The 57,671-nt window shown below is 41.8% G+C and carries 50 protein-coding genes, 3 tRNA genes and 2 pseudogenes (1 of these 55 running past the window's edge); 16 read left to right on the top strand and 39 right to left on the bottom strand.

Going from position 1 to position 57,671, the window contains the following annotated elements; all coding sequences use genetic code 11:
- Positions 1-85, bottom strand: partial view of a multicopper oxidase domain-containing protein gene (locus ACQY3F_RS02780; RefSeq protein WP_428353369.1) — the start only. The gene continues 497 nt to the left of window position 1, outside the view; only the first 85 of its 582 coding nucleotides appear in the window; its start codon is at positions 83-85; its stop codon lies beyond the left edge, outside the window.
- A gap of 844 nt (positions 86-929) precedes the next feature.
- On the opposite strand from ACQY3F_RS02780, the gene ACQY3F_RS02775 reads away from it, so the two are divergent.
- On the top strand, positions 930-3,005 hold the full coding sequence (locus ACQY3F_RS02775; protein ID WP_428353368.1) for an ATP-binding protein: 2,076 nt from the start codon (positions 930-932) through the stop codon (positions 3,003-3,005).
- A 72-nt stretch (positions 3,006-3,077) separates the two neighbouring features.
- Here the strand turns inward: ACQY3F_RS02775 and ACQY3F_RS02770 are convergent, their stop codons facing one another.
- The gene (locus ACQY3F_RS02770; RefSeq protein WP_428353367.1) at positions 3,078-3,731 is read right to left on the bottom strand and encodes a response regulator; all 654 of its coding nucleotides are present in this window, start codon (positions 3,729-3,731) and stop codon (positions 3,078-3,080) included.
- Positions 3,732-4,045: 314 nt separating this feature from the next.
- Between ACQY3F_RS02770 and ACQY3F_RS02765 the strand changes: the two genes are divergently transcribed.
- Together ACQY3F_RS02765 and ACQY3F_RS02760 are read left to right on the top strand one after the other, a co-directional pair.
- The gene (locus ACQY3F_RS02765) at positions 4,046-5,005 is read left to right on the top strand and encodes an IS1634 family transposase (protein ID WP_428353366.1); all 960 of its coding nucleotides are present in this window, start codon (positions 4,046-4,048) and stop codon (positions 5,003-5,005) included.
- Positions 4,977-5,849, top strand: a complete 873-nt coding sequence (locus ACQY3F_RS02760) for an IS1634 family transposase (protein ID WP_428353365.1) — start codon at positions 4,977-4,979, stop codon at positions 5,847-5,849. Before ACQY3F_RS02765 ends, ACQY3F_RS02760 begins: the two co-directional genes overlap by 29 nt.
- A 415-nt stretch (positions 5,850-6,264) precedes the next feature.
- Here the strand turns inward: ACQY3F_RS02760 and ACQY3F_RS02755 are convergent, their stop codons facing one another.
- Positions 6,265-6,831: a Druantia anti-phage system protein DruA gene (locus ACQY3F_RS02755; protein WP_428353364.1), complete on the bottom strand. Its 567-nt coding sequence runs from the start codon at positions 6,829-6,831 to the stop codon at positions 6,265-6,267.
- 164 nt (positions 6,832-6,995) lie between these two features.
- On the opposite strand from ACQY3F_RS02755, the gene ACQY3F_RS02750 reads away from it, so the two are divergent.
- Entirely contained in the window at positions 6,996-7,460 is a 465-nt protein-coding gene (locus ACQY3F_RS02750; protein WP_428353027.1) for a hypothetical protein, read from the top strand.
- Between the two features lie 59 nt (positions 7,461-7,519).
- Positions 7,520-9,253, top strand: a complete 1,734-nt coding sequence (locus ACQY3F_RS02745) for a putative transposase (protein ID WP_428353363.1) — start codon at positions 7,520-7,522, stop codon at positions 9,251-9,253.
- Positions 9,254-9,282: 29 nt separating this feature from the next.
- On the opposite strand, the gene ACQY3F_RS02740 is transcribed toward ACQY3F_RS02745, so the two are convergent.
- The 14 genes from ACQY3F_RS02740 to ACQY3F_RS02675 all read right to left on the bottom strand — a co-directional run bounded on the left by ACQY3F_RS02740 (position 9,283) and on the right by ACQY3F_RS02675 (position 20,376).
- On the bottom strand, positions 9,283-9,597 hold the full coding sequence (locus tag ACQY3F_RS02740; RefSeq protein ID WP_428353362.1) for a hypothetical protein: 315 nt from the start codon (positions 9,595-9,597) through the stop codon (positions 9,283-9,285).
- Complete coding sequence (tnpC, locus tag ACQY3F_RS02735) at positions 9,594-11,315, bottom strand: IS66 family transposase (protein WP_428353361.1); 1,722 nt, start codon at positions 11,313-11,315, stop codon at positions 9,594-9,596. The genes ACQY3F_RS02740 and tnpC overlap by 4 nt, the downstream gene beginning before the upstream one ends.
- A gap of 154 nt (positions 11,316-11,469) precedes the next feature.
- Positions 11,470-12,096, bottom strand: a complete 627-nt coding sequence (locus tag ACQY3F_RS02730) for a sigma 54-interacting transcriptional regulator (protein WP_428353360.1) — start codon at positions 12,094-12,096, stop codon at positions 11,470-11,472.
- Positions 12,093-13,289, bottom strand: coding sequence for an ISAzo13 family transposase (locus ACQY3F_RS02725; protein ID WP_428352931.1), 1,197 nt, complete (start codon positions 13,287-13,289; stop codon positions 12,093-12,095). Before ACQY3F_RS02725 ends, ACQY3F_RS02730 begins: the two co-directional genes overlap by 4 nt.
- Before the next feature lie 83 nt (positions 13,290-13,372).
- Positions 13,373-14,230: a sigma 54-interacting transcriptional regulator gene (locus ACQY3F_RS02720; protein WP_428353359.1), complete on the bottom strand. Its 858-nt coding sequence runs from the start codon at positions 14,228-14,230 to the stop codon at positions 13,373-13,375.
- A gap of 605 nt (positions 14,231-14,835) precedes the next feature.
- The gene (locus ACQY3F_RS02715) at positions 14,836-15,186 is read right to left on the bottom strand and encodes a DUF2956 domain-containing protein (protein WP_428353358.1); all 351 of its coding nucleotides are present in this window, start codon (positions 15,184-15,186) and stop codon (positions 14,836-14,838) included.
- Between the two features lie 134 nt (positions 15,187-15,320).
- A tRNA-Gly gene (locus ACQY3F_RS02710) sits at positions 15,321-15,396 on the bottom strand.
- A gap of 27 nt (positions 15,397-15,423) precedes the next feature.
- A tRNA-Cys gene (locus tag ACQY3F_RS02705) sits at positions 15,424-15,497 on the bottom strand.
- A gap of 48 nt (positions 15,498-15,545) precedes the next feature.
- A tRNA-Gly gene (locus ACQY3F_RS02700) sits at positions 15,546-15,621 on the bottom strand.
- A 58-nt stretch (positions 15,622-15,679) separates the two neighbouring features.
- A complete protein-coding gene (locus ACQY3F_RS02695) occupies positions 15,680-16,288 on the bottom strand; it encodes a hypothetical protein (RefSeq protein WP_428353357.1) in 609 nt (202 codons plus the stop codon).
- A 118-nt stretch (positions 16,289-16,406) separates the two neighbouring features.
- A complete protein-coding gene (locus ACQY3F_RS02690) occupies positions 16,407-17,207 on the bottom strand; it encodes an ABC transporter permease (RefSeq protein WP_428353356.1) in 801 nt (266 codons plus the stop codon).
- On the bottom strand, positions 17,207-17,944 hold the full coding sequence (locus tag ACQY3F_RS02685; protein WP_428353355.1) for an ABC transporter ATP-binding protein: 738 nt from the start codon (positions 17,942-17,944) through the stop codon (positions 17,207-17,209). The genes ACQY3F_RS02690 and ACQY3F_RS02685 overlap by 1 nt, the downstream gene beginning before the upstream one ends.
- 291 nt (positions 17,945-18,235) lie before the next feature.
- Positions 18,236-19,198, bottom strand: coding sequence for a PQQ-dependent catabolism-associated beta-propeller protein (locus tag ACQY3F_RS02680; RefSeq protein WP_428353354.1), 963 nt, complete (start codon positions 19,196-19,198; stop codon positions 18,236-18,238).
- Positions 19,199-19,206: 8 nt separating this feature from the next.
- The gene (locus ACQY3F_RS02675; RefSeq protein WP_428353353.1) at positions 19,207-20,376 is read right to left on the bottom strand and encodes an ABC transporter substrate-binding protein; all 1,170 of its coding nucleotides are present in this window, start codon (positions 20,374-20,376) and stop codon (positions 19,207-19,209) included.
- A gap of 100 nt (positions 20,377-20,476) precedes the next feature.
- Here ACQY3F_RS02675 and ACQY3F_RS02670 point away from each other — a divergent pair, with 100 nt between their 5' ends.
- Positions 20,477-21,310: an MOSC domain-containing protein gene (locus tag ACQY3F_RS02670; RefSeq protein ID WP_428353352.1), complete on the top strand. Its 834-nt coding sequence runs from the start codon at positions 20,477-20,479 to the stop codon at positions 21,308-21,310.
- A 116-nt stretch (positions 21,311-21,426) separates the two neighbouring features.
- On the opposite strand, the gene ACQY3F_RS02665 is transcribed toward ACQY3F_RS02670, so the two are convergent.
- The 6 genes from ACQY3F_RS02665 to ACQY3F_RS02640 all read right to left on the bottom strand — a co-directional run bounded on the left by ACQY3F_RS02665 (position 21,427) and on the right by ACQY3F_RS02640 (position 27,798).
- Positions 21,427-22,536 carry a hypothetical protein gene (locus tag ACQY3F_RS02665; protein WP_428353351.1) on the bottom strand — a complete coding sequence of 370 codons (1,110 nt, stop codon included), beginning with the start codon at positions 22,534-22,536 and terminating at the stop codon, positions 21,427-21,429.
- Between the two features lie 377 nt (positions 22,537-22,913).
- Complete coding sequence (locus ACQY3F_RS02660; protein ID WP_428353350.1) at positions 22,914-23,744, bottom strand: outer membrane lipoprotein-sorting protein; 831 nt, start codon at positions 23,742-23,744, stop codon at positions 22,914-22,916.
- Between the two features lie 64 nt (positions 23,745-23,808).
- On the bottom strand, positions 23,809-25,410 hold the full coding sequence (locus ACQY3F_RS02655) for an efflux RND transporter permease subunit (protein WP_428353349.1): 1,602 nt from the start codon (positions 25,408-25,410) through the stop codon (positions 23,809-23,811).
- 15 nt (positions 25,411-25,425) lie between these two features.
- A complete protein-coding gene (locus ACQY3F_RS02650) occupies positions 25,426-26,430 on the bottom strand; it encodes an IS630 family transposase (protein WP_428353111.1) in 1,005 nt (334 codons plus the stop codon).
- A gap of 43 nt (positions 26,431-26,473) precedes the next feature.
- The gene (locus tag ACQY3F_RS02645; protein WP_428353348.1) at positions 26,474-27,208 is read right to left on the bottom strand and encodes a hypothetical protein; all 735 of its coding nucleotides are present in this window, start codon (positions 27,206-27,208) and stop codon (positions 26,474-26,476) included.
- On the bottom strand, positions 27,208-27,798 hold the full coding sequence (locus tag ACQY3F_RS02640) for a TetR/AcrR family transcriptional regulator (RefSeq protein WP_428353347.1): 591 nt from the start codon (positions 27,796-27,798) through the stop codon (positions 27,208-27,210). Before ACQY3F_RS02640 ends, ACQY3F_RS02645 begins: the two co-directional genes overlap by 1 nt.
- Before the next feature lie 925 nt (positions 27,799-28,723).
- On the opposite strand from ACQY3F_RS02640, the gene pdxA reads away from it, so the two are divergent.
- The 5 genes from pdxA to ACQY3F_RS02615 all read left to right on the top strand — a co-directional run bounded on the left by pdxA (position 28,724) and on the right by ACQY3F_RS02615 (position 33,941).
- Positions 28,724-29,731 (top strand): 4-hydroxythreonine-4-phosphate dehydrogenase PdxA, encoded by a 1,008-nt coding sequence (pdxA, locus tag ACQY3F_RS02635; protein ID WP_428353346.1) that lies wholly within the window; start codon positions 28,724-28,726, stop codon positions 29,729-29,731.
- Positions 29,732-30,080: 349 nt separating this feature from the next.
- Entirely contained in the window at positions 30,081-30,905 is an 825-nt protein-coding gene (gene rsmA / locus ACQY3F_RS02630; RefSeq protein ID WP_428353345.1) for a 16S rRNA (adenine(1518)-N(6)/adenine(1519)-N(6))-dimethyltransferase RsmA, read from the top strand.
- Between the two features lie 242 nt (positions 30,906-31,147).
- Complete coding sequence (locus ACQY3F_RS02625; protein ID WP_428353344.1) at positions 31,148-31,909, top strand: hydroxypyruvate isomerase family protein; 762 nt, start codon at positions 31,148-31,150, stop codon at positions 31,907-31,909.
- Between the two features lie 12 nt (positions 31,910-31,921).
- On the top strand, positions 31,922-33,184 hold the full coding sequence (locus tag ACQY3F_RS02620; protein ID WP_428353343.1) for a hypothetical protein: 1,263 nt from the start codon (positions 31,922-31,924) through the stop codon (positions 33,182-33,184).
- 61 nt (positions 33,185-33,245) lie between these two features.
- Entirely contained in the window at positions 33,246-33,941 is a 696-nt protein-coding gene (locus tag ACQY3F_RS02615; protein WP_428353342.1) for a Crp/Fnr family transcriptional regulator, read from the top strand.
- A 296-nt stretch (positions 33,942-34,237) separates the two neighbouring features.
- On the opposite strand, the gene ACQY3F_RS02610 is transcribed toward ACQY3F_RS02615, so the two are convergent.
- Positions 34,238-35,692 (bottom strand): hypothetical protein, encoded by a 1,455-nt coding sequence (locus tag ACQY3F_RS02610; protein ID WP_428353341.1) that lies wholly within the window; start codon positions 35,690-35,692, stop codon positions 34,238-34,240.
- A gap of 563 nt (positions 35,693-36,255) precedes the next feature.
- On the opposite strand from ACQY3F_RS02610, the gene ACQY3F_RS02605 reads away from it, so the two are divergent.
- Entirely contained in the window at positions 36,256-37,911 is a 1,656-nt protein-coding gene (locus ACQY3F_RS02605; RefSeq protein WP_428353340.1) for a hypothetical protein, read from the top strand.
- A 90-nt stretch (positions 37,912-38,001) separates the two neighbouring features.
- Here ACQY3F_RS02605 and ACQY3F_RS02600 read toward each other — a convergent pair whose 3' ends face one another.
- Positions 38,002-40,104, bottom strand: coding sequence for a TonB-dependent receptor (locus ACQY3F_RS02600; RefSeq protein ID WP_428353339.1), 2,103 nt, complete (start codon positions 40,102-40,104; stop codon positions 38,002-38,004).
- Between the two features lie 561 nt (positions 40,105-40,665).
- On the opposite strand from ACQY3F_RS02600, the gene ACQY3F_RS02595 reads away from it, so the two are divergent.
- Complete coding sequence (locus ACQY3F_RS02595) at positions 40,666-40,908, top strand: hypothetical protein (protein WP_428353338.1); 243 nt, start codon at positions 40,666-40,668, stop codon at positions 40,906-40,908.
- A gap of 445 nt (positions 40,909-41,353) precedes the next feature.
- Here the strand turns inward: ACQY3F_RS02595 and ACQY3F_RS02590 are convergent, their stop codons facing one another.
- The 4 genes and pseudogenes from ACQY3F_RS02590 to ACQY3F_RS02575 all read right to left on the bottom strand — a co-directional run bounded on the left by ACQY3F_RS02590 (position 41,354) and on the right by ACQY3F_RS02575 (position 45,772).
- The gene (locus tag ACQY3F_RS02590) at positions 41,354-42,430 is read right to left on the bottom strand and encodes an IS91 family transposase (RefSeq protein WP_428352924.1); all 1,077 of its coding nucleotides are present in this window, start codon (positions 42,428-42,430) and stop codon (positions 41,354-41,356) included.
- Positions 42,427-43,334 (bottom strand): annotated as a pseudogene (locus ACQY3F_RS02585) (tyrosine-type recombinase/integrase). Before ACQY3F_RS02585 ends, ACQY3F_RS02590 begins: the two are co-directional and overlap by 4 nt.
- A 457-nt stretch (positions 43,335-43,791) precedes the next feature.
- On the bottom strand, positions 43,792-44,868 hold the full coding sequence (locus tag ACQY3F_RS02580; protein ID WP_428352924.1) for an IS91 family transposase: 1,077 nt from the start codon (positions 44,866-44,868) through the stop codon (positions 43,792-43,794).
- Positions 44,865-45,772, bottom strand: a pseudogene (locus ACQY3F_RS02575) (tyrosine-type recombinase/integrase). The gene ACQY3F_RS02580 and the pseudogene ACQY3F_RS02575 overlap by 4 nt, the downstream one beginning before the upstream one ends.
- A 67-nt stretch (positions 45,773-45,839) precedes the next feature.
- On the opposite strand from ACQY3F_RS02575, the gene ACQY3F_RS02570 reads away from it, so the two are divergent.
- Positions 45,840-46,235: a hypothetical protein gene (locus ACQY3F_RS02570; protein ID WP_428353337.1), complete on the top strand. Its 396-nt coding sequence runs from the start codon at positions 45,840-45,842 to the stop codon at positions 46,233-46,235.
- A gap of 38 nt (positions 46,236-46,273) precedes the next feature.
- Here ACQY3F_RS02570 and panD read toward each other — a convergent pair whose 3' ends face one another.
- The 6 genes from panD to ACQY3F_RS02540 all read right to left on the bottom strand — a co-directional run bounded on the left by panD (position 46,274) and on the right by ACQY3F_RS02540 (position 51,983).
- Positions 46,274-46,654, bottom strand: a complete 381-nt coding sequence (panD, locus tag ACQY3F_RS02565; RefSeq protein ID WP_428353336.1) for an aspartate 1-decarboxylase — start codon at positions 46,652-46,654, stop codon at positions 46,274-46,276.
- Between the two features lie 260 nt (positions 46,655-46,914).
- Positions 46,915-47,763, bottom strand: coding sequence for a pantoate--beta-alanine ligase (panC, locus tag ACQY3F_RS02560; RefSeq protein ID WP_428353335.1), 849 nt, complete (start codon positions 47,761-47,763; stop codon positions 46,915-46,917).
- Position 47,764: 1 nt separating this feature from the next.
- Positions 47,765-48,580, bottom strand: coding sequence for a 3-methyl-2-oxobutanoate hydroxymethyltransferase (gene panB, locus ACQY3F_RS02555; protein WP_428353334.1), 816 nt, complete (start codon positions 48,578-48,580; stop codon positions 47,765-47,767).
- Entirely contained in the window at positions 48,577-49,068 is a 492-nt protein-coding gene (folK, locus tag ACQY3F_RS02550; RefSeq protein ID WP_428353333.1) for a 2-amino-4-hydroxy-6-hydroxymethyldihydropteridine diphosphokinase, read from the bottom strand. Before folK ends, panB begins: the two co-directional genes overlap by 4 nt.
- Positions 49,058-50,449 (bottom strand): polynucleotide adenylyltransferase PcnB, encoded by a 1,392-nt coding sequence (pcnB, locus tag ACQY3F_RS02545; protein ID WP_428357587.1) that lies wholly within the window; start codon positions 50,447-50,449, stop codon positions 49,058-49,060. The genes folK and pcnB overlap by 11 nt, the downstream gene beginning before the upstream one ends.
- Before the next feature lie 337 nt (positions 50,450-50,786).
- Positions 50,787-51,983, bottom strand: a complete 1,197-nt coding sequence (locus ACQY3F_RS02540) for an ISAzo13 family transposase (RefSeq protein WP_428352931.1) — start codon at positions 51,981-51,983, stop codon at positions 50,787-50,789.
- 249 nt (positions 51,984-52,232) lie between these two features.
- Between ACQY3F_RS02540 and ACQY3F_RS02535 the strand changes: the two genes are divergently transcribed.
- Positions 52,233-52,442 (top strand): hypothetical protein, encoded by a 210-nt coding sequence (locus tag ACQY3F_RS02535; RefSeq protein ID WP_428353332.1) that lies wholly within the window; start codon positions 52,233-52,235, stop codon positions 52,440-52,442.
- On the top strand, positions 52,443-52,937 hold the full coding sequence (locus ACQY3F_RS02530; protein ID WP_428353331.1) for an RDD family protein: 495 nt from the start codon (positions 52,443-52,445) through the stop codon (positions 52,935-52,937).
- Here ACQY3F_RS02530 and lptG read toward each other — a convergent pair.
- The 4 genes from lptG to ACQY3F_RS02510 all read right to left on the bottom strand — a co-directional run bounded on the left by lptG (position 52,894) and on the right by ACQY3F_RS02510 (position 57,621).
- A complete protein-coding gene (gene lptG / locus ACQY3F_RS02525; protein ID WP_428353330.1) occupies positions 52,894-53,961 on the bottom strand; it encodes an LPS export ABC transporter permease LptG in 1,068 nt (355 codons plus the stop codon). The genes ACQY3F_RS02530 and lptG overlap by 44 nt on opposite strands.
- A complete protein-coding gene (gene lptF, locus ACQY3F_RS02520) occupies positions 53,958-55,034 on the bottom strand; it encodes an LPS export ABC transporter permease LptF (RefSeq protein WP_428353329.1) in 1,077 nt (358 codons plus the stop codon). The genes lptG and lptF overlap by 4 nt, the downstream gene beginning before the upstream one ends.
- A gap of 512 nt (positions 55,035-55,546) precedes the next feature.
- Complete coding sequence (gene sucD / locus ACQY3F_RS02515; protein WP_428353328.1) at positions 55,547-56,434, bottom strand: succinate--CoA ligase subunit alpha; 888 nt, start codon at positions 56,432-56,434, stop codon at positions 55,547-55,549.
- Complete coding sequence (locus ACQY3F_RS02510; RefSeq protein WP_428357586.1) at positions 56,434-57,621, bottom strand: malate--CoA ligase subunit beta; 1,188 nt, start codon at positions 57,619-57,621, stop codon at positions 56,434-56,436. The genes sucD and ACQY3F_RS02510 overlap by 1 nt, the downstream gene beginning before the upstream one ends.
- Between the last annotated feature and the right edge of the window lie 50 nt (positions 57,622-57,671).

Below are 57,671 nucleotides of genomic sequence, written 5' to 3'. Positions count from 1 at the left end.
TAATAGGTGTTTCTGCTGATAGTGTGGTTTGAGAAAAGATACCCATTCCCAAAAGAACACCTAGTATAAAAGTTAACTTATTCATGTCTGCTTTCCAGTAAGTGTTTAAAATATAGGTAAAATCAACAAAAAACTACTCTACAATATTGTTGAATTATCTATTCCGCCCTTTATCCTGAAATGCTGCCTAATAATAAATGAAACAACGGTTAAACTAAATATATACTGTACTCTTTAGTCATCACCATTCACCATTTTTCTTTAGGTTCCTTTAATCCATCTTATCAGCCAGCTTAAATAAAACTATGTTATTTGTCAAAGGTTTTGATTTTAAGTAAAAACCAATATCAAATTTATTACGCGATTACAGCAGCCCTTACCACGACTAACAAGGTAATGACATATACTTCCCGCGGTCACACGAAGTATATGTTTAGGGAAAGAGCATAATTTAGCCCTGTCAGTCCTGAATTTGTGTCCTGCTCCCGAAAATTTGTGTTCGCTATATTACTAACATTAGCTACTGGGTGCTGATAAGCACCTTATCTTAATCCTAAAACAAGAAAATAATATTTACATTAAATTCGGTACTGATTATGCTGCATTTGATTATTTTTAGCTATATGCCAAGCGCCATACGCCTTTATATATAGGTAATCGTTTTATTATGGCTGTTTAGCTTATTTGACAAGTAGAGTTAGTATCTCGTTTGATCTATTTTGGCTAAGTAACTATAACGATAAGCCCCATAAGAAACGTAATAGAACGAGGTCCTATATAAAAAGATATAGGTCATTAACCTGATTGTCAATTGATGATCAAATTCTTAATATAAAGCTGTCAGTATTCTAATATTAATTCTATCGACCGAATCCAGATTACGAGCTTAGGGTACTTAATCAGATGTGAATTGATAAGAGGATCATAAGATGAACGCCATTGAGAAAACATATCATAAAGAAATTGAAGTAGAGCGGCTATGGTCAGCAACCAAGCAAGGCGAATACATGTTTTTTTCCATTCTGCCAATCTCAATTATTCTGGTTTTCATGCTTTGGGACGATGCATCACATCGCTTGCTTTTAATCTGGTTTTCGATGGTAACAGCTATCAATTTTCTACGCTGGATGTCCATGCAGTTTTATTACACGCATAAAGCGATCCTGAGCGAGAATGTTGCTAAATTTAAGTGGATCTTGATGATAGGTTCTCTCTGTGCCGGCTTATCTTGGGGGATCGCTGAAATTTGGTTTTTGCAGCCAGCACAACCGGTTAATGTGCTCATAATGACCCTTTATGCCGTGGTCGTATCAATGGGGGCCATATTGTCATGGTTTTGTTATTTACCAGCCGTACTCGCTATAATAATTCCCATTGCTGGCACTTCAATTACCCTGCTATTAATCCATGCGAGTAGTTTCAATATCGCTATTAGCCTACTCTTCAGCCTCTTGGTTATTATCGGTTCAAATGGAAGTATCAAACTGACACGCATACTCAACCATGCATTAATGCTAAATTTTGAAAATGTCGATCTACGCCGGGAGAGCGAGGAAAAATCGTTAATGCTAGAAACGGCTCTGGAAAACATGGCACAGGGTATTAGCATGTCTGACAGTGATGACAAACTACGCATGTGGAATAAGAAATTTACCAACCTGCTCGGCGCTGTAGGTAGTAAAGTTGCAAGCAATATTGACCTGAAATTCATCCTGAACGCTGCAGATCCTCCGCTAAAAGCTAAGGCTAATACCGGTACAGAGTATCGTACACAGGATGGTCGAGTTTTTGAAATACGACAAACCAAATTACAACACAATGGCAGGGTAATAACTTATACAGACATCAGCGATCTAATAAAACGCGAGCGCGCACTGGAAGAGGCGCGCAAAACCGCCGAACAAGCTAACGCCGCAAAGACTCGCTTTCTCGCTGCAGCTAGCCATGATTTACGCCAGCCTATTCATGCCTTAGGTCTATTTTTTGCCGAACTTTCAGATCGCGTTCAGAGCCCAGAAACGGGTGCATTAATCATACAGGTAAATGACTCGATCACTGCAATCAATTCCATGCTAAATGCATTACTTGATGTCTCTAAGCTGGATGCTGGAGTTGTTAAACCCAATATCGAGTGCTTTTCTTTAAAAGAACTTTTATCTCGCCTTGAATCTGACTTTATTTCAATTGCACGTGAAAACCACAACCAATTACGCATTCGTCCACCCAGCGCAATCGTAAGTAGCGACCCTGCCATGCTAGAACGAATGTTGCGTAATCTGATTGGCAACGCCCTGCGCTATACGCAGAACGGCCGAGTTTTGGTTGCAGCTCGCCCACGCGGTGAAACTGTGCAGATCCAGGTATTCGACAATGGGATTGGTATTCCCAAAGATCAACTGGAAGATATTTTTATAGAATTTCACCAATTAGGTAATCCTGCACGGGATCGACGCCAGGGCCTAGGATTAGGGTTAGCAATAGTAAAACGCTTAACCAGACTATTAGGCCATCAAATCACGGTAAGCTCAGAGCCTGGTAAGGGCAGTTGTTTCTCTATCACACTGCCTGTTGCCTCTATCATACTCGTTGAATCAGTTAAAAAAACGAGAGATTACTCCACTACTCATTTGATGAAAGGATCTCAGGTAATGGTGCTAGACGATGATAGCGCGGTACTGGAAGGGATGTATGGGCTGTTAACTCACTGGGGGTTTGAAGTTATCACCGCTAATTCACCCGCAGATGCTTTCTATAAACTTAAAAATACTGCACACAAGTTGAAATTATTAATTATTGACTATCGCTTACCCGATAGTGTATCCGGTATCGAGGTTGCTAAAAAAATTCAAAGTAGTATTGGATCGCCCTTACCTGTATTGATCATTACTGGAGATACGGGGCCCGAACGGCTACAGGAAGCCGATGCCAGTGGTTACCCGCTATTGCACAAACCTGTACAACCGGCAAAATTGCGCAGTATCGTACATTATCTGCTCAGTAAGTAATATACCTAGGTAAATCAGCTGCTCACGTTTTCTAGGATTAAGCAGACAATCACTCAAACTATTTTCACTGGGTTACGTGCTTGCAGGCACTAAACCTAGTCGTGTTGCTTCTGTTACCGCATGGGTGCGGTTACGAGCGCCCAACGCCCGCATGATAGCAGCGACATGCAGTTTCACAGTCCCTTCAGCCAAATTCAATGTCTTGGCAATGGATTTATTGGGGAGCCCTTGAGCCATCAATACTAGCACATCAATTTGCCGAGCGGTTAAAGGGCTTTGTGGCGCATTTTTTTCATCTTGTTCCTGAACGAGCAATGTTTCCTTCTCAATTTTAATCAACAATTTTGGTGGCACGAATATGTCACCCTGTAATATGATATTTAAGGCCGTCAACATTTCATGGCTCGTACACGACTTAGGAATATAACCAACAGAACCCTGCTCTAAGGCACGCTTTACATCTAAAGCATTTTCCGAACCTGATAGTACAACGATAGGCACTGTTGGCGCCAGTTCTCGTAGGCCTGGCAAGGCAGTCAACCCGTCTACGCCTGGCAAGTCAATATCCAGTAACACCAAGTCTAGATTGCGGGAGTGAGCAATAAATTGTGTCGCTTCCAGAACATTAGCTGCTTCCAGCACAACAACCTGATCATCTAATTGATTTAGAACGTGGAGTAATGCTTCTCTAAATAAAGTGTGGTCGTCAACAAGTAGAATATGCATTTTTCTTTAACTTCGGTAAGATTTTTTATCAATTATAAATGCTTAAAAATTTGAACTTATTTTAACCTCAAATTCCGAACAATACCTGGTAATATTGATTGACGATTTAATGAGCTAGATAGGAAAACGAAAGATAGAAGTCATTAGCCCATGTTCAGTCGTTTTTCGCTCAAAAACCACTAACAGGTCTATTTTCATAGGATAAAAAAATAAAAACCTAATCATTACAAACATTTGCATTTCCAAGCAAAGCGTAGTGCCATAACATAACAAAAGTAGTTGCATTCACTTGATTTTTATGGAAAAATTCAAGTATGTATATCCGATGCACAACGACCCGAACCAAGGCAACTGGCGAGACCTACAAAACGTTTCGGCTAGTTGAGTCCGAGCGAATTGATGGCAAGGTCAAGCAACGTACCCTGCTTAATCTGGGTCGTTTCTTCGATGTGCCCAAGTCCCAGTGGAAGTCATTATCAAGTCGTATTGATCAATTACTGACAGCACAGACTGACTGGCTCACTATTGACCTAGAGGAATCACTCGAAACACGGGCACAATATTACGCCACTCAAATCATCACATCCCGAAGTACAACCCTTGACGATAGCGTTCACTTTGAGACCGTTGATATCGGCAGTTTAGAGCTTGTACGACCGCGCCGTGTGGGAGTCGAGCAAATAGCGTTGCACGCTGTAAGGCAGTTAACCCTGGATGATAAATTGAAATCTCTGGGATTTAACCAGCACCAGCTTGCCGCCTCCCTCGGTACTATCATTGCTCGCATGGCCTGTCCTGCAAGTGAATTAGCCACACACGGCTGGCTGCAGACAACCAGCGGCCTCGGTGAGTTAATCGACTATGACTTCGAAGACATGGGGCTGGATCGTCTGTATCAGGTATCCGACCAATTATGGAAACACCGGGAAGCCATTGAAACCCATTTATATCAGCAAGAACGGGATCTGTTCAGCTTCAGTGAAACTATCACGCTTTATGATCTGACAAATACCTTCTTTGAAGGCGAAGCCAAAACAAACCCAGCTGCCCAAAGAGGCCGCTCCAAGGAAAAGCGCAGTGACTGTCCCCTGGTTACATTAGGGCTGGTGCTTGATGGCAGTGGCTTTCCACGTAAAAGCCAGATCTTCCCAGGTAATGCAAGTGAACCACAAACCCTGCAAACCATACTTGAAGGACTGGAAGGGCGAACAGGATCCACTGTGATACTTGATGCAGGCATTGCCAGTGAAGAAAACATCCAGTATCTTCATTGAGCATGGCTTTCACTATATTGTTGTCTCACGCAAACGCAAGCGGGATTTCGATGAAGAAAAGGCAACTCTGATCAAAGATATTCCGGGGCAACGCGTAAAAGTTCAAAAAGTGACTGTAGAAGAGACCGGAGAAATTGAACTGTACTGTCACTCGCAACTCAGGGAAAAGAAAGAACAAGCCATGCAGGATAGTTTTTCAGAAAAATATGAAACCGCACTCAACAGCCTGCATGCTGGATTGAGCAAAAAAGGAACCACAAAAAATTATACAAAAGTGTTAGAACGGCTGGGACGCATAAAGGAAAAATACGCGCGTGCAGCACAGCACTATGAAGTAACGGTCGTACCTGATGATGAAGGAGACAAGGCCAACTCAATCAGCTGGAAGCGTGTGGAAAAAGCCAACTCGCAGGCAACCCACCCCGGTGTCTATTGCTTACGCACCAACCTGACCGACTGGAATGAAGAAACGCTCTGGCGCACCTACACCCTGCTAACCGATCTAGAAAGTGTTTTTCGCAGTCTGAAAAGTGAACTCGGGCTACGCCCTATCTACCATCGAAAAGAAGAACGGGTTAATGGGCATATCTTTATCACTCTCATTGCCTATCATCTCGTCCAGACGCTTCGTTATCAACTCAAAGCTGAACATATTAATGATAGCTGGCAGACGATTCGGCGGACAATGGAAAACCAGCAACGCATTACCGTTATTTTACGGCGGGAAGATGGAAAAACCATTCATCTAAGGAAAGCGACGAATGCAGAGCCGCGACAATCCGTTATTTATAAAGCACTGGAAATTTCAGCGCAGCCAGGAGGTGTTAAAAAAACATTGATTTAGCTTTAATTCAAAATAAAAAAATCTGTAGTGCCAACACCAAGGCCAGATTGTGCGTATCTAATTGTTTTTAAATGAGTTGTTGTCACTGAAATCGAAAGATGGGTTAGGAAAAATAAGTTGTCAGGGCAATATAAAATCAACTTGCTATTACAACGCATCCGTGACCGGACGAAGTATAAAATATCCTTTAGCCTAAAAAATCGGCTACGCACTTAAGATGGGACATTTGGAGGGGAGTTGGCTTTAGCCTACCGGTGTCATTCGAATGTTACACCTGTAGGCTAAAGCCTACTCCCCCTTCAAAAAAACACCCACTTAACCTATGGGTGAAGCTAAGTTTTTTTGAAAGTATTAAGTACTCAATAACTTGCATTATAAATCCGGTAAATATTCGACCAACACATACTACCTAGAATCAGCGAGTTAGGTGGCTTCTAAACTGACGACACAGCGGATAAAGCCATAAGTCTTTGATGGGTACGCTTTGTTTACCAGCAGGTCCCAACTTGCCGCGCCCTTTGGTTTTACCTACGTAGATCCAGTTGGCGGCTTTGTAACAAGTCCCTGCAAATCGCTCGGTATCAACAAAAGTTTCCAGTAACACCGGACGGATGCCATAACGCTCTTCCCATTGTGTAGGAAGGCGACGAGCTATCATGGATAAAATAGTGGAAGCAAGATTTTTGGATTTCACCCAGGGCATAATCAGAAAACGGGCATTGTTCACGACTAACGGCAGGTTTTTTTGCCGCTGTTCGTGGCTCCAGCCAATAAACTGATCACGTGGTGCCGTTTGCCAGGCGGCCGCACTAAAACCGAGCGCTGCAATAATTTGCTCGTCGAGGATGACGAAGTAGCGAAGCTGTGCGCCGGGTAGCGGCTTGTGCCCCAGGTAGTGGTAGCGATGTATGTACTCATTCCATAGTCGTGAATGATCACGGGTGATGACTGGACAAAGCTGGATGGCCGCAAGTTCAGACATCTTGATTCGCTATCCTGAAAGAAATCCATTAAAACTTAAACTAGGCAATATAATTAAAGGGTTAGGGAATTATTGTCAAATGATTGATATTTTCAGCTAAAGAAATGAAAATGGTACTCATTTAGGTTAAACTAAGCCCTCATATCATACGAGGTATTCAATTAATGCAGCAACTCATGCTCCCAATAATTCCTCAGGGTACGACTATTATAAATGGTCAGGTCAGTGTTGATAACCGAAATGATGAGTGGTTTTATTTCCTCGGCGGTATCCCGATCTATTCTCACCAGGCTGACAATAAGAGATTATTTAGACTTCACACCTCTCAACTCATCAATACCGGTTCCTGTCGTTCAATCGATATTATTACAACCTTTGGTGTCTCTAAAAGTAGTGTTATGCGCTCATTAAGGCAACTACGAGAAAAAGGGGCTGATTCGTTTTTTGAACCTCGCCCGACTCGCAAGGGAGGACCACTCTTTACGCTTGAGGTTTTGCAGCAAGCTCAGGAATATCTGGATCAAGGTATGACGCCTAACGAAGCCGCTAAAGAATTAGGCATCCGGGCAGATACCTTTCGCAAGGCGATCAGTGATGGACGTTTAAAAAAAAGTCTGCCGCATCAATAGACCCCAATGATGGCAGTACCAAATCAGCCCGTGATATTATAGATGCCAATGCAGCCGATGTGCTTGGTACGGCCTGCACTCGAGTAGAAGAGCGAATCCAGGCTGCTTTGGGTGAGCAGGAAAAGGGAGCCTCAATCGAATTCGAATCCTGTTTAGATGTTCCTAAAGGCGGTGTGTTATGTGCATTGCCCGCGTTACTTGGCAATGGCTTATTAAATGACATTGAGCGCCACCTGGGCAAACTGACAGGTTACTATCAAACCTTTCATATTCTATTGCTACTCGCCTTTATGGGGCTATGTCGCATCAAAAATGCCGAACAACTTCGCGAGCATGCACCGGGTGAATTCGGAAAACTACTTGGCCTGGATCGGGCTCCCGAAGTGCGTTGTTTAAGATCCAAAGTAAAAGGACTGGCTGAACCAAAATCAGTCGAAAGCTGGGCGGCCGACCTCAGTCGACAATGGATGGAAAATGAACCAGAGGCAGCAGGAACACTCTACATAGATGGTCATGTCCGTGTCTATCATGGACACTTGACTAAACTTCCCAAACGGCATGTTTCACGCGAAAAACTCTGCTTACGGGGTATCACCGACTACTGGGTTAATGATGGTACGGGGCGTCCCTTCTTTGTCGTTGAAAAAACGGTGGATCCGGGCTTACTAAAAACGCTGGAAGAAGATATCGTCCCCCGATTACTCAAAGACATTCCGAATCAACCGAGTGCACAAGCATTACAGCAAAACAAACAAGCCTGTCGTTTTATCCTGGTGTTTGATAGAGAAGGCTATAGCCCCGCATTCTTTAGAAAGATGTGGGACAAGCATCGTGTCGCTTGCATGACCTATCATAAATTTCCCACCGAAAATTGGCCACTGGACAATTTTTCCAGTCAGGAGATCACCCTACCGAGTGGTGAAAAAGTCATCATGAAACTCGCCGAACGAGGCAGTCTGGTTGGAACTGGAAAACAGGCGATGTGGATGAGAGAAGTGCGCAAGTTGACTGATTCTGGTCACCAAACCAGTATTATTACCACAGCCTATGAACTAGAATTGACGGCTGTTTCTGGGCGAATGTTTAGCCGGTGGTGCCAAGAGAACTTTTTTAGATATATGAAGCACCACTATGGGCTAGATATGCTACAGGAGTATGGAATAGAGCCACTATCCGATACCCAAAAGGTGATCAACCCTGATAGGCGCCAACAGGAAGGACAGCGTAATTCGATACAATCCAAACTCAATTACCGTCTATCTCGATTTGCAGCGATGGAACTTCATCCGGTGATTAAAAAAGATGAAACGGAAGATGTGAAATACAAGAAATGGGAAAGAAAACGAGCAGAATTACTCGAAGAAATAGAGCATTATGAAAATGAACTAAAAACCATCAAGGAACAACTAAGCCAAACGCCCAAACACATTACCTGGCAAGAGTTGAGAGACGAAGATAAGTTCGAACAGCTTCTGCCAGGGAAAAAGCGGCTGATAGATACTGTCAACATGATCGCTTATCGGGCAGAAACAGCAATGGCCGCTCTGCTAACCTCACCGACAATCGACTTTCCGATGGCAAGGCAACTATTACAAACGCTGTTTGTGACAGAAGCAGATATATTACCCGATGAAGTAAAAAAACAACTTCGGATACGTGTGCATAGTACTTCCCGACCTGCAAGTAATAAAGCAATAGAAAAGTTATTTGAACAACTCAATCAAACGGAACTCAATTATCCAGGAACCGATCTGCGCTTAATTTATGAGCTGACTTCATCCGCAAAAAATTAGGAAATGGTCTCAAATTAGTTTCGTCTGAATCAAGATGTCTGAAGTTCATGAACAGGCAGGAGGATCGCTGGTTGCGGGTCCGTCTGTTCAGTAAAGTTGAGTTTCTGTCGCGGGGGTGGTTTGCGCCGTGGTGGCGGCAGAGCGATAAGTCCATCTTCTGCCATGCGCAGCATGGCAACACGGCATGACATATCCTTGAGCCCCCCATCAGGCTTGTACCAATCAAGCATCCTGCAGGTCAGGCGCGAAAGTTCGGCACGCGTGCACCCAGCATCCTCGGCAATCAATTTCCGCATCTGTTCCAGTTCCTGCTCGCTAAAGTTTCGTCCACAATACCGTGTCATGGTGATTGGGGTTGTTCTGACTCGAGTGGAGTCGCAGTCAGTTCAGGCAAGGGTTTGCTCAACTGCTGTTTGCGCGACTCGCTCATCATCCAGGGAATAAACGGGCGGATGTCTGAGGGAGGCTGCCCACCATTATTCGCACAGGCATCTAGATAGTCGTGAAGCCAGTGATGTGGGTTCAATCCCCATAACAGGATTGTCTGAAACAGTGAAAACATCATGGCTGCCAGTCTGGCACTCCATTGACTCCCTGAACCATAATAGTTTTTACGCCCCATACCGGGATTACGCATACGCCGCTCAGCAGTATTGTTGTCCATGGGTACCTGGGGATTGAGTACGAATACCATCAATCCTTTCCAGTGGTTATTCAGGCTGTTTAGGATCTTGCATTGAATGCGCTCTAGGTTTTTGTTCTCTTTCTCCGCTTCCAGTAAATGCGCGTAGCGCTCTTTCATCTTTTGGCTTGCCTGTGCAAGGGCTTGATGGTGTTGCTTGAAGTCTTGATTCTGGGTTTCCAGGCTTTTTGTTTCGTCCCACTCTTTCAGGCGTTGCTTGTTAAGATGATAGAGTTCGGCAATGAGTTCGACCCAATCAAGCATCCATGCTTCAAGTTTCGGATAGCTTCTGGCGGCATCCAGAAAGTCACGGCGGACATGTGCCCAGCAGAAAGCCAGTATGATCTGTGGAATTTCCCGTGCCAGCCGAATGTAACCTTTATAACGATCACAGACCACAATGACCTGTTCCAGGTGTTTATCCAGTCCGGAAAAATACTTGATGGGTATATCACCACTACGGCTAGGTGCCAGTATGTAATAGACTACCGAACGGGACTGAGTGACCCACAACCACCAGCGGTAGCCCGTTTTTCCCTCTATGATTTCAAACACTTTCCAGCCGGTTTCATCATTATGGAATAGATCTTCGGTGAGTTGTTTTTTAACCAGTTCATTGACGAGCGGTTCGAATAGCGGAGCTATCTTCTGTAATCCACCCGTGAGTGTGCCAGGGGCAATGCATAGACCTCGATGTGTGTAATCTGTACACAAATTATTGAGTGCTCGTGAGAACAGAAACTTGTTAAGCAGAACTTCTCTCCATACCGAGATGCCAATACCACTTTTGGGGATAAGACGTGGTGCAGGAGGAGCCGTAATCAATCCGGTGACTCCCTCGCATTGACAGCCCTGAACAGTCACCTTTCGTTTGACACGACGAATATAGCTGTTAACCTTTATTTCAACAATATTTGAATCCTCTGTCTGTGACAGAAGCTTGTAGGGTTTTGTACAAACTAGGCACAACGTGTTTTCAGCAGCAATGTCATGCTCTTCTTCAATAATCGGCAAATCAGGACGGGGAGTGCGCCCGTGTCCCTTGCTACCTTTTTGCTGGCCACGAGGCCGAGGTGTATCAGTATGATTATGTCTTCCAGAACTATTTCTCTTGGCAACGCCTTTTTCAGTTTTTTTGCCAAATAGGCGTTGTTTCAAGTCTCGAATGCGTGCCTGTGCAGATTCAAGCTCTAGCTTAAGATCTTCATTTTTCTGTTTGGCCTGGTGATACTGTCCTTTCCAATAGTTTGCATCCCATTTAAGCTGTATATACTCTGCTTGTGTCAGTTCAATGACAATTTGAGCAAAGGGAGACTTTGTGATTTCTCCTGTCTCTATGCGTTGCGGACACGCTGCTGAATGTTGGGAGGCACTTTCCATGAACACCTTTATACAGGGTTTTGGATGATGTGTCCCGTACTCTTTTTATTTATTGCTGTATAGATGGGTTAGTCGAATATTTACAGAAAAAAAGTAGTTTTAATCAATATAAAAGTAAATATTCTACGAAATATAGTGAATTAACCTTATTTCGTTAATCCGAAGTGCTGGCTCTGCGAATACCTAATTTACTCATTCGAGAGCGTAAAGTATTAGGGTGCATTTCAAGAATAGAAGCGGCCCCTTGTTCGCCAGAAATTTGCCAACCGGTAGCTTCAAGAATTTTTATAATATATGCTTTTTCCATCTCCGCCAAAGTAAGCACAGGCAGGTCGTCGCCTTTCATATTCTCTGCTCTTTTCTTAAGCACTGGAATTTGCAAAATATGTGAAGATGACAGAATGACAGCACGTTCTATCACATTCTCCAGCTCTCGGATATTACCTGGCCAGTTATAGTTTAATAGATTATCGATGACTGCTTGCGGAATTTGAGTTATGGGTTTACCCATTTTTTGCGCATATTTATTGGTAAACCATTGAGCGAGAACTGAAATATCTTGCTGACGCTCACGTAGGGGCGGCAAAGTTAAAGGAAAAACACTGAACCGGTAATAAAGATCTTCACGAAAATTCCCTTCGGATACCATTTTCTTCAAATCGCGGTGAGTAGCAGCAATGATTCTGACGTTTATTTTAATAGTTTTTGAGTCGCCTAGGCGTTCAATTTCACCTTCCTGTAGCACTCGCAACAACTTAGGGAGATGGAAAGAAATAATCATCCAGAACAACCAGGAGAAATGGTCAAAAACCATTTCTCCAACGATGGCATTCGGTCAACAAACTGATAATACGTCTTCATTGCTTTTTTACCTACCTTTACTCCTGTTTCATATATTTTTTCTGTTAATTTAACAATAGGTGCTTTGCCATTGTAGGTCATACTTTTGGCAAATTTTAAAGTTGTTTCAACTGTATCCATTATGTCGCCACTAATATGATTTTCATAGGCTCCCCATACTCGTTCAATTGGGTTATATTTACTATGATAAGGAGGGTAGTAGGCCAGTTTTATCTTTATGTTGCTTTTTTCAGCAAACTCCACAAGCCTTTTTATAAACTGAGTTCTGGAGCTACTGTTCTCCATACCATTGTCAGCGTTAATTGTCAGAATATCTACTCCATATTTTTCTTGAATTTCTGGCCAAATTTCTTCCAATCGGTCAACGATGAAATCACTGCTGGCATAGCCTGCTGTAAAGAAAAGGAAAAAATCATCATGTTCAGGCAGATAAAAACCAAAAGGAGTTAACTTTTCCTTAACATCTAAATCATGATCCTCTGCTTTTGTTAAAACCCGATTTCGTCCTCCCCGTGAAAAATTTCCTATATTCATTCTTGCTTTGGCATCAATTGATATACGAATCTCTTTTGGGTTGATATCTGCCATTCCATTGACTGAATGAACTTGTTCAAAAATTGCATCCGTTTCCTTGATTTTCTTATGAGGCTTTGTTTTTTGTACCTTTTTTGGATGGTAACTCAGGTCATTTAATTTTGTATTGATAGTTTTTGAGCAAGGTAATGTTTTTTCATCGTAATAATCAATCTCCAGTAAACGTTTTCTAACTTCTTTAGCCGTTAGCCGGGTATATAATCGACAGGAATTAAAAGAGGGATCCGTTTGACACTCCGGTTCAGCAATTTTTTTTATGTCATCAAGTAGATGAGGAAAATGCTCTTCACTTTTATTACGCCCTCTCGCTGAAAAATTATCTTCTATGGGCTGAGTTTCAAGTTCATATTGTCCTTTTCGGATAGTGCCTCTATTCCATCCTAGTTTTTCTTCAGCAATACTTGCACCACCTGAGCCTAGTAGCTCCACCGTTTCAGCCATGAATATACGACGTACCGAGCCTTTTAAACGATGGGCTGTATTTATAATCCAACCTATAATGCTATCTGTTAATATCAACAAGCTTATCTGCCTAGTGTGAGAATAAATTCAGAATTCATTATTATAAATTATTGAGACACAAGCTTACTTCGTTTGGATGATTATTTCTTTCCATCTCCCTTAGCTTGTAACTCCAGGGGTAACTCAGCAATTTCATCGAGAAAAATTGTGCCTTTATCGGCAAGCTCAAACCGGCCAATTCGCCGCGTTGTGGCTCCCGTAAAGCTGCCTTTTTCATGACCAAACAATTCACTCTCAATCAAGTTACTGGGCAAAGTTGCACAGTTAACTATCACCAGGGGTCTATTGTTACGAGTACTAAGGCTATGTAACGCACGAGAAAACAACTCCTTGCCGGTCCCCGTTTCACCAAGAATTAACACAGTGGTATCAGTTGGCGCAACTTGCTCAAGTTGATGTAGCACTGCTTTTAATGATTCACTATCACCTAAAATATCTTCAAATTTATGGTTTAGACTAATTTGTTCTTGTAGGTAGGTATTTTCCGCCTGAATACGCTCTTTAAGCTGATGAATTTCATTCAATGCCTGTTTAAGATTGGCTTCAGCTTTTTTTATCTCGGTGACATCCTGAAAAACGATCACCGCTCCAATGATTTCTCCGTCATCCAGAATGGGTGTACTGGTGTAATAAACTGGAAAATAGCTACCATCTTTACGCCAAAATATTTCATCATGAATCTTATGCACTTCACCATCTTTAAGCGCTGCATAAATTGGACACTCATGGCGCGGATAAGGACTGCCGTCCAGCTTGGTATGATGGTGTTGTTCATGTAAACTTTCACCGATGACATCTTCAACTAACCATCCAGTCATTTCTGCGGCGGCAGGATTAACAAAAGTTGCTTTACCTTCTTTATCTAATCCGTAGATACCTTCACCGGCTGAATTTAATATCGATTCGTAGCGTTTTTTTATCTGATCAATACTGTTCATAGTGCTCGCTTAATGATTCGTTGATTGGCAACCGATTTTTCTAGGATAAACCAACACTGTTACACTCAAGTAACAATAAATCAAATAATATTTCTTCCTGCTACAATTTTCTTAAATTGCAGTTCGAATCACATTTGCACTTGATAGGCACAAGAGTTTATCAGTATTAGTACTGTCATCATCGGTGCTTTTATACGCGGGAAAATATTAATTTAAACTTCATCTAAAGTCACTAAGCAAAGGGCTTCTTGGCTATTCACCACTTTACGCAAACCCAACCGAACTCGTGAAATTAACCTGGCAATGGAACGACAAAAAAGAGGCATCTATTTTAGTATGGAAAATAGATATAAGAATACCTGATTACGTATGACTCTCAGCTATAGTAAAATAAACGTGAATAATCAGCATGTTAACAAACTCGTCATTCCCGAAGTTTTTTATCGGGAATCTATGCTTAACCAACTAGATTCCTGCTAGAAGCATGCAGGAATGACGAATTATAGCTGAGAGTTATAGGTAATCAGGTAAGAATATGTAGTGAGCAACATCAAACGATTACCAATATAACCGTTATAGATCAGTGTCTTAATTATTTTTCAGGATTATAGATTAAAACTGCTCAACAGAAAATAAGCTCCGAACCCAGCCCAGCTGAGTACTAATAAAACCCAAGGTAAAGTGCTCTGGTGATAAATAATCTCGGTATTTAATTCATGTTCTGTCTCTTCATCCAGCTGATTTAATTTTCCGGTTACTTTTTTGAGTTTTTTATTTAGCTCACGCGACCTTTCTTTCTGCTGCTTTTTATATAACTCTATGCCCTTCTGGATGCCTTGAGCAATTAGCTTGGTCTGCTCTTTAGTTTGCCCTGCTCGCTGAGTTGCTTTAGCAACTTTAAGTGCTTCTTCTTGCGTTTCAGGAGATGTCGGTTGTTTTTTTGAATATCTGCTCATATTGCCCACATAGTAAAAAAATCACGATTAGCCATAGCTTTCACTATGCTACATTTTACGTGAAGCAATTGAACAAGATTGATTTTTTTGCTTACCCTGAGGAGCAGGGTTTAAATAAGATAAAAACATGAACATGGAGCGGAAAACGAGATTCGAACTCGCGACCCCAACCTTGGCAAGGTTGTGCTCTACCAGCTGAGCTATTCCCGCTTTATGAATGACTGAATGGTACTTTTATGGAGGCTGCGAGCGGAATCGAACCGCTGTAGATGGCTTTGCAGGCCACTGCATAACCACTTTGCTACGCAGCCTTATAAACTAAATAAAAAAGCCGCGAATGTCGCGGCTTTAAAATCTTTTGGAGCGGAAAACGAGATTCGAACTCGCGACCCCAACCTTGGCAAGGTTGTGCTCTACCAGCTGAGCTATTCCCGCTCTGATTGAATTGCTTATTATAGCGACATTACGGATTCTGTCAATAAGCTCTAATAAATTATTTCAAATTAGTTGTTAATGTCCAGCCTTTAACGCCTTTACGACAATCAGCAACTTCTTCGAGTATTTCTATATGAGCAAAAAGATTTTTCCTGCCAAAAGCTTCTTGAAAACTTTTGAGAGTCGCCCGAGTACCAGAAGGCGCGTTACAAACTACATCTTCACTTTCATTATCGAATGAAGCCATTTGACCGGGTATTTTCAAAATCTTCAGTGTTGAACCTGAACCAGGTAATGAATTAGGTGCTTGCAAGGTATATGTCTGCCCTACTTCATAAGCGATTTTTTGTACATGCTGTGTTTTAGAACTTCCACCAGAAAAGAAAAACAGTCCAGCTACAACAACGATAGCTGCAATACCACCAAAAAATACCTTAGGGTTTTCATCTTTAAGTTTCATTAGCGCGGGCTTGGCATTATCAACTACATCTTCTACAGCATCTACCGCTTCTTCAACTGTTTCTTTTACGTCTTCGACTACTTCTTCAACTGTTTCTTTTACATCTTCGACTACTTCTTCAACTGTTTCTTTTACATCTTCGACTACTTCTTCTACAGTTTCTTTAATATCTTCTATTACTTCTTTAGTGGATTTATCTTCACTCATGGGTTATTCCTCATTTATGGTTTAGTTATTTTTATTATTTATTTAGCTGTTTACTGCCAACCAAATGAAATTATTAGTTTATTATTGTACGCAGAACCGTCAGTTATTACGCTTCTAATTACCGCCCTTTCCGTTTCATCATTCCTTTGGAAGGATTATAACCTATGATAGCAAGTATCAAAAATAGCGCAAATGCAACTGCGGTATAAACACAAGCTTGTTGGTTGAACTGAGCATACATGGCAAAGCGCAAAAATTCAACTGCTTGAGAAAAAGGGTTATATTCTGCAACTTTATAAAGCCATTCACTAGATTCCTGTAGTTTCCATAAGGGATACAATGCTGTCGACATAAAAAACATCGGAAAGATAACAAAATTCATCACCCCGGCAAAATTTTCCAGTTGCTTAATAAAGGATGACAACAATAAACCTAAGGCCCCCAGCATTAACCCGCTGAGTACCAGCGCAGGCAGTAACCATAAATATCCTTCCAAGGGTGCCTGTATTTCATAAAACCAGGCGATACCTAAAAACACGTAAACTTGCAATATGGAAACAAAAACACCTGCCAGTAATTTTGATAATAACAAATACCAGCGCGGCAAAGGACTAACCAGTAATATGCGCATGCTCCCCATTTCCCGGTCATAGACCATGGACAAGGAACTTTGCATCCCATTAAATAACTGGATCATGCCGATTAGCCCTGGCGTTATATATACCTCATAAAGTATATAAGTATCATAGGGTGGAATAATCGCGATACCTAATGCCGCCCTAAAACCGGCAGCAAAGACAAATAGCCAGATTAAGGGTCTGACTAATGCGGACAGAAAACGTTCTTTTTGTTTAACAAAACGTAATAACTCTCTGAATACAATACCCCAGAGGGCAAACCAGTAATGAGATATTCGCATTAGCTATTTCCCTGAGTTAATTTAAAAAAAGCATCATTGATATTATCCGCTTCTGCCTGTTGCATAATATCTGTCATCGCGCCTTGCGCTTTAACCGCACCCTGATGAATCAGCACCACTTTGTCTGACTCGTAGATCTCATCCATTAAGTGTGTTGCCCAGAGTACCGCTAGGTCACCCTCTTCCACTAACTGATGAACATGTTTTACAATTGTTTGTCTACTCGGCACATCCAGCCCTACCGTTGGCTCATCCAGTAACAGCACGCCGGGTTTATGCATCAACGCACGGGCTATTTCAACGCGCCGCCTATGCCCACCATTTAACTGACGTACGATTTCCTTACGCCGTTCATACATGCCCAGGCGCTCTAGTTGCTCTTGTATACCCAGATTAGCTTTTTTTCTGCTGATTCCTTGCAATGCGGCATGGTAACGTAAGTTTTGCTGTACCGATAAGTCCAGATCCAGCGTTGTTTGCTGAAATACCACGCCTAACTGTGCCAATGCTTTTAAAGGTTGTTTCTGGATATCAAACCCGGCAAGCTGTATATCACCCAGATTATGAGCATACAAACGAGTTATCAGAGAAAACAGGGTGCTTTTCCCTGCACCATTCGGGCCTAGTAATATACAGCACTGCCCTGCTGCAACCGTTAAATTCAAATCTTGCAGAACCTGTTTTTTCCCGTAGGAAAAGTTTAAGTCTGTTATTTCCAGCGCTAAATGATTAGCCATTTATATCCTGATCATGTCTTACAAATTTCAATAAAAGCAGGACGGGTAGAATGTAGTATTCTGTGCTGTCATACAATGACACACATAATTTGCAATGAAACCCATCAGTGACCCAGTGCGATCAATGCTGTTGTCTTAAGCCCTCTATTGCTGGGTTGTGTGAGGAGGATAAAATCAAGCATTTATAATCCCCTCATCCCAGCCTTCTCCCTCTGGAGAAGGAGTATATTCTTAAGCCAACAGCATTGCACCGTCTTGTCGGTCCTACATACTACCCACCCTTAATTAAATTTATGGTTTAACTGCTACGCCCCAGGGGTAACGCCCTACGGCTATGGATTTAGTCACTTTATGTTCTGCTAGATCTATTATTGATATATCGTGGCTCACACCGTTAGTAGTATATAAACGCTGTTGTGTCGGTGAAAAAGCCAGATTCCAGACTCTTGCTCCTACTAACAAGTACTTTTCAACTTCGTAAGTTTGTGCATTAACCACTGCAACTCTATTGGCAGGCCCTAGCGCAACATAGGCCCACTGCCGAACATCATCCACCACGACACCTACTGGCTGGATTTTTTCTTTACCAAGACCTGGCACTGAAAAATGAACTCGCTGAGTAATTTCTTTAGTTGCCACATCAATAACCATTAAAGTGCCATCAATTTCAGAAGTCACCCATAGTTGTTGTCCATCTGCGGTAAAGCTTAAAGCTCTGGGGCGTGGATCGACTAAAGTATTTGCCTTAATTTCATACGTATTAGCATCAATCCAGTGCACCATATTGGTCGTTTCCGAGGCACTGACTATCCACTGATTATCAGGACTCACGGCAATACCTTCAGGTTCAACGCCAACGCCTATAGTATGTATCGCTTTCCTGGAGAGTAAATCTATCACCGTTACCTGATTATCATCTTCATTAGACACATACATACGTGTTCCCAATGAATTAATGGCAAAAGTTTCCGGATCTTCCCCAGAAGGTAGCTTGGTTTTTTCTGCCAAGGTATTGGCATCCAGCTCAAGCACCGTATCATCATCGCTGGTGGCTACATACAGGGTCTGCGCATCGGGACTTAATTGTATGCCGCGTGGCCTTAGACCTATCGGCACCGTTTTGATAAGTTTACCGGCGATGGGATCGACTACTGCGATAGCATTGTCTTTTTCCAGGCTGACAAATACTGTTTCAGCGCTACTTATTGTTGAAAAAATAAATAAAGCGGTACTCATTAAAATTCTGGATTGCATATCCTTTCCTATTGGCATTGTGTTTCTGACTGATCATAGCCTAAGCTGTCTAATTCATTTTTGGGATGTAAAAAACCTTCTAATGGCGCTGCAATAACTAAGGAAGTCGGTGCTGCTAATAATACCGGTTGACGCAATTGTCCATTCCAACTTCTAAAGCTCAGCGCTCTGCCTTTATAGCCTTGCAATTTAAAGCGCTCACTGAATAAATAGGCTTTCACTGCCACCACATCTATGGACCGGGTACGGGTAGCGGCTTCTCCTATTGCACGCACAGCCAGGTATGCCGCATAATCCTGCTCCTGCATTTGCCTGTTAGCCAGAGCTTTAAAGCGATTTTGAATTTGCACCGCACCCCATTGTTCATGTGTACGATGCCATGCTGTGGCAACTAGGCCCTGAGTACCGATTACCGGTCTGGGCAACCAGCTTCGATAGCTGATATATTCGCCGAACAAACCCTGCTCATCAGCAACCACGAGCACATCATAATCATCAACCTGAGTAAACACAGGAATATCGGATTGCGCGGTTCGTCTTGCATCATAGCTATGCAGCCACTTTTTTTCTGCAGTGATTTTCATGCCAAAGCGTTTCGCTGAGCGCTTAATTGCCTTGGCATACAAAGCATCTTCAGGGGTATTTCCCGTCACTAGAAACCAGCGCTTCCAGCGCTTTTTCAACATATATTGCGCTAAGGCATCTGCACGCATGGCACGACTGGGTAATAAGTGCAGAACATTGCTCAGGCATTGATTCTGGCGAAAGGCATCAGTGCGAGTCGCGACATCAAACAGCAAGGCCTGATTATTATTCAGTGCCTGCAATTGCACCAACTGCTCTGCAGGCAAGTTAACAATAATCAACTGTATGCCTTGATTGAGTATTTCAACAAAAGCCTGCTTAATATCGCCACCTATAGGCACGATCACCTGCTCTAATAAATAATTCTGGGCGGTAAACTGGCCGGTAGTATTATTATCTTTTAAGCCTAATATAGCGCCTTGCAAGCCCTTATCCGGGATAAAAGGGTCTAGATTAGATAAAGCGGGCGGTACTTTTTTTTCCTGAGTAAAATAAGCAATCTTGATTTCCTGAGGCTCACTAGCTAAGAGCTGCTTGCTACAGATCAGGGACAATAAAACTATATAAAGTGGGAAGAAGCGAACGCAGGACATTTTTTAATAATTATTCAAATCAATCTATATATCAATAGTTTTTTATTATATATTAGATGCATCGAAAGCCCTTGTGTAATTCTGTTTTCAGGAAAAATTCATGCCCCGTTTAAGTGAAATTTATATTTACCCTATCAAGTCTCTAGCCGGCATCAAGGTTGATCATTGGGAGGTCTCCAGAACTGGACTAAAATATGATAGAAAATGGATGTTGGTAGATGATCAACAACAGTTCTTATCGCAACGCAGTCTGCCAAAAATGGCATTGCTAAAAACTCAAATTATAGGCCAGCAATTAATTATCTCTGCGCCAGATCGAGCCGATTTAGTGCTTATACTGGAACCACCGACAACAATGCTAAGCAGGGAAGTCACTGTCTGGGATGATAAGTGCCTGGCTCATGAAGTCAATCAGTCAGCCAGCCAGTGGTTTAGCGATTTTTTACAATTCCCCTGTACACTGGTTTATCAGCCAGATGAAAATATTCGTACGGTTGATCAAAAATATGCGCTCGCTGATGACCAGACGTCTTTTAGTGATGGCTTTCCTTTTCTGATAGTTTCCGATGCTTCGCTAGCCTTGTTGAATCAGCAAATGGCTCTATCGCTGTCTATGCGCCGCTTTCGTCCGAATCTGGTGATGACTGATTGCTCAGCTTATGCAGAAGACAAATGGCGAAAAATCAGTATCGGTGAGATTGACTTTAGATTACCCAAGCCTTGTTCGCGCTGCTCGGTTCCGCAGATTGACCCGGATACCGCACTTATTGACAAAGAGCCTCTGCGCACGCTGGCACAAACCAGGAAATGGAATAACAAGGTATTTTTTGGTCAGAATGCGCTACATGATGGCTTAGGCATTTTGCAGACTGGGGATGCTGTGGTGGTTCATGAGACCGGACCGGCTCAGCCGCCATTAAGTACCCAAGCATAATTAATCTGCTTGAGGGCAGAGTTGTAGGGCGTGGCTTTAGCCCGCTTTTGTGCACTATCGGCGGGCTAAAGCCACGCCCTACAGTCGAAGTTAGCAATACTGGAATGTCTGCCTAATTAAAAATGATAACTTAACTCAAATCTGAAATGACTATCATTACGGAATGAATATGAAGGATCACCGGGGGATGCACCATTAAAAAATCGTGCTTCGACTTCTAATTTAAAATTATCAAAAAAGCGCCGGCTTGCCTCGATATTATAAAACTGTGCATAAGTATTACTATCCACAATCACACCGGCCAGAATTTGCGTATCCTGCACATCATTTAGGGCAAATCGAATCCCGGTAAAAAAATCGTCCTGAAAAGCCGTCGGTGCAAAAATCCCACGACTATCGTAGAGGTATTCTGCCAGCAGTCCTATATCAAGTCCGGTTTCACTGATATTAAAAAAAGTGTATTCAAACCCTGCCACCGTTCCGAACGTCGTATTATCCTCACTTACCCGCACAATCATTTCCAGCTTTAATAACCAACTTTCAATCGTTGCCTGCACATCTAGCCCCGTTTGATTGATATTCTGATAATAAGGGATGAGAGACACCTGCCCCGCTGAATCCTGTTCTAGCAAAAAAACCGGATCACGGCTGGTACCATAAAAATTGGATAGACCTATATCCCAGTCACCCATCGAATGTGACCAGCGTATCGCATAGGCCATTTGTCGCTCAAAGCCATTCTTATCAAATCTTGCTTGATCACCACTCACTGCGGGCTGTGTTCTGGGTCTGCCCTCAACACCAGTAAAAGGCATTTCCCGGAAACCCGGCAACAAAAATAAATCTATTGTGCCCCAGTCTTGAATCCAGGCAAAATTAATCATCGGCTGGCCTAGTTTGTCTTCACCATCTATATTTTCCACCATATCGCGCTGATTAATAATATTAACCAGATGCACGGCTTCAGTCACTCCCCAAAAAACCTCACGTATGCCAAAACGAAATTCCCATTCTTGTGCGGCGTAAACATAAGTCAGTTCCCGAATATCAAAATGAGTGCGGTTACTATCATATTGAGCTCCCCGAAAAAATGGCACAAAAGCAAACACTTGATTGCCGTTATCCCATTCATGATACAGTTCCGCCTCGATGACTCCCGACAGATAGTTCATATGCTGCCGTGGATCAATGGGTTGTTCATAAAAGGCTAGATCTTCTATCCCCACATAGCCGGATACCTCCCAGGCATACAGTGGCCGGATCGATAACAAGCAAAAAAACAGCCACACATATCGCCAGTTTAAAATTGACACTACGTAATGCCAAATTTTTACCCAACTAATATATGCTGCTTTTATTACCATGAAGGGCATGAATATAATGAAGGAGAAAAGAAAAAACAAATTGTTAAAAAGTTAATAGCTTGTTATAAAAGTACATAAGGCACTTTTACAAATGAATACAGAAAAACCAGTCATTTCTTCAAGTCCTTCATGTTCTTCATGGTAAAAATAAATGATCTTTCTCAGAATCAATATTGTGCATTACCGAGTTACGTTATCGCGCTACGTTTGATAATCTAACCCGGCCTACACGTTTAAAATTAGCGCGAACGTTTTAGGGTGTTTTTATCAAAGTTACGCTCGGTTAAGCCATTGCGGAAAGTGTAGTTTTCCCATACCAGTGTGGTACTTTTTCCTGTTAAATGGTTTTCCATATAAGAATTATTGGCACGCCAGTACTGATCTAAATATTGCTGATAATCATTAAAAGTCTGGGTTTTCAGCAAAGCATCTTTACGATCATAATAATCAATTTTAATCGGAATATAGCGTTCTTTATCGACCCACACGATGTTACGGGTATAACCTGAGTGCTTGTATTGCGGGTAGGTTTCAATCACAAAGCTATCAATTCCATCCACGACTTCTTCACGTAAATAATTATATTTATATTTTTTTAGCTCAAATGAAGTTAAATCTTCAAAGGCAAATTCACTGCCCAGAAAAGGGCCAGATTTATTACTCGATGAAATCCGCTTAACCCTTTTTAATGCAGGTAAATACAGCCATTGTTCATCAGCATCCAAGGCATGAGTAAAGCTTAAAAAAGCCGTGCCTTTAATATCTCTTGGGCTATCAAAAATGCTTAAGCTTTTATCGCCATCATCCTGCATTTCCAGAGTAGTCATTTTTAGATTACGCACATGCTCATCGCCATTTTTATTTTTCAGGACCATTTGCATACTCGTGGACATATCGCCCCAGCCCATATCTCGCTTATCCATTTCCTGCATGACTTCAAAGCCTTTTTGCTCTGTGTTTATTTCTTCTATCTGCACGGGTTCCACGCTTATCACTTCTGCATTGATGTCTTCTGCAAAAGCGATCCCCGGCAGTAAACTAAACATTAAACTGAGTACAACTTTTTTCATTTTTCTTTCTCCTAATAGAAAACAGGGGTGCGGACTAATATCCGCTCTACAACAATCCGATGGCTTAGCCACGCTTTTTATCTAAAGTCATCAAAATCGGGGGTAAAAACAGGAAATCCATTGTTAAAGCAACGGCGATCGTGATTGCGGTCATTAAGCCCATACCGCTATTCATCAAAAATGAAGAGGTTGACAGCACGACAAAGCCACTCACTAATACTAATGAGGTTACCCAGAGTGCCACACCCACTGTAGAAAATGCATAGCGCACCGCCTCTTCGGAGGACAGACCTTTTTCAACTTTAGCGCGGCGATATTTACTAATAAAATGTACTGTGTCATCCACCACAATCCCGATGGTCATTCCGGTCACTACCGATAAACCAAGCCCCACCTGGCCATCAATCAAACCCCAGATACCAAATGCCATACCAGCAGGAATCAGGTTGGGAATCAAGCTAATTAAACCTAACTTCACCGAACGAAAAGCTACAATTAAAATAATGGAAATCAACACGAGTGCAGCTAATGAACCGATTAACATACGGATAATATTACGCTGCCCTATATGCGAAAACATCAATACCGGGCTGGCAGCGTTAATCGTGTATTCACTAAAGTTTACATCCATCCAGTTATGCAGCCGTCGCTCAACATCCAGCATTTGTTTAGTTGATAAATTTTCCATACTAGCAATCACGCGTACGCCTGATTTATCTATATTAATTTGATCGTTTAAATCCAGGCCATAGGGTAGTGACATTTCATAGAGCAATAAATATTGAGCCGATAAATCACGTTTTTCAGGCAACTTGTACCATTCCTGCTGTTCGCCATGCATATTCTTATTTAAACGCTTAAAAGTATCCGTAATACTATTGACATGTACGATTTCAGGCTGCTCGTATAACCATTCTTTAAACTGCTCGATTTTAGTTAAAAAAGCAGGCTCACTAATCCCACCAGACTCACCCGTATCGATTGATACTTCTACATTATAGATGCCGCTTAAATTGTCATTCATAAAATCGGTAGCACGCCTGAACTCAATGCTTTCATCGAAGTATTTTACAAATTCATCGTTAATCTCATTAAGCGGAATAAAACTCATCAGAACCAGCGCTAATATACTATTACCAATCAACAAGGCTTTACGTCTTTTAATAACAAAAGATGCCAGGCGTTGCATGCCAGAATTATCGAGTTCTTGTTTTATTTTCACTCGTACCGGAAGCAGCGTCATCAATGCCGGCAATAGCGTCACCGATAACAAAAAGGCTATTAACACACCGACTGCAACGATATTCCCCAAATCTCTAAAAGGCGGGGCATCACTAAAATTAAGACTTAAAAAACCAATCGCAGTAGTAACACTGGTTAACATGATAGGTTGAAAATTAATCCGCAGACTTTCCTGCATCGCCTGCTTTTTCTCATGGCCCAGGCGCATATTATGTAAAAAAGTAATCAGTAAATGCACACAATCAGCAACCGCCATGGTTAATATAATGGTCGGCGCCATTGCCGAGGTCGGTGTTAATTTTATACCCGCATAGATTCCCAGGCCGAGCGCACTTATAATTGAAAAAATAATCAGGAAAATCACACTAAATGTTGCGGTAAATGAGCGCAAACAAATAATCAACACCAGTAAGTACCCATGCAAAATTAATTTAACCTTTTATGCAAACTCTACTTTGTAATTCTTTCCAATATTAGACAGCACCTTAAATAATTCTTCCTGAAGAGAGGCATAGGATTCATAAGCTGAAAAAGGAAGCCATTCGTATTTTATTTTACGCCATATAATCTCGATAATATTTAACTCGGGTGAGTATGGCGGTATACGGTAAATGGATAGGTTTTTTTCTTTCCACCTTTCAAGGTTTTCATTAAATTCATTACTCGTATGAGTCGATGCATTATCAATAATAAGAGTTGTTGGTTTTTTAATCTGTTTAGCAAATTCATCAATACAAGCCACAACAACCGAAGTGTTTACACTCCCTTCAAAAACAAAAGAATCAAACCTGCAATCTCTGTTAACAAAACCTAATACATTAAGACGCTTGCTGTTTGAGCTTGGTATTTCAATCGTCTCACCTGACTGTTGCCAAGCATAAGGAACACAGGGTTCTAGTGTAAACCCCGACTCATCAAAGTAGCACAAATCAAGTTCATTCTCTTTATGTTGTTGTATTAATTCTTTTATTTCATCGGTTGCCAAATCAAATTTATCTTGATTACGCTTTATCCTTAAGGATTTTCTAACTCGTTTCCAAACAAGATCAGCTTGTTTACAAATACGTTTTATAGTATCAATGCTAACTGAAATGCCTAGATCTTCTTCAAATTTTGCTAGTACTGATTTTAATGATCTAGGAGATTTTTCAACTCTCTGGACTAAGCTTATTTGTTGTTTTTCAGTTAAAATACCTCGCCGTCCTCTTCCCTGACAGTCAACCAATCCATCGATTCCATTCTTTTCCCAGTTAGAAAACCAAGTGGAAACAGTTTGGCGGCATACGTTATAAATAGAACAAATCATGGGAACAGAATGCTCTTTGAAACTTAATAAAATAGCATGAGCTCGACTTCTACTTAAATGAAGTGGATGGTTTTTATGCATCACATTTAAAGCAGTAATTTCTTCTGGGAGTAGGTGTTTTATATAGAGCACAAACATTTAGAGTCAGCAAAATAATTGTTTATTATGACACCTTTTTTCGTTAAATTAATTTTGCGTAAGTACTTATGACGATGCCATACATAAGCGGAATAAGTGTTGAGTTATCTTTTAACGATGCTTCGCCAAAGGCATTATTCATCATCACCATGCCACTCAAATGCAGCGTTAAATCAGGATGTTTTAATTTAAATTCCTCGACCATTTTCCGCACTACCGTGGTAATTTCCATGGCTTCCATCGGATTAGTGCCCGGTAATTGCATGGTCACATTAACGCCGGACACATGTCCTGTTTTGGATACCAGGCGGTCTTTCAGCAGAGGCTCGTTTAAAGCAACTTGCTTAACATACTGTAATTGCTCATCCGTCATTTCTAGTGGCTGGATAATTAAATCAGCAACAATCAGATCATCTTCTTCGGCGATGGTATGCTGAAAATTTGTAATCGAATCAACCCGACTAGAATAGGGTAATTGCCAGCCTTGCTTGGTCAACTCTACAATCGCCTGCAGATTTTCTCTGGTAAACACATCGCCACTCGCAGGCTCAACCAGAATCATGACGTTATCACTTTTACTATAAGTTTTTTGGAGCGCATCAAAGGCTAATAGCTGCGGATTATCTTCACCAAAAAAGACGCGATAATTATTAGTGAATTCCAGCCCTTTAATCCCTGCCCCGCTAAGCCCGATAAAAATGAGACTCAAGAGCAAAACCCACCAGGGATGTTTGACTGAAAACTCGCCTATTTGGCTTGATAGTGCGTTTTTTTTCATTATTGATTTCCTTTGGGTTTAATTCCATTCATTAATAAATTCAGGACATGTGTGGCAATAAAATCGACCTCCTCATGTTCCGCCTGCCAGCCTGGTAAATGCCGACTTAGGGGTTGCATTTGAATAATATCGCACACCAGAGCAATCACACTGAGTGCGCTAAAATGAACCGGTTGCTGTGAACCGCTGAGTTGTTCAATCACAGTCATCAACTGTGTGAACTGCTGTTGAAAAACCTGTTTTGCGAGTAGTTGCATGCGCTCATCATCCGCATCCAGCAACTCTCTTTGCATAAAGCGTCTAAAATCAACATCCTCTGTTAACACTTGCGTCAGACAATTAACAAATCGCCTGAGTTTTTCTTCGGCCTCTAGCTCTGCCTGCCATACTTCATCGAAGGCACTTTCCTGCTTAGCAAAGGCAAAATGCATTGCCTGCAGATATAAGGCGTGCTTATTAGGGAAATGATGATAAACAGCCGCAGTACTCATATTGACTGCTTTTGCGAGGTCTCGCATAGATACACCATCAAAACCCTGCTTAGAAAATAGCGTCACCGCTATCTGTAATATATTTTCTTTAGAATCCACAATCTCTACCTAACGTTCGTTCGGTAGGATAATAAAGCATTTATTTTCGTTTTACAAGCAGCAGTAAAAAATCTTCAGTTTTTTTGCTAACTACAGTAACTAAAGAAACTGTGAAAGTATTCAGTGTCGGCTGATGGGTTGAGGTACGAAATCCAGCAATAAATGTGAGTTAAGTTGTTGAGTCTGGGGTTCAATACCTCAGTCTACATAACGGCATTTTTTGTAGATAAAAACGGGCATCTTTTATTTCCCTGTTTACACTTTTATCCACGAAAATCACCAAAGACACGAAAATTGACGACATGCTTCATATTCCTTCCTGATTACCCATAACTCTCAGCTATACTTCATAATTCCTGCATGCTTTAAGCAGGAATCTAGTCAGATAAGCATAGATTCCCGATACAAGACTTCGGGAATGACGAGGTTTTTAACATACTGATGTTTCAAGCTTTATTCTACTATGGCTGAGAGTTGTACGTAATCAGGTATTCTTTTGAAAACAGCGCATAGCATGGCACCCGTTAAAAATATTTTCATGTTTTTCGTGTTTTTCGTGTTTTTCGTGGACAGTTTTTAAGATGGGTTTATCGTTGTAAATGTAAACTACTTTTGGCTTTCTATGAAGCATGCCTAAAAACGAATACTTTCACAGTCTCTAAGGCACCTGGAAACACACATCATCCAACTTTACTGGTCTTTTTGTCTGTCATTAGCACTGTAGCAATAGTTACGTAGCCAGCTATGCGCCTATTACTACAGCACTAATGACAAACAAAAATCCTGCCCAAACATTGGACGCTTATTCATTTCCAGGTGCCTAAAGCTATTGCACTCCTAGTTATGACAGGGAATCTATGCAAGTACTTATCGTCAGTTATCGCTTTGGTGATAAAATAACTATTTTCATTATTAACCACTAACCGTGCCTACAACACTCCCCCGCATTGCTTTAACATCAGGTGAACCCTCGGGTATAGGTCCCGACTTATGCATACAGTTAGCACAATACGAACTAGCCTGCGAACTCGTTGTTATTGCAGATCCTGAGCTGCTACATCAACGTGCAAAACAACTTGATATGCCGCTGAGCATTAATATCTTTAATCCTCAACATGAAATCAGGCAACATCTCTCTGGTGCCCTAACAGTTTTACCCTGCAGCTTAAATCAGCCAGCAGACTGCGGTGTATTAAATACCGCTAATAGCGCTTACGTCTTACAAATTATCGAGACTGCAACCAAAGGCTGCATTTCGGGCCTGTTTGCTGCAATGGTCACCGCGCCTGTACATAAAGGCGTCATAAATGATGCGGGCATAGCCTTTAGCGGACATACCGAATATATAGCCTCGATTACCGGCGGGCATCCCGTGATGATGCTGGCAACAGAGGGTCTGCGCGTTGCTCTGGCAACGACTCATTTACCACTGGCTGAAGTAAGTAAGGCAATTACTCAGGAGACCTTACTCACGGTCATCCATTTATTAGATGCGGATTTACGTCTCCGTTTTGGCTTAAAACAGCCACATATACTAGTCTGCGGACTTAATCCCCATGCCGGCGAAGGGGGACATTTGGGACGCGAAGAAATTGAAGTGATTGAGCCTGCTTTAGATAAATGTCGCCAGGATGGCATAAACTTACAAGGCCCACTTCCGGCAGATACATTATTCACGGCTAAATATCTAGAAAAAGCGGATGCAGTGCTAGCCATGTATCATGACCAGGGCTTGCCAGTATTAAAATACAAAGGCTTTGGTAAAGCAGTAAATATTACCCTAGGCTTACCCATCATCCGCACTTCGGTTGACCATGGCACAGCTCTGGATCTCGCGGGCACAGGTAAAGCAGAAGTCAACAGTCTAGTGTTCGCCTTGCAAACCGCAATACAGATGTCTATACTTCCCGCGGTCGCAGATGCGGATTTCTAGCAGCTGAGTTTTTGCTGATAGCTACGTTGCTAAAACCGTTACGTAGCTAGCTATGCGCTAGTTTCAGCGTCTTGCTAGCGACAAAAATTAGCTTACTATACAACCGCATCCGTGACCGCGCGAAGTATAGCAGTTCAACATAGATTTATTAATCCTAGAAAAATCAGTTGAGCGCGAATTTATAGTGCAAGATATTGAATTAATATAATACTTTCAAAAAATCTTAGCTTCACCCATAGCTTAAGCGGGCATTTTTTGGAAGTGCAGTGGGATCAAGACCTTGTGCTAGAAACCGTGAGCAACTGATTTTTCTAGATTAAAGTAACCTAGCACTTAATAACAATTCACTATGGCACATAAAGCACGTAAACGTTTTGGACAGAATTTCTTGCATGACCAGCATATTATTGACAATATTCTAGGTTCACTTAATTACCAGCAAGCTGAGCATTGGGTAGAAATCGGCCCGGGGCAAGGCGCATTAACCGAGCCTTTATTAAAGAATGGCGTACAATTAGATGTCGTTGAGCTGGATAGGGATCTGGTAAAATTTCTTGGATTCAAATTCGAACAATACAGTAATTTAACCATACACAGCTCAGATGCTCTAAAGTTTGATTTTTCATCCTTAGCCCAAGCCGAGGAAAAGCTACATATATTAGGCAACCTGCCCTACAATATTTCCACACCGTTAATGTTTCATTTACTGGAAAACACACCGCGCATCGCCGATATGACTTTTATGCTGCAAAAAGAAGTAGTCGATAGAATTTGTGCGGGCCCAGGCAGTAAGAAATATGGCCGGCTAAGTATTATGATGCAGTATTACTGTGCGACAGAACATCTGTTTGACGTCCCTCCTGAAAGCTTTAATCCTGCCCCCCAGGTGATGTCCTCAATTGTCCGTCTAGAGCCACACGCACAGCCACCCGTTAGCGTAGATTCCGTAAAAATGCTCAATACTGTGGTCACCACTGCCTTTTCACAGCGACGCAAGACCTTACGTAACTCGCTGAAAAAATTGATTACCGAAACAAATATTACCGCACTGGATATAGACCCGACCTTACGAGCAGAAACTATTTCGCTACAGGACTTTGCAAAACTTAGTCAGTATATTAACCAGAACCCACTAGAGGAATCAGCACCTGTAGAGCGGACTTTAGTCCGCTAAGCCCAGCACCTATCTTCAACCTGGAAAGATCAGTTGCTCACGGTTTCTAGCACAATCTTTTGATTCCACAGCACTTAAAAAAATACCCACTTAAGCTATGGGTGAAGCTAAGATTTTTTAAAGCACTGTGAAACCAATATCTTGCACTATAATCCCGCGCTCAACTGATTTTTTTAGGATCAATAGCAACACCCGCGCCCATTAGCGGACTAAAGTCCGCTCTACAGTAATAGGTAAGATCCATGCTACGTTTTACTGCTAACCTAAGTTTATTATTTACTGAAGTTCCTTTGCAACAACGTTTCCAGGCTGCAAAAAAACACGGTTTTACCGCCGTGGAAATCCAGTTCCCCTATGAGTTAAGCGCAAATACAATTCGCCAGGAACTGGATAGACAGCAATTAAAACTGGTATTATTCAATGTTGATGCGGATGATTTATTACCAGGCGGCGAAGGTCTGGCTGCCGTGCCTGAAAAACAACAGCAATTTAGACAGGCTGTCGCTAAATCGGTCGCTTATGCAAAAATACTAAAGCCCGATGTGATCAACATCTTACCTGGCCGCTGTTTTGATAAAACCAGGCTTTTATTATATCAACAAACATTTAAGGATAATCTGCGCTATGCCATTAAAGCTCTCTCACCTCTAGGCATCAAAACAGTCTTTGAAGCCATTAATACAGTTGATATGCCCGATTTTATTATTCATAGCAGCGCACAGATGTTGTCAGTAATCAACGCAATCAATCATCCTGACCTGCTATTGCAATATGATATTTATCATATGCAAATGATGCAGGAAAACCCGGCTAACTTCATTCAGCAATATGCTGATAAAATCGGGCACATCCAATTTGCAGATTGCCCAGGTAGACACCAACCAGGCACTGGGACGATAGATTTTATTGCGCTGTTTTCAGCCATCGAAGCTTCAGCCTACAAGGGCTGGGTCGGTGCTGAATATAATCCTCTGAATAACACAAGCATCACTAAACTGGCATAAGGAGCAGGCATAGTGTTTGAATTTAAAAAGTACATTCTCATTTTATGCGGTTTAATTTTGCTAACGGGCTGTTCCAGTTTTGGTTATGGCATTACAGAAGCCATCCTGGATCATAACCAGACTACTGATACGCGCATTTGCAAAGTCACTAGCCGGCCTTTTTCAGGTCTGGAACCGCTGCTAACAGACACACTAAAAGTCCTGATGGTTCATGGCATAGGCAATCATACGGCGGGTTATTCAGCTGAGTTTCTGAACAAGTTAAGTGCTGAAATGGGGTTGCACAAAAAATCGCCTGGTTATAAGACCATCGATCTAGTTGATCCCGTTGAGACAACAAAAAACCTGGGCAGTCTTCGAGTTCACCGCTACTTCAATGAAGACCAGAGTAAAACGCTAATATTCTATGAACTACTCTGGTCCAGCATTACCCTAGAAGCCAAAAAATTCATAGCCTATGATAGTACTGGGGAATATGCGCATCATCGTGCAGATATCAATAATCTACTAAAAACGTTCAGCAATGAAACCATGCCGGATTCATTTCTCTATCTGGGAGATCACCGTCGCGATATCTTAACATCCTTTACCCAGGCCTATTGCTGGATGGCTGCCACAAATTGGCAAGGGCTGGCCAACCATACAAGCAGCACCTGCGATTTTCACGCAGAAGGTTTTGCTGATAACTTACAAAACAACCACTACGCTTTTGTCACACATAGCTTAGGCAGTCGCATTACCATTGACGGCTTACAACGTTTGGCAAAAACCCTAGGCAATGATTCAGATACTTATCGCGGCACCCTAAAGAAACCACAAACAGCCGTACAGATTCTAAAACAAAAAAACACGTATATTTTCATGCTGGCTAACCAGCTGCCTCTTTTACAATTAGGCAGAAAAAAAGCCGAAGTCACACAACAGCATGCGGATTATTGTCAGGCTGATGGCTCTCATTTTGATGAGCGCATATATCAATCAACCCAGATTATCGCGTTCAATGATCCTAATGACATAGTTAGCTACCCTCTTCCCTATGGTTTTGCCCAGCAATATCTGGATTCTCGCTTATGCATTAGCATTGCAAATGTAGAAATCAATGTTGCCCAAGTGACCGATTTATTGGGTATTGGCACCTTTGCCAACCCGCTCACCGCGCATTCTGCTTACAAGTCAGATGATAGGGTCGTGGCAATCATAGCTAAAGGGATTGGTACTAATGGATCCGCTGACATTGTCAAGACACAGTGCACATGGGTTGAGGAAGTAGACTGAAAACGCCACTGTTTATGACTCATTTTGATTTTTCCAGCACACCTACATCAACAGCTAGCAAATGAAACCTAACTTAGTCCACCAGGCATGGAATGGAGCAGAAAAATGCAAGCAATGTCGTATTCGTGAATTAGTCCTGTTTGCAGATTTACAACAGGAGGATTTTGAGCAACTACACCATCCTATTATTGATATTGAATTAGCAACAGGTGAGACATTGTATCGAGAACAGCAAGCTCCTGAATTCGTTTTCACCGTCCGCTCAGGCATGATAAAACTGGTACGCTATTTACCTAATGGTAATTATAGAGTAGTGCGTTTATTGCGCCAGGGTGACCTTGCCGGAATTGAAGCTTTACATAATAGCCCTTACCTACACCATGCTATCGCTTTACAAGAGACTTCAATATGCCGAATACCCGTTGAAGATATTGAACAACTAAACCAGCACTCTCCTCACCTTTATAAACAATTAACGGCTCGCTGGTATAAAGTTCAAAGTGATGCCAATATATGGCTATCTGAATTTACAGTGGGCAACTCAAAAAAACGTGTTGCCAATTTACTGCTCTATTTAGCCCAGCATAATTCAAATCACTATTTTTATCTTCCTAGTCGTGAGGACATGGGAGCACTATTAGCGATTACTACTGAGACTGCCAGTCGAATTATTGCTGAATTCAAACGTCTTGAATATCTACAGGTCGAGCAACAGGGAGCCCTGATTGATATTGATAAGCTTAAGCAAATAACATAGAGCTATTATCCTAGAAAAATTAGTTGCTCACGGTTTCTAGCGCAAGGATTTTGTAGAGTCTAGATTAGGCACCTGGAAACAAATAATCATCCATCCTTGCTGGTCTTTTTGTCCGTCATCAGCGCTGTAGCAATAGTTACGAAGCCAGCTATGCGCCTATTGCTACAGCGCTGATGACGGACAAAAATCCTGCCCAAATATCGGACGATTATTTATTTTCAGATGCCTTAGTTATAATAATTTTTTTTGGACGTTGTTAATAAATCAGTTGCATGTCGTTTCTGAGTAAACGCTAACTAATACCACGTTCCCCATACACATATAGGATCCGCTGAGTAGTTACAGCTTACCATTCTTCCATCTTCTTCATAACCAACGTAACCAGTATTTTTTCCAATCGCCCACAACCAATCTATTTTCACTGACCCATCACTGTAAAAATCATAACCATGACCATCTCTCTGGTTATTTACATAATGATCAGCACTCTTCATCACCCCGCTGGTTTCATATTCGATACCCCAGCCTTGCCTTTGTCCCTCAGCATCTTTGCATGTCTGAGAAATTAAATGCTGAGAAGTTTCATCACATGAATCATAATGAAATTTAGGCCCTACCAGCGTGCTATTGAGAACATAGTAAATATTATAATACTCATCATTAGTTCCAGTAAATGTACCACAAGTATCCATTATCTCAGCACCTCCAGGGACAGGACAAAACGTATCAATTGATATTACTTCACCAATACACTGATTCTCACAAACAGGAACCACGATAGTATTAGTTGAACACTGCTCATCATACTCCTGAAGCATATCATCAACGATGCCTTCTAGAGAGTAATGCAGTATTGCCAAATAAGATAAAAGTTTATTATTCGCTAAAATCACCCTTTGATCTGTTGGCTCCCCTAGCCTAACTAAAAATATAAATTGTATTCTATATAGATGTCTGTATATCTCAAAAGGAAAGCCTTGCTCCTTTGCCCTATCAAACACAGGGGTAGTAAATCCAAGTCTCAATTGATCACTAGCGAGAGTTTTTTCATATTCTTTTCTGCCAAGATTACAATCAGCGCCATCATTTGACCTACCCATTGCAACTTTTGAAAAATTGATACCTTGCTTTGCATCCACAGTCTGAAAACTAATAGAACCATCATCATGATAAATTATATTTACCAGTGCACCATTCTTTGTATATGACACAGGTTTATCATCCCTAATAGTCAGAACAAAAGACCCAGAACCATCATCACCTACAATTTCAGATATTACTATATCTGCCACCTCTTCATTCTTGGTACCCATAATAGAAATAGACCCGAACCCACCTGGGTCTTCCACTTGTATCAGAACACTACCCGACTCAGGAATCGTAACGGTGCCTCCAAATGGCATAAACTCTGCAATATTTGAGAGAATATCTCCCGGGTCTGCATGGGCAATAATAGCAGTAAAGAAAATCACCCCACTGGGTAAATTGGGTGCGAAAATACTTTTTGACTGCCCCATCTTTATGGAACCAATAGTGTCCAGATCAACATCACCTTTATAATCAGCATAGGCATAATATAAAGTATAGCTATTGGCTTCTGGCATTAGTGACCAGTCAGCAGTGATATCCGTACCATCTACTGTGACCACCATTGTTTCTGTTGGGTCTGTCTCAGAAAATATTGCCTGACTGAAACCTAGCATAATAAGCATACTCAACACGAAACTCATTTTTTTTATTAAAATTTTCATCGCTATTCCCCTCTTCTTGCTACAACTCATTTATTTCAGAAACACCCCGAAAAACCAATATTCTGCCCAACCTTAAATCGTTGCAATATTCAAAACAGAAACTACCGTATCCCGGCTGTTAAATAAAATCAGTTAGACATTTTTTTTGCATCACTTTCAGTGACTTTATCTTCTATCTAACTTTAGTTTTCATTAATTCACCTATAATCTATACGCTTATTTTTCAGAATTTTCTACTGAGTATTTTAGTCAACTTTTGATAATGTGAGGCAGTTCAAATTTTTATAAAAGAACAACCCACTTTCTATAAATTAATTAACTATTATCGTCAATAGCTATTTCAAATTGACTTCAATTATTTTATCTATAACCCCTTAAAAACCCATTATATAATGACTTACAGGAATTTAAATTTACACACAATTGATATTTATCATATAAAAGATAAGGTATTTATGGTAAAGATATAGTCAGTACTTCCTATTAACTATTTCAAGACTAGAACCACTGAAAAATACACGTAATAGGAGTCATTTAATTCTATATTCTTTAGGAGAATTGACATGAAAACGTTAACAAATGGCCACCTACCCATTAACAATAAACGTAGGCTTATTTATTTAATTTTTACATTATTTATTGCTTTTTTTTCAAGTTCGATAACCGCTGCTGGCCTTGAGTTGGTCAAAGATATTAATACTGAAGGTAGCAATAGTATTTATAACCTGAAAGCGGGTAGTGAATTGCTGTTCTTTTCTGCGCAAACGGAAAACAATTCAAACACCAGACAAATATGGACCTCTGATGGTACAGCTTCTGGAACCTTAAAGATGACTGACCTTGATCATAGTGTATATGGATTTCAATTAACAAATGGAAGCTATCAAGTCGTTAATAATATTTATTATTTTTCAATCCGACGTTGGTCTGACAATGTCTATGAACTTTGGAGAAGTAATGGCTCTGCCGAGGGGACTTTTAAACTTATCGACCTGCCCGATTATCTTGATAATCGATTTCAAGCCATCGGTGCAGATGGCCTGTATTACTTTGTGCCCTGGAGCGACCCTGATTATGGCCGCGAACTATGGGTCAGTGATGGGTCAGTTGCGGGAACAAGAATGGTAAAAGATATAAACCCAGGTTCAGGTTCTAGTTCACCGCATAGCTTAATGGCAGTAAATGACAGGCTATATTTCCTGGTCGGAGACAATATCTGGACTAGCAATGGCACACCAGGAGGAACACAGGTAGTTACCAGTTTTGAGGAAAGTTTTAATGGAGGTATCCGGTTTATGACCCCGGTAAATGATATCATTTACTTAGGCTATTTACGATCTCCTGTTTATGAGTTTTGGCGGTATGACACAAACTCGGGACAAACAGTTCTGGTTAAACATTTTGATGCCATTGCTTATGATGGACAGAATTATGCCGCCGTGGGTAATATGCTTTATTTTATAGCTAAAGGGACTGGCTTAGACAGTTATGATTTATGGAAAAGTGATGGTACTCCAGATGGAACTATCGTAGTCAAAAAAATTGCAGAAACCAATGCTAGCTATACTGATTGGAGTCTAACAAATGTGAATGGTACGCTTTTTTTCAGAGCAAACGACAAAGAGCATGGCTGGGAACTCTGGAAAAGCAATGGTACGGCAAACAGCACCTTTATGATTAAAGATATAGACGAGGGTGAATATAGTTCAAGACTCTATTGCTTTACTGCTGTTGGTGACACACTTTTTTTCGCAGAAAAACAAACTGACTATGTCACTAACTTATGGATGAGTGATGGCACTGAAGCAGGTACAATCAATACCGATGTAAGTGTGAGCCAGCTCAGGTGTCCAGTTAATTTCAATGAACAGTTATATTTTTATGGTAGCGATAGAACAACAAAGGACTATGGTGCCGAATTATATCGATATAATCTATCTGACACTGCACTATCTGCTCCAGAAATTAACATTGCTACTAATGGCATCAGAGTCACTCTCTCATGGAATAGTGTTGGTAATGCCAATGGCTATACTTTATTCTTTGCGCCCTATCCATTTATAGGACCTGAGACTATAGGCAGTTTTGATCTAGACAATAATACTAGTTTTTCTGCTGACCTCTGGAATGGAGCGGCATTTTATATTGCAGTAAAAGCCTACTCTTCAGATTCTAGCAGTGAATTTTCCAACGTGGGCTTAATTAGTATTAAGAAGTAACTTGCTGATGTTGTACTGGAACCTTCTATGAGTATGGGAAGCTTAAAAAGCGTCCCATACTCTTGAATATAATTAAGCGTCCCAACTGTGTTACCAATCGTAACTCACAGTAGCATAAAAGTTCCTTCCTGGGCCGGGTAAATGCTCGCCAATTGCGGTGCCGTCATTGGTAGGATTTCGATTCAAGCCATTAAGGTGAACCCGATAACCCTTATCAAGCAGGTTTTCTATACCAAAACCTAGTTGCAAACCTTGTGCATATTTAAATTGAGGACGGTATTGCATACGCAAGTTCCAAAGGATATAGCCGGCAGTTGGCGGCTCATCATTAAATTCAGATGTTTTATCCTGTTTACCATAACCGACCAACTCAGTTCCCGCTAGCCATTCATCTGTATCATAAAAGAAGCTAACTTTCCCATTAACTGGCGCTAAACGATATAAATTATCTGTAATATCAGTCCGTTCACCACGCACATAGCTAAGCAAAAAATCGACACGCCAATCTTCAAGAAAACGGTAACCTGCTTCCATATCTACACCATACAATTGAGCATTAACATTGGTGAATTCCAGAGCAGTCGGATCTATAGCGAGAGCTGCCTGATTTTGTGTTGGCGCTCCCTGAATATAATTATCCACATAGCGGTAAAAAGCTCTTGGTGTAAAATACACCGCCTCGCCTTGCCAATCAAAACCTAATTCAACTTGATAAGATGTTTCAGGCGTTAAATCTACATTACCAATATAATTCCGACCATCAGCCAAACCGCCCGTAGCATTCAGTGGCATCCATAAAAAACGCTCCTGATAGGATGGGGAGCGTGTTTTTCTACCAAAGCCTAATTCAACAGCCATATCGGGACTCAGGTAGTAGGTTAAATCAGCGACGACATCTAAATTGACATCGTTTTTGAGCCGGTCACTGGCATTAAAATCAGCAGCTAGTTTTGTCCCTGATTTTCCCGGGGCAAAGATAGGGGCACCTGCTCCACTCACAGTACCAGCATTCATTCTGATCCAGTTTAAACGGGCACCCAGCTCAAAAGCCCAATCCGGAGCTATATCCCCTGTCCATTCTGCAAAAAAGCCATAACGATCGCGAGTAACATCATTGAAATTATTAATTTTAAATACGTCACTAGATGGGTTAGTAATCACAGCATTGTGTTCAATATTGTCACCATCAACGCCTAGTAATAACCCCCCATCAAATAGCGGAATATTAAAAGTTGATTTATAACCAAAACCTTCAGCAGTATTATCAGATACACGACGTTTGGGAGCAAGAACATCACCCCGTAAGCTAAAATTATTCATCTGATGCCCAATATCCTGATAGCTAAACTCAGTGGTCACTGCATATTTATCAGCTATCAAACCATTGTAATTTAAATTCGTCACACCGCCTCTGGAATAAACAATATCCATAGGTAAAGAAGGCGTTCCTGATAAATGGGTGTCATTATAATTATAACCAATGTCAAACTGATGATCCTGATCATCAGTTTGAAAACCATAGCCTACTGTGCCTACATTACGTTCGTGACTGGTATCTCTGTTCACGCCTCCACTCCAGGCAAAATCTTCGCCAGCTTCACGACTACCTCCTCCGTGAATCTTATGATTCTGATTTGCAATATTGGCAAATAAACTTACATAATATCCCGTATTAACTGAGTTATAGCCATTTGCCGTTCTACCAGAAAATAAAATTTCATCATCTTCAGAGAATTCCCCGCTCCTAGTCTTCTGGACTATATTGCCACCCAAAGTTTCGATACCGCTACTCACTGAAGCTATGCCGCGCTTGACCGTTAATGTTTCGGTTAATACGGCCGGGACATGACTTAAGGGCGCATCCATCGCATTCGCACAGGCCGATTTATAAGTCGCTCCGTCAGTAATGACATTAACACGGTCTCCAAAGAGCCCACGATACTGTGCAATACCAGTTAATGGTCCATTTGAGTTTACATTCGCCCCCGGCACTTTATGTAACAAAACCGCTGCATCACTTATTCCGCCACTATCAGGCTTTACCCCAACGGTTCCAGGGGTTAGAATTTGCCCTTCAATAAACATGGTTGGCAAAATTGCTTTGTCAGAATCAGCAAGATCTGCTGCCTGTAGCGGTGAAATAATTGCTGTTATCGAACATGTAGCGAGTGTTTTTAAATATAATTTTTGCATATTAAATACTCCATGTATTTTAATAAAAAGTAGCTCTAAAAAGTGTTTGATAACGATGATACTAATGCATTAAAACCTTACAGTAATTGATAAATATCAATAATAAATATGTCGCCTGAAAACTTGAGATAGGCGCTTATCATTGGCCTGATTTTTGCTCTTCCTCCCTTTTACAATAAAAATCAAAAAAAACTGACCATTTTAAAATTAATAAGCTAATACCCTTATTTAAGTGCGTTAAATAACAAAGATATACCATATAGCTCCCGTGTATCTATTCCTATAAAAAAATAAATATTTTCCTTAATAACTCAAAAGCACCCTGGTCATCGGCACTAACTGACGGTACGAAATTAAAGAAAATGGATAGAGAATTTGTTAATCTATCTCTCAGACTTTAAGTTAAATTGATTCATTACCTTTCTGGAAATTATGCATTGAGTACCAGAATGCATATTTTGCCAATGTAAAACCTAGAAATAAGGAACACATCATTACATTATGAGAACTCTCAAACTCGCATGCAGTATATTAGTTGGCAGCTGCGTTATAACAACGGCAATGGCTATTGAAAAAGCATCTGACGCACGAATAAATGAAGTTGCTCAGTTGGGTAAACAGGTGATGCCTTTTGATTTAAATCAGACCTTACATGTCTTTTCAAAAGTTAAAGATGGGGGTGTCCAACGAATAAGGTTAGATTGTGATCGCGAAGCGAGCCACAATCTGAACCGTTTGTTGGACAAGCCCGGCACGATAGTAGGAATTCATTTAATGCGCTCTATGAAAATAGCTTTTTGTTGATCAGCCCGACTGATGAATCGAACCTCTGTTTTTACCTGTTTAACTGAACTTTGAGCGTTGTCCATTGCAGTCAACTCTCAAAGTCCAAGTATCGGAGCAAAATTCTGCCTTAATCTAACGAATAAGGTTAGATTGTGATCGCGAAGCGAGCCACAATCTGAACCGTTTGTTGGACAAGCCCGGCACGATAGTAGGAATTCATTTAATGCGCTCTATGAAAATAGCTTTTTGTTGATCAGCCCGACTGATGAATCGAACCTCTGTTTTTACCTGTTTAACTGAACTTTGAGCGTTGTCCATTGCAGTCAACTCTCAAAGTCCAAGTATCGGAGCAAAATTCTGCCTTAATCTCCGATTTTAGCCCAAGCAACTCCCTCAGCATTTAATCCGCTGATAGCCTGGGTCGAAGTGTTTAAATTTACATAAGCGCTAGTGATTCCAATTGTTAAGTTGGCAAAGGCTGAAACATTATTTCCACCCTGGGTATTTGCCGACGCCCAACAACCATCGCCCCGCCACAACATTTGCAACTGAATGCCGGCCGTACTTTGAGTGCACGCAATATCTTCGTCGGGTCAAACTTTAGCAGGGAGTGAATCAACTTAATAACACCCTTGCTATTCGGATGTAAAAAGCCATAATTGCGCGCACGACGAAAGCCTTTAGGCAAAACATGTTGCAGCACCAGCCACAGAAATTTAGCCCCCGATACCGTTTTGGTTTGATAGCGTTTGGTTTTGCTGTCTTGATAACGGTAGGTTACTTTGCCATTTTGGCAGGATAAGATATCCTGTTCACGAATCACACCACGATACAGGTATCGACCCAGATATATCAATGCTTTATCGCCTGCACCGACAAACTTACAATCGACCACCCATTTTTCCGGAATAGCTGTGGGAAATGGCAACTTTTCTTCGTTCATACGCGCTAGCATCTTTGCACGAAATACTTTTGCTAGTGCTTTATGATGAAACAGGTATTTGCCTTCCTTAGTGCGCCAGAGCTTCTTGATTTTATCCACGATTGCCGCAGGCATAATGACATGAATATGCGGATGATAATTTAATTCGCGTGAGTGTGTATGTAAGACAGCAATCGCCCCGGCATCGCCTTGCAACTGCTTATCATTTTTACTAAAACTCTGTAAAGTCGCCCAGGCACAGTCAAACATCATACTGTAAAGTAACCGCGGATGCTGCCTGGCTAACGACCTTAACTGCGCAGGTAAGGTAAAGGTATTCATAAAATAATCAGCAGGGACTTGTTTTTGTACCTGTCGTTCAATCCATTGTTGACTCTCATGATGTTGACAATGCGGGCAGTTACGCTGGCCACAGGAATGAGGCACAAAGGTTTGATAGTCACAGTCTGCACAGTTAACCTGCATCACAGGACTCAGCTGTGTCCGACAGCTCTTCATGGCATGTAATGCACTGATCTGATTGGAGCGTAAACGAGATTGATACTCGCTTAAAAAGTCAGACTGAAATTGATCAATCACTGCAGCTAGGGTTATCATGAAATCTGCCCCCAGTGAATAGAAAAGTCATTGACTAACTGATTAATGTGCAGCTCTGCATTCTCATCGGTAATATCGGTCAAATGCGTATAGCGAGCCGTGGTTACTAAACTGGTATGGCCCAGAATCTTCTGCAACTCAACTAAATCAACCCCGGCTTCTAACAGGTGAGTGGCGTAACTGTGGCGCAGCGAGTGGCAGGAAATCTTTTTTTTAGTCCCATTTCTTGCGTCACAAGACGGATTGTCTTCTGGATGCCACCGCGATCAAGGGGGGATTCAGCAAGATGTGCACCTTTTAGACCCCGGGCACGGTTGGGAAATACCAGCACTGGATTTTTATGCACAGCCCAAAACTTACGCAACACCTTCAAGGTATTCACAGGCAAAGGCACAAGCCGATCCTTATTGCCTTTGGCATTGCGAATATGTACCCGCATGCGTGTCGCATCAATATCACCTACTTTCAGGCTTAAGCCCTCGCCCAAACGTAAACCTAGACTGTAAATCGTAAAATAAAAAACTCGATAGCTTAGATTACGGGTCGACATAAACAGTTGTTGTGCTTCAACCACAGTGACAATATCGGGTATACGCGTACATCGTGGTGGTTTAATCATTAGCACATCAACCCACGGCTTTTGTAGCACATGTGTATAGAAAAACTTGAGACCATAGAGATCTAGTTTCACGGCACTCCAGGAAAGGCGGCTTAAAAGAGCATGAAAATAATCCACCAGTTGATCTTGCGTTAAGTTATCCAGATGCCCCTGAAAGTGTTCCCCGATACGGCGAATAGCGCGTGAATAAGCGTCAATGGTTTTGGGTTGCAGTCCCTTAAGCTTTAAATGCTTACAGTGCTGGATATAATAATGGTTGAATTTAAGCTCTATCGATGGTGTCATAACAGTGTAACCTCATTATTGTTAGTTGGATGAGCTTACAAGTTACCTGTTATGCATATAACAGGCAATGAGGTTACACTTTAAATTTAAGGGATGCGCTGTTTTTCTCCGCGATAGCGGCTTCGTCCAACGAATAAGGTTAGATTGTGATCGCGAAGCGAGCCACAATCTGAACCGTTTGTTGGACAAGCCCGGCACGATAGTAGGAATTCATTTAATGCGCTCTATGAAAATAGCTTTTTGTTGATCAGCCCGACTGATGAATCGAACCTCTGTTTTTACCTGTTTAACTGAACTTTGAGCGTTGTCCATTGCAGTCAACTCTCAAAGTCCAAGTATCGGAGCAAAATTCTGCCTTAATCTCCGATTTTAGCCCAAGCAACTCCCTCAGCATTTAATCCGCTGATAGCCTGGGTCGAAGTGTTTAAATTTACATAAGCGCTAGTGATTCCAATTGTTAAGTTGGCAAAGGCTGAAACATTATTTCCACCCTGGGTATTTGCCGACGCCCAACAACCATCGCCCCGCCACAACATTTGCAACTGAATGCCGGCCGTACTTTGAGTGCACGCAATATCTTCGTCGGGTCAAACTTTAGCAGGGAGTGAATCAACTTAATAACACCCTTGCTATTCGGATGTAAAAAGCCATAATTGCGCGCACGACGAAAGCCTTTAGGCAAAACATGTTGCAGCACCAGCCACAGAAATTTAGCCCCCGATACCGTTTTGGTTTGATAGCGTTTGGTTTTGCTGTCTTGATAACGGTAGGTTACTTTGCCATTTTGGCAGGATAAGATATCCTGTTCACGAATCACACCACGATACAGGTATCGACCCAGATATATCAATGCTTTATCGCCTGCACCGACAAACTTACAATCGACCACCCATTTTTCCGGAATAGCTGTGGGAAATGGCAACTTTTCTTCGTTCATACGCGCTAGCATCTTTGCACGAAATACTTTTGCTAGTGCTTTATGATGAAACAGGTATTTGCCTTCCTTAGTGCGCCAGAGCTTCTTGATTTTATCCACGATTGCCGCAGGCATAATGACATGAATATGCGGATGATAATTTAATTCGCGTGAGTGTGTATGTAAGACAGCAATCGCCCCGGCATCGCCTTGCAACTGCTTATCATTTTTACTAAAACTCTGTAAAGTCGCCCAGGCACAGTCAAACATCATACTGTAAAGTAACCGCGGATGCTGCCTGGCTAACGACCTTAACTGCGCAGGTAAGGTAAAGGTATTCATAAAATAATCAGCAGGGACTTGTTTTTGTACCTGTCGTTCAATCCATTGTTGACTCTCATGATGTTGACAATGCGGGCAGTTACGCTGGCCACAGGAATGAGGCACAAAGGTTTGATAGTCACAGTCTGCACAGTTAACCTGCATCACAGGACTCAGCTGTGTCCGACAGCTCTTCATGGCATGTAATGCACTGATCTGATTGGAGCGTAAACGAGATTGATACTCGCTTAAAAAGTCAGACTGAAATTGATCAATCACTGCAGCTAGGGTTATCATGAAATCTGCCCCCAGTGAATAGAAAAGTCATTGACTAACTGATTAATGTGCAGCTCTGCATTCTCATCGGTAATATCGGTCAAATGCGTATAGCGAGCCGTGGTTACTAAACTGGTATGGCCCAGAATCTTCTGCAACTCAACTAAATCAACCCCGGCTTCTAACAGGTGAGTGGCGTAACTGTGGCGCAGCGAGTGGCAGGAAATCTTTTTTTTAGTCCCATTTCTTGCGTCACAAGACGGATTGTCTTCTGGATGCCACCGCGATCAAGGGGGGATTCAGCAAGATGTGCACCTTTTAGACCCCGGGCACGGTTGGGAAATACCAGCACTGGATTTTTATGCACAGCCCAAAACTTACGCAACACCTTCAAGGTATTCACAGGCAAAGGCACAAGCCGATCCTTATTGCCTTTGGCATTGCGAATATGTACCCGCATGCGTGTCGCATCAATATCACCTACTTTCAGGCTTAAGCCCTCGCCCAAACGTAAACCTAGACTGTAAATCGTAAAATAAAAAACTCGATAGCTTAGATTACGGGTCGACATAAACAGTTGTTGTGCTTCAACCACAGTGACAATATCGGGTATACGCGTACATCGTGGTGGTTTAATCATTAGCACATCAACCCACGGCTTTTGTAGCACATGTGTATAGAAAAACTTGAGACCATAGAGATCTAGTTTCACGGCACTCCAGGAAAGGCGGCTTAAAAGAGCATGAAAATAATCCACCAGTTGATCTTGCGTTAAGTTATCCAGATGCCCCTGAAAGTGTTCCCCGATACGGCGAATAGCGCGTGAATAAGCGTCAATGGTTTTGGGTTGCAGTCCCTTAAGCTTTAAATGCTTACAGTGCTGGATATAATAATGGTTGAATTTAAGCTCTATCGATGGTGTCATAACAGTGTAACCTCATTATTGTTAGTTGGATGAGCTTACAAGTTACCTGTTATGCATATAACAGGCAATGAGGTTACACTTTAAATTTAAGGGATGCGCTGTTTTTCTCCGCGATAGCGGCTTCGTCCAACAAGTGATTGCGAAAGACCCAGAGAATGAGCAACAAATAAAGCTTATCCGCGAGCATCTTGGTAAAATTGCCCGCGACTTTAAACAAGCAGACTTTTCCGACCCGGAAAAAATACATGGTAAAGATATGCCTGGACTTGAAGCATTGCGCTCCGCCAGGCCTGGTGAAATTACGATAGAGTATCGTGAAACACCTAAAGGTGCTGAAATAATTTATATGACTAAAGATCCTGACTTAATTACAGCCATTCACCAGTGGTTTGATGCCCAACTCCGTGACCATGATCGCCATGCAACTATGCATCGCTCACACCACAAGATGCATAATCAATAAACTATTGATATAGTTCAGAAATCTAACGCCACCCTGCCCTACGCTGCTTGTACAGGTATAGAATGGGCGGTCTTCACCATATCATTTTTATCGTTAAAATAAACCAGGGTGGGCTGATAATTTTTTAGTTCTGCCTCATCCAGTTCAGCATACGAGCAAACTATAATATAGTCTCCAGGACACGCAAGCCTAGCTGCCGCACCATTTATAGAAAAGACACCCGAGCCTTCTTCTGCTCTAATTGCGTAAGTGGTGAACCTTTCACCGTTGTTGACATTGTATATCTGGATTTGTTCGTATTCTCTGATCCCCGAGTAATCCAGTATTCCCCCATCAATAGCACAAGAGCCCTCATAACCTAATTCAGCATGAGTTACGGTTGCTCGATGTAATTTTGCCTTAAGCATTGTAATTTGCATATCAGTCTATGATCAATAACTATTTTAGAACTCATCATTATGTCAAATTATTACTCTTCACACAAGTATAAAATCAAAAAAAACCCAAAACAATAACTTATAACTTGTTGTTTTTTAATGGATTAATGCATTAACAAAAAAACACGCCATAGATAATGTGTCTAGGGGAAATATGTAGTTCCAGGTGTTAGTGCTCTCGCTGGCTTGCTCAGTTTTTTCACCAAAGACTAAGGTAATAGCATGACACTCTACCGAGTGCGCTAGCAACTCAAGTCCACTTGAATATTATCAATGAGCCGCGTTGTACCCAGTCGGGCAGCCGTCAGAATTATTAAATGAGTATCCTTCTCAGTTGCTGTTTGTAAATCACTGCGCCTACAAATACTAAAATAATCAGGCTTAAATCCTTGCCCCAATAATTTTTGGCGACATGTTTCTTCTATTTCAGCATAGCTATTGTACTGCGAAAAAAGCGCCTGTTTTGCCTGACAAAGTGCTTGATATAATTGCCCTGCCTGCTGACGCTGTTCCTGACTCAAATGCGTATTCCGCGAGCTCATTGCCAAGCCATCCACCTCACGAAAGGTGGGCACTGAAATGATCTCTACAGGGCTATTCAGGTCAGCAACCATAGTACGTATTACTAAAAGCTGCTGGTAATCTTTTTCACCAAAAAAAGCCTTATCAGGCTGCACCATATTAAATAACTTACACACCACGGTTGCTACGCCATCAAAGTGACCGGGCCGTGCAGCACCGCAATAGTTTTCTGTCACCTGACTTACACTAACTGTTGTGAGCATTTTTTCAGGGTATATTTGTTCTGGGCTAGGCAGAAAGATCATATCAATGCCGACCGACTGCAATTTTGCTATATCCGCTTCTTGTGTGCGTGGGTAATTAGAAAAATCATCCTGCTCATCAAATTGCGCAGGATTTACAAAGATACTAACGACAACCTTGTCTGCTTGCCCTTTTGCTGCTCTGACCAACTGTAAATGTCCTTCATGTAAATTACCCATGGTGGGCACAAATGCGATGCTCTCTCTTGCCAATCGCCAGTGCATAATTTGCGCACGCAACTGTTTGATAGTTTTAATGCACTTCATGCTAAAAACTGTGTTCTTGTGCCGGGAATTTCTGCTCTCTTACTTCAGCCACATAGGCCTGAACAGCCTCAAATATTGAGCCTGCCTGCTGCATGTAATTTTTACTAAAGCGAGGCTTTCTACCTAAACTAATATCTAACATATCGTATAACACCAGCACCTGGCCATCGCAATCTACACCAGCACCGATACCTATCACCGGAATTGAAAGTTGCTCGCTAATTTTCTGTGCCAGGGCGGCAGGAATACACTCGAGTACTAACATTTGTGCACCTGCCTGTTCTACTTTAATAGCATCCGCGAGTATTTTAGCAGCATCATCTTCTTGCTTACCTTGTACTGCATATTTACCTAATTGATAAATAGACTGTGGCAATAAGCCTAAGTGCGCGCACACTGGAATCGCTTGTTGCACCATAAATTCAATCGCTGCACATCGCGCACCCTCTAATTTCACCATTTGCGCACCACCCTGCTGAATTAACAAGGCAGCATTCTCCGCTGCCTGCATGGGTGAGGCGCTACTCATAAACGGCAAGTCGGCAATGACGAAGGCTTGTTGCCGCGCTCGGCTGACTAGTTGGGTGTGATAAATCATATCCTGCAGGGTCACCGGCAAAGTACTTGCATGACCCTGCACCACCATCCCCAGTGAATCACCTACGAGTAATACATCTACTCCAGCCTGGTCTAGCAGGGCTGAAAAGCTGGCATCATAAGCTGTTAAACTGCTTATTTTTTGCCCGGCCTGCTTCATCTGCTGTAAGTCGGCTATGCTTTTAATTTTTGCTTTAGCAATGCTTGAATATTGGCTCATAAGGGTAATTTCACTAAGCCATCTAAAGGACAGGATGCAATCAACTCAGCCATGCCTCCCAGCCCAGGCACTTTGAGTTCTGGTGCAATTTCATGCAGGGGATATAACACAAAGGCACGTTCTGCAAGGCCATAATGAGGCACTATCAGGTCAGGCAGATCAATCATCTGTTGACCATATAGCAGTATATCAAGATCCAGTGTTCTTGCACCCCAGCGCTCATCCTTACGTACGCGACCATGATCCAGTTCTATTTTTTGCAAACAGCGCAATAGCTCTATGGCAGACAAATCTGTTTCTATAGCCATCACTGCATTAACATAATCTGGCTGGTCTTGCGGGCCCATGGGAGTGCTACGATATAAACTGGAAAAAGCAAGCTCTAGCACTCCCTCCAGGCCATTGATGGCTTGTTGCGCTGTGTTTATTTGTGTTTTGGGAGTCGCTAAATTGCTGCCCAGGCCAATATAAGCGATTTCATTCGTCATGCTGTTGCTTTTTTACACTCGGTTTACGTTTACGCCTGCGTTTTCTAGATGGGCTCCTGCTAATACTTTCCAGCATTTTCTTTTGTTCCGTTTCAGATGCGACCTGGAAATCAGTCCACCAGCTCGCCAATTCCGGCTCAGCTCCACCGGTTTCTGCTTGTAGTAACATAAAATCATAAGCCGCTCTGAATTTAGGGTGACCTAAGAGCCGATAGGCTCGCGTACCACTACGGTGATTAAATCGTGCCTGCAGACCCCAGACATCTCGCATCGCTACACCCATATGCTTGGGAAATGCGGTGCTTTTAACTTGTTGAGAAATAACCTGGCTGGCGGCTTGTTGCAGCGCAACTGATTCTGGCATACCCTCTGCCAGATTTCTTTTAGCCTGACTTTTAACGGCATCCCATAGAAAAGTAGAGATCAGAAAAAAAGGCGCTATGCTCTTGCCTTCCGCTATGCGTATATCAGTATTTTCCAGCGCTTTAGCGATAAAAAGCTTGGGGAAGCCCTGCTCCTCACTGCTTAAACTTTTTTCAGCAACAGGGTATAAGTGAGCAAACAAACCATAATGCCTTAGCATTTCAAAGGTTTCCACTGCATAGCCAGATAAAAATAACTTTAAGGCTTCATCCTGTAATCTTGCTGCGGGAATATTGGCCAATAAATCGGCTAAATGAAAAATAGGCTTTTCGCATTCGGCATTGATAGAAAATCCCAGCTTAACGGCAAAACGTACCAGCCTTATCATTCGTACCGGGTCTTCACGATAGCGTGTTTCGGGGTCACCAATCAGGCGCATCATTCCGGCACGGTGGTCTTCCATTCCACCGACATAATCCACAATGGAAAAGTCCTTAATATTGTAATACAGCGCATTAACCGTAAAGTCGCGGCGTATCACGTCTTCTTCTATAGTACCGTAATGATTGTCACGTAATAAGCGGCCATCCTGATCAACTTTTTGAACATCCTGTGCTTGCTCGCTGGTACCGCGAAAGGTAGCGACTTCGATAATCTCTCGACCAAAAAACACATGCGCCAATCGAAAACGTCTACCTATTAAGCGGCAATTTCGAAAAGCTTGCTTGACCTGTTCTGGGCTGGCATTAGTCGCGACATCAAAATCTTTGGGTTCACGGCCTAACAACAAATCTCTAACACAACCGCCCACTAAGTAAGCATCGTAGCCTTCATTTTTAAGACGATACAAAACTTTTAGGGCATTGCTACTAATTTGATTACGCGAAATATTATGTTCAGAGCGAGTATAAATGACCGGTTTTAAACCCGGCGTTATTATGGCCTCAACTTCAGGCTCAACATCATGTTGCTCAACACTTTGCGCTTTATTTATTATTTTTTTAAAAAAACTTAAAATTTTTCTCTTCCTTTATTATCTTATTCAAGAAGCATAACATGGCTGCTAACATCTTCTAGCAAGACTATTATTTTTATAGTATATGAGTTTTAACCACTTCCATCCGTTACCGCAAAAACCTTTCTCAGCATGAGCCACCTAAAAACAAATAACCATCCAGCCTTGCTAGTCTTTTTGTCCGTCGTCTGCGTTGTAGAAATATTTACGTGGCTAGCTATGCGCCTATTTCTACACCCCCGTATCAAGTACGGGACAGGCTTTGAAGGCAACCAAAAATCCTACGCAATATGGGTGGGTTATTTATTGCGCGTTACCTTAGGGAGATGGAAAGAAATAATCATCCAGAACAACCAGGAGAAATGGTCAAAAACCATTTCTCCAACGATGGCATTCGGTCAACAAACTGATAATACGTCTTCATTGCTTTTTTACCTACCTTTACTCCTGTTTCATATATTTTTTCTGTTAATTTAACAATAGGTGCTTTGCCATTGTAGGTCATACTTTTGGCAAATTTTAAAGTTGTTTCAACTGTATCCATTATGTCGCCACTAATATGATTTTCATAGGCTCCCCATACTCGTTCAATTGGGTTATATTTACTATGATAAGGAGGGTAGTAGGCCAGTTTTATCTTTATGTTGCTTTTTTCAGCAAACTCCACAAGCCTTTTTATAAACTGAGTTCTGGAGCTACTGTTCTCCATACCATTGTCAGCGTTAATTGTCAGAATATCTACTCCATATTTTTCTTGAATTTCTGGCCAAATTTCTTCCAATCGGTCAACGATGAAATCACTGCTGGCATAGCCTGCTGTAAAGAAAAGGAAAAAATCATCATGTTCAGGCAGATAAAAACCAAAAGGAGTTAACTTTTCCTTAACATCTAAATCATGATCCTCTGCTTTTGTTAAAACCCGATTTCGTCCTCCCCGTGAAAAATTTCCTATATTCATTCTTGCTTTGGCATCAATTGATATACGAATCTCTTTTGGGTTGATATCTGCCATTCCATTGACTGAATGAACTTGTTCAAAAATTGCATCCGTTTCCTTGATTTTCTTATGAGGCTTTGTTTTTTGTACCTTTTTTGGATGGTAACTCAGGTCATTTAATTTTGTATTGATAGTTTTTGAGCAAGGTAATGTTTTTTCATCGTAATAATCAATCTCCAGTAAACGTTTTCTAACTTCTTTAGCCGTTAGCCGGGTATATAATCGACAGGAATTAAAAGAGGGATCCGTTTGACACTCCGGTTCAGCAATTTTTTTTATGTCATCAAGTAGATGAGGAAAATGCTCTTCACTTTTATTACGCCCTCTCGCTGAAAAATTATCTTCTATGGGCTGAGTTTCAAGTTCATATTGTCCTTTTCGGATAGTGCCTCTATTCCATCCTAGTTTTTCTTCAGCAATACTTGCACCACCTGAGCCTAGTAGCTCCACCGTTTCAGCCATGAATATACGACGTACCGAGCCTTTTAAACGATGGGCTGTATTTATAATCCAACCTATAATGCTATCTGTTAATATCAACAAGCTTATCTGCCTAGTGTGAGAATAAATTCAGAATTCATTATTATAAATTATTGAGACACAAGCTTACTTCGTTTGGATGATTATTTCTTTCCATCTCCCTAAGCATAGATTAATTTCAATAAAAAACCCTATATGCTAGAGATATTATTTTTACAATAATGACAAATTATATAGTAGAATCATCAGCTGATACGTAATTAATCTTAAAAATAAACTTTTATCACTCGCTTCATGCTCCCAAGCCTTATGAAAGTGAGTTTAAAATTAGGGGCAACAATGCTTAATAAACTTTTAAACGCTTTACTAGATCATCCTTTTCTAGCAGCTATCGTAATATCTGACCTTTTTATTCTGCTTTTCCATAAGCCACCTTTTATCTTTGCTCTGGGCATGTTTGCTATTTTAATCGCCTACTGCTTATTCTTAGGTCAGAAACTAGCCATCTTCAAATCTTAATTGGCTAAACAAAAATCTCGTAAACCTGGCGCAACTACATCCCCTGCAAAGCCAGGTTTTTTTCGTTATATTGCAGCCCTTTTTTATGACCTTATTCTGGTCATTGCCATGCTTCTGTTTGCCACAGCAATATTCCACACGCTTAACGGCGGCACCGTAAGCATTCTGTCCAGCTTTATCGTTTTCCGCCTCTACTTGCTCTGTGCCTGCTTTCTATTTTATGGCTGGTTCTGGACGCATGGAGGACAGACACTGGGTCTACGTGCATGGAAACTACGCTTAGTTAACGAACATCAAGCTGATATTAGCTGGAAACAGGCACTGATACGTTTTCTAACAGCCAGTTGTTCATGGCTCGCATGCGGCTTAGGTTTTTTCTGGCGTGTATGGCAAAAAGACGGCAAAACCTGGCATGATTTAAGCTCAAAGTCATATCTTATTGTTATTGAGCCTAACGCAACCGACCTATCGCATAAAGCGCGCCCAGTAAAATAATACTACTTGGCAACACCGCTACAAACAGAGGGTTTAAACCGTAAACTATACCCATTTGCCCTACTGCGTTATCAATAATATTAAAGCTCATACCAATTAAAATTCCCAGCATCATCCGCGGCCCTAAAGATATTCCACGACCCACTCCCACCACAAAGGGCGCTGAAACCAGTAGCATCACCAGGGTAATAAACGGATTTATCAACCTCGCCCAAAAAGCTAATTCATATTTTGCAGAATCCTGTTTGTTTTCCTGCAAAAAACCGATGTACTTTGACAGATCACTCAAAGACATGTTTTCAGGATCAACCACCACTACATCAACCACCCCCGGGTCTATAACCGAAGACCAGATAGTTTCATCCATTTGCGCTCGTTTAACGCCCTGAGCGGAAATTACAGACGTTAGCACCCCACTCAACAACCAGCGCTCCTTATCTATATAACGCCCTCTTTTAGCATAAGAGAGTTTTTGCAAATGGCGCTCGTCATCTAACTCATAAATATAGATATTAGCCATATCTCCTTCGGTATAAATATCCCGAATATAGATAAATTGATTACCATCGCGTAACCATAAACCTTGTATTGTTCTAGCAACAGGCATCCTTGTTTTTGCAACACTGCGTAAAATTTTTGCCTTTTTCTCTGATTCGGGTCCTACAAATTCACCGATAAGAAAAGAAAAAGTCACCAGTATCAAGCCTGCAAACATCACAGAGCGAATAATACCAAATATCGAAACACCCGACACCCTCATCGCCATTAGCTCACGATGATTAGCCATACTTCCCAGGACAAAAAGACTACCTAACAAAGCAGCCGAGGGCATTAACTCATATAAGTAATGCGGAATCATTAATCCCAGATACATCAATATATGCTCTAAGTCATAATCGCCAACACCACGATTGCTTAACTCATCCTTTAATGAAAACAGGTTAAACAAGGCATACAGCATTATTAAAGCTATAAATGTGCCTTTTAAAACTTCTTTAATAATATAGCGATCTAGCACATTCATACTTGCTTCCCTTTTAGTTGCAACAAGACCCAGGACAAACCATATAGCCTGACAAGTAAAATCACAATTAAAACAAAAGCAAGAAAATACACGGCCCAAAACCCCAGCCACACTGAAATTTCACCCTTCACCATCCAGCTACTGCTGACTTTCTCAAAATTGGCAAAACTAAAGTAGATTAAAAATGCTGCCACCAGATTGCCATACACGCCACTGCGCGGGCTGACTTGCGCTAATGGCACTGCCATAATGGCAAGTACAATAAGACTAAAAGGCACCGACAAACGATGATGCAATTCACTCAATTCATCCAGCTCCTGAGTCTCTAACAAGCGCCTGGTGTCTATCCCGCTTATAGGGTTTACCTGAATGCCTGTACTACTTTCCAGACGCATGGCATATTCGCCAAAGGTTTCCAAAACAAAGTCCACTTCACCTGCATTACCCTGAACCCGCTCACCATTGATAAATACGATATATAAGTCATTATTGATTGCGCGCACTTCAGCTTTCTCTGCAGTCACGATACCTACTTCATTGGCACGTTTATTCTGTACAAAAACACCATGCATGACATTATCTGCGCTTATTTTCTCCACATAAAAGATTAGGTTTCCCTTATTGTATTCACTGAACCTGCCTTCAGCTATTGCGCGTACACCTATATTCTGTTTTTCTTCAAAGATGATTTTCTCAACCTTACTAGCGGCCCATGGAGATACATATAAGGACATCCAGGCCGCAATAAATACCACCGGAATAATGGTTTTAAACACGGCAATATATAGCCTTCCTACCCCAGCTCCTGCAGAAGACAAAGCAGACATTTCCTGGTCCCTGTACATTCTACCCAAGACCATGAGCACACTGACAAATACGGCTGGCACCATAAAGTTTGCACTCGCCAGTACAATTTTCAAACCCAGAATACTCACAATAGCTTCCGTTGAAATAAGTCCATCAACAGCCATTTTAAGTATCTTGATAAAATTTCTACTAACTATGATGACGACTAGAACGATCAACACTGAAAAAATAGTTTTCAGTAAATCACTCATCATCATGCGATCCATGACGGAAAGAAGCCTGATATTACGCATTAACCCTCACTTATGCTACATATCCACAAACGTGCGAACCATAATCATTAGCTTATACTTCGCACGGCCACGGTTGCGGTTTTCTAGCGGCCGTTTTTTGCCGATAGCTGCGTTACTGAAACAGTTGCGTAGCTAGCTATGCGCCTGTTTCAGCGCCTTGCTCTCAACAAAAACCGACTCGCTATAAAATCCGCAACCGTCACCGCGTGAAGTATAAATAAAAAAGCCGCAACTTACTTTAACCTAGAAAAATCAGTTGAGCGCGGTTTCTAGGTTTAACGCAAGATGCGGCTAATTATCCTAGAAAAATCAGTTGGGCGCGGAATTATAGTGTAAGACATTGGCTTCACAGTGCTTTCAAAAAATCTTAGATTCACCCGTAGGTTAATCGGGTATTTTTTGTAAGTGCTGTGGAATCAATAGCTTGCGCTAGAAGCCGTGAGCAACTGATTTTTCTAGGATTATGCTAAAACATAAAAATATTTTTACAATTTTGCTAACACTTTTGCAATTGTTTCGCCCATAGAAGATGGATTTGGAGCTATCGTTACACCTAGATCCTGCAACATTTCTACTTTTTCTGCTGCACCCTCTCCAGCCTCAGAGATGATTGCACCAGCATGCCCCATTCGACGACCTTTCGGAGCTGTCAAACCGGCAATATAAGCAACCACAGGCTTACCCATCTGCTCGTTGGCAAACACGCCTGCCTCAACTTCCTGAGAACCACCGATTTCACCAATCATCAATACCACTTTGGTATCATCGTCTTGTTCAAACTTTGCAAAAATATCTCGATGCGAGCTTCCATTAATGGGGTCGCCACCAATACCAACTGAAGTTGAAATACCGATACCCAGCTCTTTCATTTGATCTGCGGCTTCATAACCCAATGTTCCTGAACGGCCTACAACACCTACAACACCTTGCTTATAAATATGCCCCGGCATAATACCTAGCATAGCCTGTCCTGGGCTTATAGTACCTGCACAGTTTGGCCCGGTCAAAATCATGCGCTCTTCTAGAGGAAATTTACGCAAATATTGTTTAACCTTCATCATATCCTGGGTAGGGATACCATCAGTAACCGCCACACAATATTTAATCCCCGCATCCGCCGCTTCCATAATGGAGTCTGCTGCAAAGGCCGGCGGCACAAAAATAATACTAGCTTCAGCACCCACTTGTTCAACCGACTCTCTAACGGTGTTAAACACGGGGCGGTCCAAGTGTATTTGGCCACCTTTACCCGGGGTAATTCCACCCACCACATGAGAGCCGTAATTGATCATATCTTGCGCATGGAAACTACCGATTTTACCGGTAAAGCCCTGCACAATCATGCGCGTTTGTTTATTAATTAAAATCGCCATTATGCCGCTCCTTCTTTTGCTACTTGCTCATTACGTGCCTGTACTGCTTTTTCAGCGGCTTCCGCTAAAGTCGTTGCAGTAATAATCGGCAAGCCACTGTCGGCAATGATTTTACGCCCTTCTTCCACGTTAGTTCCTGACAAGCGTACAATTAAAGGAATCTGCATGTCGATTTTTTTAACCGCATGCACCACCCCTTCAGCTATCCAATCACAACGGTTAATACCGGCAAAGATATTTACCAGCATGGCTTTAACACCCTCATCAGCCAGCACTAGACGAAAGGCCTTTTCAGTTCGCTCCGGAGAAGCACCACCGCCCACATCCAGAAAGTTAGCCGGCTCACCACCGGCTAGTTTAATCATATCCATAGTTGCCATAGCCAAGCCTGCACCATTAATCATGCAACCTATATCACCATCCAGACCCACATAGCTTAAGCCACGGTCAGCAGCGGCCATTTCACGCGCATCTTCCTGAGTTTTATCGCGTAATTCTGATACTTTCTGGCGACGAAACAGAGCATTATCATCAAAGCCCATTTTTGCATCTAACGCGATTAACTCGCCACTTTTAGTGACCACCAGCGGGTTAATTTCCAGCATATTACCGTCTAACTCACGCACAGCACGATAGCAACCGGTGATAAATTTCACAGCATGACTAATTTGCGAGGCCTCCAGGCCTAGTGAAAAAGCCATTTTACGTGCCTGAAAGTCTAATAAACCAACAGCCGGATCAATATGAATTTTCTTAATCGCCTCTGGATTGTTCTCAGCTAGATCTTCAATTTCCATCCCGCCTTGCGCTGAACCAACCATGACAATACGCTCGTGTGCCCGATCGACCAGAAAACTAAAATACAGCTCTTTAGCTATATCCGTACCCGCCTCTATATATAAACGCGAACAAACTTTGCCCGCAGGACCTGTCTGATGCGTTACCATGCGCTTTCCCAGCATGCCATCAGCAGCGGCCTCTACTTCTTCATGACTAAAACAGATTTTTACACCGCCTGCTTTACCCCGAGCACCCGAATGGATTTGTGCCTTAACAGCCCAGACATTGCCGCCAATTTCACGGGCACGTTGCACTGCATCTTCAGGGCTGTAAGCAAGCCCACCTTCAGCAATTTTTACCCCATAGCCTGCTAATATTTCCTTCGCTTGATACTCATGAATATCCATCGCATCCTCTTTAAAAACTATTTCATTATTCAACAAAAAAAGGCCGCAAA

Origin of the sequence: Methyloprofundus sp. (assembly GCF_965251085.1) — a bacterium.
Classification (GTDB): Bacteria; Pseudomonadota; Gammaproteobacteria; order Methylococcales; family Methylomonadaceae; genus Methyloprofundus.
Note: the sequence above shows the minus strand (reverse complement) of the source record. Positions and strands in the feature narration are given on the sequence as shown.

Excerpts from the sequence above, each read along its gene's own strand:
- ACQY3F_RS02775 (WP_428353368.1), top strand. The coding sequence starts at position 930 with ATGAACGCCATTGAGAAAACATATCATAAAGAAATTGAAGTAGAGCGG.
- ACQY3F_RS02770 (WP_428353367.1), bottom strand. The coding sequence starts at position 3,731 with ATGCATATTCTACTTGTTGACGACCACACTTTATTTAGAGAAGCATTA.
- ACQY3F_RS02765 (WP_428353366.1), top strand. The coding sequence starts at position 4,046 with ATGTATATCCGATGCACAACGACCCGAACCAAGGCAACTGGCGAGACC.
- ACQY3F_RS02755 (WP_428353364.1), bottom strand. The coding sequence starts at position 6,831 with ATGTCTGAACTTGCGGCCATCCAGCTTTGTCCAGTCATCACCCGTGAT.
- ACQY3F_RS02750 (WP_428353027.1), top strand. The coding sequence starts at position 6,996 with ATGCAGCAACTCATGCTCCCAATAATTCCTCAGGGTACGACTATTATA.
- ACQY3F_RS02740 (WP_428353362.1), bottom strand. The coding sequence starts at position 9,597 with ATGACACGGTATTGTGGACGAAACTTTAGCGAGCAGGAACTGGAACAG.
- tnpC (WP_428353361.1), bottom strand. The coding sequence starts at position 11,315 with ATGGAAAGTGCCTCCCAACATTCAGCAGCGTGTCCGCAACGCATAGAG.
- ACQY3F_RS02730 (WP_428353360.1), bottom strand. The coding sequence starts at position 12,096 with ATGATTATTTCTTTCCATCTCCCTAAGTTGTTGCGAGTGCTACAGGAA.
- ACQY3F_RS02720 (WP_428353359.1), bottom strand. The coding sequence starts at position 14,230 with ATGAACAGTATTGATCAGATAAAAAAACGCTACGAATCGATATTAAAT.
- ACQY3F_RS02715 (WP_428353358.1), bottom strand. The coding sequence starts at position 15,186 with ATGAGCAGATATTCAAAAAAACAACCGACATCTCCTGAAACGCAAGAA.
- ACQY3F_RS02695 (WP_428353357.1), bottom strand. The coding sequence starts at position 16,288 with ATGAGTGAAGATAAATCCACTAAAGAAGTAATAGAAGATATTAAAGAA.
- ACQY3F_RS02690 (WP_428353356.1), bottom strand. The coding sequence starts at position 17,207 with ATGCGAATATCTCATTACTGGTTTGCCCTCTGGGGTATTGTATTCAGA.
- ACQY3F_RS02685 (WP_428353355.1), bottom strand. The coding sequence starts at position 17,944 with ATGGCTAATCATTTAGCGCTGGAAATAACAGACTTAAACTTTTCCTAC.
- ACQY3F_RS02680 (WP_428353354.1), bottom strand. The coding sequence starts at position 19,198 with ATGCAATCCAGAATTTTAATGAGTACCGCTTTATTTATTTTTTCAACA.
- ACQY3F_RS02675 (WP_428353353.1), bottom strand. The coding sequence starts at position 20,376 with ATGTCCTGCGTTCGCTTCTTCCCACTTTATATAGTTTTATTGTCCCTG.
- ACQY3F_RS02670 (WP_428353352.1), top strand. The coding sequence starts at position 20,477 with ATGCCCCGTTTAAGTGAAATTTATATTTACCCTATCAAGTCTCTAGCC.
- ACQY3F_RS02660 (WP_428353350.1), bottom strand. The coding sequence starts at position 23,744 with ATGAAAAAAGTTGTACTCAGTTTAATGTTTAGTTTACTGCCGGGGATC.
- ACQY3F_RS02650 (WP_428353111.1), bottom strand. The coding sequence starts at position 26,430 with ATGTTTGTGCTCTATATAAAACACCTACTCCCAGAAGAAATTACTGCT.
- ACQY3F_RS02645 (WP_428353348.1), bottom strand. The coding sequence starts at position 27,208 with ATGAAAAAAAACGCACTATCAAGCCAAATAGGCGAGTTTTCAGTCAAA.
- rsmA (WP_428353345.1), top strand. The coding sequence starts at position 30,081 with ATGGCACATAAAGCACGTAAACGTTTTGGACAGAATTTCTTGCATGAC.
- ACQY3F_RS02625 (WP_428353344.1), top strand. The coding sequence starts at position 31,148 with ATGCTACGTTTTACTGCTAACCTAAGTTTATTATTTACTGAAGTTCCT.
- ACQY3F_RS02615 (WP_428353342.1), top strand. The coding sequence starts at position 33,246 with ATGAAACCTAACTTAGTCCACCAGGCATGGAATGGAGCAGAAAAATGC.
- ACQY3F_RS02610 (WP_428353341.1), bottom strand. The coding sequence starts at position 35,692 with ATGAAAATTTTAATAAAAAAAATGAGTTTCGTGTTGAGTATGCTTATT.
- ACQY3F_RS02605 (WP_428353340.1), top strand. The coding sequence starts at position 36,256 with ATGAAAACGTTAACAAATGGCCACCTACCCATTAACAATAAACGTAGG.
- ACQY3F_RS02600 (WP_428353339.1), bottom strand. The coding sequence starts at position 40,104 with ATGCAAAAATTATATTTAAAAACACTCGCTACATGTTCGATAACAGCA.
- ACQY3F_RS02595 (WP_428353338.1), top strand. The coding sequence starts at position 40,666 with ATGGCTATTGAAAAAGCATCTGACGCACGAATAAATGAAGTTGCTCAG.
- ACQY3F_RS02590 (WP_428352924.1), bottom strand. The coding sequence starts at position 42,430 with ATGATAACCCTAGCTGCAGTGATTGATCAATTTCAGTCTGACTTTTTA.
- ACQY3F_RS02580 (WP_428352924.1), bottom strand. The coding sequence starts at position 44,868 with ATGATAACCCTAGCTGCAGTGATTGATCAATTTCAGTCTGACTTTTTA.
- ACQY3F_RS02570 (WP_428353337.1), top strand. The coding sequence starts at position 45,840 with ATGAGGTTACACTTTAAATTTAAGGGATGCGCTGTTTTTCTCCGCGAT.
- panD (WP_428353336.1), bottom strand. The coding sequence starts at position 46,654 with ATGCAAATTACAATGCTTAAGGCAAAATTACATCGAGCAACCGTAACT.
- panC (WP_428353335.1), bottom strand. The coding sequence starts at position 47,763 with ATGAAGTGCATTAAAACTATCAAACAGTTGCGTGCGCAAATTATGCAC.
- panB (WP_428353334.1), bottom strand. The coding sequence starts at position 48,580 with ATGAGCCAATATTCAAGCATTGCTAAAGCAAAAATTAAAAGCATAGCC.
- folK (WP_428353333.1), bottom strand. The coding sequence starts at position 49,068 with ATGACGAATGAAATCGCTTATATTGGCCTGGGCAGCAATTTAGCGACT.
- ACQY3F_RS02535 (WP_428353332.1), top strand. The coding sequence starts at position 52,233 with ATGAAAGTGAGTTTAAAATTAGGGGCAACAATGCTTAATAAACTTTTA.
- lptG (WP_428353330.1), bottom strand. The coding sequence starts at position 53,961 with ATGAATGTGCTAGATCGCTATATTATTAAAGAAGTTTTAAAAGGCACA.
- lptF (WP_428353329.1), bottom strand. The coding sequence starts at position 55,034 with ATGGATCGCATGATGATGAGTGATTTACTGAAAACTATTTTTTCAGTG.
- sucD (WP_428353328.1), bottom strand. The coding sequence starts at position 56,434 with ATGGCGATTTTAATTAATAAACAAACGCGCATGATTGTGCAGGGCTTT.
- ACQY3F_RS02510 (WP_428357586.1), bottom strand. The coding sequence starts at position 57,621 with ATGGATATTCATGAGTATCAAGCGAAGGAAATATTAGCAGGCTATGGG.